The 45,858-nt window shown below is 67.9% G+C and carries 49 protein-coding genes and 1 pseudogene; 25 read left to right on the top strand and 25 right to left on the bottom strand.

Annotated elements, in window-relative coordinates:
* Window positions 1-98 precede the first annotated feature (98 nt).
* Together WEE69_07395 and WEE69_07390 are read right to left on the bottom strand one after the other, a co-directional pair.
* Entirely contained in the window at window positions 99-587 is a 489-nt protein-coding gene (locus WEE69_07395; protein ID MEX1145113.1) for a hypothetical protein, read from the bottom strand.
* A 6-nt stretch (window positions 588-593) separates the two neighbouring features.
* A complete protein-coding gene (locus tag WEE69_07390; GenBank protein ID MEX1145112.1) occupies window positions 594-1,910 on the bottom strand; it encodes a sodium:proton exchanger in 1,317 nt (438 codons plus the stop codon).
* A gap of 182 nt (window positions 1,911-2,092) precedes the next feature.
* On the opposite strand from WEE69_07390, the gene WEE69_07385 reads away from it, so the two are divergent.
* From WEE69_07385 to WEE69_07360, 6 genes are all read left to right on the top strand, one after another.
* Window positions 2,093-2,329 (top strand): WhiB family transcriptional regulator, encoded by a 237-nt coding sequence (locus tag WEE69_07385; protein ID MEX1145111.1) that lies wholly within the window; start codon window positions 2,093-2,095, stop codon window positions 2,327-2,329.
* Between the two features lie 152 nt (window positions 2,330-2,481).
* The gene (locus WEE69_07380; GenBank protein ID MEX1145110.1) at window positions 2,482-3,648 is read left to right on the top strand and encodes an acyl-CoA dehydrogenase family protein; all 1,167 of its coding nucleotides are present in this window, start codon (window positions 2,482-2,484) and stop codon (window positions 3,646-3,648) included.
* A 97-nt stretch (window positions 3,649-3,745) separates the two neighbouring features.
* Window positions 3,746-4,795 (top strand): anthranilate phosphoribosyltransferase, encoded by a 1,050-nt coding sequence (trpD, locus tag WEE69_07375; GenBank protein ID MEX1145109.1) that lies wholly within the window; start codon window positions 3,746-3,748, stop codon window positions 4,793-4,795.
* A gap of 454 nt (window positions 4,796-5,249) precedes the next feature.
* Entirely contained in the window at window positions 5,250-5,528 is a 279-nt protein-coding gene (locus WEE69_07370) for a hypothetical protein (GenBank protein MEX1145108.1), read from the top strand.
* 63 nt (window positions 5,529-5,591) lie between these two features.
* Window positions 5,592-5,816 (top strand): hypothetical protein, encoded by a 225-nt coding sequence (locus WEE69_07365; protein ID MEX1145107.1) that lies wholly within the window; start codon window positions 5,592-5,594, stop codon window positions 5,814-5,816.
* Window positions 5,813-7,207, top strand: coding sequence for an NYN domain-containing protein (locus WEE69_07360; GenBank protein MEX1145106.1), 1,395 nt, complete (start codon window positions 5,813-5,815; stop codon window positions 7,205-7,207). Before WEE69_07365 ends, WEE69_07360 begins: the two co-directional genes overlap by 4 nt.
* 100 nt (window positions 7,208-7,307) lie before the next feature.
* Here WEE69_07360 and WEE69_07355 read toward each other — a convergent pair.
* Window positions 7,308-7,670: pseudogene (locus tag WEE69_07355) on the bottom strand (ArsI/CadI family heavy metal resistance metalloenzyme).
* An 83-nt stretch (window positions 7,671-7,753) separates the two neighbouring features.
* Between WEE69_07355 and WEE69_07350 the strand changes: the two are divergent.
* A complete protein-coding gene (locus WEE69_07350; GenBank protein ID MEX1145105.1) occupies window positions 7,754-8,101 on the top strand; it encodes a metalloregulator ArsR/SmtB family transcription factor in 348 nt (115 codons plus the stop codon).
* Window positions 8,102-8,207: 106 nt separating this feature from the next.
* Window positions 8,208-8,399 (top strand): hypothetical protein, encoded by a 192-nt coding sequence (locus tag WEE69_07345; protein ID MEX1145104.1) that lies wholly within the window; start codon window positions 8,208-8,210, stop codon window positions 8,397-8,399.
* Window positions 8,400-8,402: 3 nt separating this feature from the next.
* Here WEE69_07345 and WEE69_07340 read toward each other — a convergent pair whose 3' ends face one another.
* Window positions 8,403-9,593, bottom strand: coding sequence for an amidohydrolase family protein (locus WEE69_07340; GenBank protein MEX1145103.1), 1,191 nt, complete (start codon window positions 9,591-9,593; stop codon window positions 8,403-8,405).
* A gap of 119 nt (window positions 9,594-9,712) precedes the next feature.
* Here WEE69_07340 and WEE69_07335 point away from each other — a divergent pair, with 119 nt between their 5' ends.
* Both WEE69_07335 and WEE69_07330 read left to right on the top strand, forming a co-directional pair.
* Entirely contained in the window at window positions 9,713-10,255 is a 543-nt protein-coding gene (locus WEE69_07335; GenBank protein ID MEX1145102.1) for a DoxX family protein, read from the top strand.
* A 41-nt stretch (window positions 10,256-10,296) separates the two neighbouring features.
* Entirely contained in the window at window positions 10,297-10,827 is a 531-nt protein-coding gene (locus tag WEE69_07330) for a DoxX family protein (GenBank protein ID MEX1145101.1), read from the top strand.
* On the opposite strand, the gene WEE69_07325 is transcribed toward WEE69_07330, so the two are convergent.
* On the bottom strand, window positions 10,824-11,906 hold the full coding sequence (locus WEE69_07325; protein MEX1145100.1) for a hypothetical protein: 1,083 nt from the start codon (window positions 11,904-11,906) through the stop codon (window positions 10,824-10,826). The genes WEE69_07330 and WEE69_07325 overlap by 4 nt on opposite strands.
* A gap of 30 nt (window positions 11,907-11,936) precedes the next feature.
* The gene (locus WEE69_07320) at window positions 11,937-12,374 is read right to left on the bottom strand and encodes a hypothetical protein (protein ID MEX1145099.1); all 438 of its coding nucleotides are present in this window, start codon (window positions 12,372-12,374) and stop codon (window positions 11,937-11,939) included.
* A gap of 170 nt (window positions 12,375-12,544) precedes the next feature.
* Here WEE69_07320 and WEE69_07315 point away from each other — a divergent pair, with 170 nt between their 5' ends.
* Both WEE69_07315 and WEE69_07310 read left to right on the top strand, forming a co-directional pair.
* Window positions 12,545-13,732 (top strand): thiolase family protein, encoded by a 1,188-nt coding sequence (locus WEE69_07315; GenBank protein MEX1145098.1) that lies wholly within the window; start codon window positions 12,545-12,547, stop codon window positions 13,730-13,732.
* Complete coding sequence (locus WEE69_07310; protein ID MEX1145097.1) at window positions 13,729-14,520, top strand: aldose 1-epimerase; 792 nt, start codon at window positions 13,729-13,731, stop codon at window positions 14,518-14,520. Before WEE69_07315 ends, WEE69_07310 begins: the two co-directional genes overlap by 4 nt.
* Here WEE69_07310 and WEE69_07305 read toward each other — a convergent pair.
* The 3 genes from WEE69_07305 to WEE69_07295 all read right to left on the bottom strand — a co-directional run bounded on the left by WEE69_07305 (window position 14,510) and on the right by WEE69_07295 (window position 17,195).
* A complete protein-coding gene (locus WEE69_07305; GenBank protein MEX1145096.1) occupies window positions 14,510-15,382 on the bottom strand; it encodes a TIGR03619 family F420-dependent LLM class oxidoreductase in 873 nt (290 codons plus the stop codon). The two genes, WEE69_07310 and WEE69_07305, sit on opposite strands and share 11 nt — an antisense overlap.
* A 10-nt stretch (window positions 15,383-15,392) precedes the next feature.
* On the bottom strand, window positions 15,393-16,601 hold the full coding sequence (locus WEE69_07300) for an acyl-CoA dehydrogenase family protein (GenBank protein MEX1145095.1): 1,209 nt from the start codon (window positions 16,599-16,601) through the stop codon (window positions 15,393-15,395).
* 111 nt (window positions 16,602-16,712) lie between these two features.
* The gene (locus WEE69_07295) at window positions 16,713-17,195 is read right to left on the bottom strand and encodes a hypothetical protein (GenBank protein ID MEX1145094.1); all 483 of its coding nucleotides are present in this window, start codon (window positions 17,193-17,195) and stop codon (window positions 16,713-16,715) included.
* A 425-nt stretch (window positions 17,196-17,620) separates the two neighbouring features.
* Between WEE69_07295 and WEE69_07290 the strand changes: the two genes are divergently transcribed.
* From WEE69_07290 to WEE69_07265, 6 genes are all read left to right on the top strand, one after another.
* Window positions 17,621-18,715, top strand: coding sequence for an acyl-CoA dehydrogenase family protein (locus WEE69_07290; GenBank protein ID MEX1145093.1), 1,095 nt, complete (start codon window positions 17,621-17,623; stop codon window positions 18,713-18,715).
* Window positions 18,712-20,397, top strand: a complete 1,686-nt coding sequence (locus tag WEE69_07285) for a CoA-transferase (GenBank protein ID MEX1145092.1) — start codon at window positions 18,712-18,714, stop codon at window positions 20,395-20,397. Before WEE69_07290 ends, WEE69_07285 begins: the two co-directional genes overlap by 4 nt.
* Window positions 20,398-20,462: 65 nt before the next feature.
* Window positions 20,463-21,539 (top strand): ABC transporter ATP-binding protein, encoded by a 1,077-nt coding sequence (locus WEE69_07280; protein MEX1145091.1) that lies wholly within the window; start codon window positions 20,463-20,465, stop codon window positions 21,537-21,539.
* Window positions 21,536-22,468: a sugar ABC transporter permease gene (locus tag WEE69_07275; GenBank protein MEX1145090.1), complete on the top strand. Its 933-nt coding sequence runs from the start codon at window positions 21,536-21,538 to the stop codon at window positions 22,466-22,468. Before WEE69_07280 ends, WEE69_07275 begins: the two co-directional genes overlap by 4 nt.
* Window positions 22,469-22,482: 14 nt before the next feature.
* Window positions 22,483-23,379: a carbohydrate ABC transporter permease gene (locus WEE69_07270; GenBank protein ID MEX1145089.1), complete on the top strand. Its 897-nt coding sequence runs from the start codon at window positions 22,483-22,485 to the stop codon at window positions 23,377-23,379.
* 59 nt (window positions 23,380-23,438) lie between these two features.
* The gene (locus WEE69_07265; GenBank protein MEX1145088.1) at window positions 23,439-24,830 is read left to right on the top strand and encodes an ABC transporter substrate-binding protein; all 1,392 of its coding nucleotides are present in this window, start codon (window positions 23,439-23,441) and stop codon (window positions 24,828-24,830) included.
* A 2-nt stretch (window positions 24,831-24,832) separates the two neighbouring features.
* Here WEE69_07265 and WEE69_07260 read toward each other — a convergent pair whose 3' ends face one another.
* The 6 genes from WEE69_07260 to WEE69_07235 all read right to left on the bottom strand — a co-directional run bounded on the left by WEE69_07260 (window position 24,833) and on the right by WEE69_07235 (window position 30,908).
* Window positions 24,833-25,966 (bottom strand): thiolase family protein, encoded by a 1,134-nt coding sequence (locus WEE69_07260; protein MEX1145087.1) that lies wholly within the window; start codon window positions 25,964-25,966, stop codon window positions 24,833-24,835.
* Window positions 25,963-26,379 carry an OB-fold domain-containing protein gene (locus WEE69_07255; protein MEX1145086.1) on the bottom strand — a complete coding sequence of 139 codons (417 nt, stop codon included), beginning with the start codon at window positions 26,377-26,379 and terminating at the stop codon, window positions 25,963-25,965. The genes WEE69_07260 and WEE69_07255 overlap by 4 nt, the downstream gene beginning before the upstream one ends.
* Window positions 26,376-27,572, bottom strand: a complete 1,197-nt coding sequence (locus WEE69_07250) for a CaiB/BaiF CoA-transferase family protein (protein MEX1145085.1) — start codon at window positions 27,570-27,572, stop codon at window positions 26,376-26,378. The genes WEE69_07255 and WEE69_07250 overlap by 4 nt, the downstream gene beginning before the upstream one ends.
* Window positions 27,573-27,574: 2 nt before the next feature.
* A complete protein-coding gene (locus tag WEE69_07245; GenBank protein ID MEX1145084.1) occupies window positions 27,575-28,216 on the bottom strand; it encodes a hypothetical protein in 642 nt (213 codons plus the stop codon).
* Between the two features lie 25 nt (window positions 28,217-28,241).
* The gene (locus WEE69_07240; GenBank protein MEX1145083.1) at window positions 28,242-29,444 is read right to left on the bottom strand and encodes an acyl-CoA dehydrogenase family protein; all 1,203 of its coding nucleotides are present in this window, start codon (window positions 29,442-29,444) and stop codon (window positions 28,242-28,244) included.
* Between the two features lie 165 nt (window positions 29,445-29,609).
* A complete protein-coding gene (locus WEE69_07235) occupies window positions 29,610-30,908 on the bottom strand; it encodes a citrate synthase (protein ID MEX1145082.1) in 1,299 nt (432 codons plus the stop codon).
* A gap of 76 nt (window positions 30,909-30,984) precedes the next feature.
* Here WEE69_07235 and WEE69_07230 point away from each other — a divergent pair, with 76 nt between their 5' ends.
* Window positions 30,985-32,073, top strand: coding sequence for an acyl-CoA dehydrogenase family protein (locus tag WEE69_07230; GenBank protein MEX1145081.1), 1,089 nt, complete (start codon window positions 30,985-30,987; stop codon window positions 32,071-32,073).
* Here WEE69_07230 and WEE69_07225 read toward each other — a convergent pair.
* Complete coding sequence (locus WEE69_07225; protein ID MEX1145080.1) at window positions 32,070-32,951, bottom strand: endo alpha-1,4 polygalactosaminidase; 882 nt, start codon at window positions 32,949-32,951, stop codon at window positions 32,070-32,072. The genes WEE69_07230 and WEE69_07225 overlap by 4 nt on opposite strands.
* 197 nt (window positions 32,952-33,148) lie before the next feature.
* Here WEE69_07225 and WEE69_07220 point away from each other — a divergent pair, with 197 nt between their 5' ends.
* Together WEE69_07220 and WEE69_07215 are read left to right on the top strand one after the other, a co-directional pair.
* A complete protein-coding gene (locus tag WEE69_07220) occupies window positions 33,149-33,937 on the top strand; it encodes a hypothetical protein (protein ID MEX1145079.1) in 789 nt (262 codons plus the stop codon).
* A gap of 29 nt (window positions 33,938-33,966) precedes the next feature.
* Window positions 33,967-34,392: a hypothetical protein gene (locus tag WEE69_07215; protein ID MEX1145078.1), complete on the top strand. Its 426-nt coding sequence runs from the start codon at window positions 33,967-33,969 to the stop codon at window positions 34,390-34,392.
* A gap of 27 nt (window positions 34,393-34,419) precedes the next feature.
* Here the strand turns inward: WEE69_07215 and WEE69_07210 are convergent, their stop codons facing one another.
* Window positions 34,420-35,940, bottom strand: coding sequence for an AMP-binding protein (locus tag WEE69_07210; GenBank protein ID MEX1145077.1), 1,521 nt, complete (start codon window positions 35,938-35,940; stop codon window positions 34,420-34,422).
* 67 nt (window positions 35,941-36,007) lie between these two features.
* Window positions 36,008-37,210 (bottom strand): acyl-CoA dehydrogenase family protein, encoded by a 1,203-nt coding sequence (locus tag WEE69_07205; GenBank protein MEX1145076.1) that lies wholly within the window; start codon window positions 37,208-37,210, stop codon window positions 36,008-36,010.
* A 159-nt stretch (window positions 37,211-37,369) separates the two neighbouring features.
* On the opposite strand from WEE69_07205, the gene WEE69_07200 reads away from it, so the two are divergent.
* Window positions 37,370-38,569, top strand: coding sequence for a cytochrome P450 (locus WEE69_07200; protein MEX1145075.1), 1,200 nt, complete (start codon window positions 37,370-37,372; stop codon window positions 38,567-38,569).
* Here the strand turns inward: WEE69_07200 and WEE69_07195 are convergent, their stop codons facing one another.
* The 5 genes from WEE69_07195 to WEE69_07175 are packed head-to-tail and all read right to left on the bottom strand — an operon-like array spanning window position 38,570 to window position 41,942.
* The gene (locus tag WEE69_07195) at window positions 38,570-39,022 is read right to left on the bottom strand and encodes a GNAT family N-acetyltransferase (protein MEX1145074.1); all 453 of its coding nucleotides are present in this window, start codon (window positions 39,020-39,022) and stop codon (window positions 38,570-38,572) included.
* Entirely contained in the window at window positions 39,019-39,735 is a 717-nt protein-coding gene (locus WEE69_07190) for an MBL fold metallo-hydrolase (GenBank protein MEX1145073.1), read from the bottom strand. Before WEE69_07190 ends, WEE69_07195 begins: the two co-directional genes overlap by 4 nt.
* Window positions 39,736-39,750: 15 nt before the next feature.
* Window positions 39,751-40,548 carry an SDR family oxidoreductase gene (locus tag WEE69_07185; GenBank protein MEX1145072.1) on the bottom strand — a complete coding sequence of 266 codons (798 nt, stop codon included), beginning with the start codon at window positions 40,546-40,548 and terminating at the stop codon, window positions 39,751-39,753.
* A 45-nt stretch (window positions 40,549-40,593) separates the two neighbouring features.
* A complete protein-coding gene (locus WEE69_07180; protein ID MEX1145071.1) occupies window positions 40,594-41,196 on the bottom strand; it encodes a hypothetical protein in 603 nt (200 codons plus the stop codon).
* A complete protein-coding gene (locus WEE69_07175; protein ID MEX1145070.1) occupies window positions 41,193-41,942 on the bottom strand; it encodes a L,D-transpeptidase in 750 nt (249 codons plus the stop codon). The genes WEE69_07180 and WEE69_07175 overlap by 4 nt, the downstream gene beginning before the upstream one ends.
* A 153-nt stretch (window positions 41,943-42,095) precedes the next feature.
* Between WEE69_07175 and WEE69_07170 the strand changes: the two genes are divergently transcribed.
* Window positions 42,096-42,731 (top strand): DNA-3-methyladenine glycosylase 2 family protein, encoded by a 636-nt coding sequence (locus WEE69_07170; GenBank protein MEX1145069.1) that lies wholly within the window; start codon window positions 42,096-42,098, stop codon window positions 42,729-42,731.
* Window positions 42,732-42,744: 13 nt separating this feature from the next.
* Here the strand turns inward: WEE69_07170 and WEE69_07165 are convergent, their stop codons facing one another.
* Window positions 42,745-43,197 carry a DUF6624 domain-containing protein gene (locus WEE69_07165; protein MEX1145068.1) on the bottom strand — a complete coding sequence of 151 codons (453 nt, stop codon included), beginning with the start codon at window positions 43,195-43,197 and terminating at the stop codon, window positions 42,745-42,747.
* Between the two features lie 66 nt (window positions 43,198-43,263).
* Between WEE69_07165 and WEE69_07160 the strand changes: the two genes are divergently transcribed.
* On the top strand, window positions 43,264-44,544 hold the full coding sequence (locus WEE69_07160; GenBank protein MEX1145067.1) for an MFS transporter: 1,281 nt from the start codon (window positions 43,264-43,266) through the stop codon (window positions 44,542-44,544).
* On the opposite strand, the gene WEE69_07155 is transcribed toward WEE69_07160, so the two are convergent.
* Window positions 44,541-45,014 (bottom strand): carboxymuconolactone decarboxylase family protein, encoded by a 474-nt coding sequence (locus tag WEE69_07155; GenBank protein MEX1145066.1) that lies wholly within the window; start codon window positions 45,012-45,014, stop codon window positions 44,541-44,543. The two genes, WEE69_07160 and WEE69_07155, sit on opposite strands and share 4 nt — an antisense overlap.
* A 27-nt stretch (window positions 45,015-45,041) precedes the next feature.
* Between WEE69_07155 and WEE69_07150 the strand changes: the two genes are divergently transcribed.
* Entirely contained in the window at window positions 45,042-45,857 is an 816-nt protein-coding gene (locus WEE69_07150; protein MEX1145065.1) for an SDR family NAD(P)-dependent oxidoreductase, read from the top strand.
* The last annotated feature ends 1 nt before the right edge of the window (window position 45,858 follow it).

Genomic DNA, 45,858 nt, shown 5'->3' with positions numbered 1-45,858 from the left:
ATCTGCGGTGCCCATCCGCATCTGCGGTGCCCATCCGCCCCTCTAGCATCGCACGCCACGCTGCGTAGCGCACAACGAGGTCCCCCGACCACTCAGGGTCAGCGGGGCCGGGGCTCAGGCTGGGGGTCGGTCGCCCGGCGGCGACCGAGCCGGGCCGCCATCACCGCACCGAGCATGCCCATCGCCGCAGCGATCACCAGATGGCCGAACACCTGACCGGGCCGCAACGCCGCGTCGCGGCCCAAGAACAGCTCGCGGCCCTCGTCTCGCACCGCCCAGATCACGACCCGCGCCGGGACCCACACCACGAACACGCCCAGACCGGCGACCGTGCCGTGCATCAGCGGCAGATCGGGACGCGCGCGCCCGGCAACCCATCCGGCCGCGAGGTAACCGATCAGGATCAGCACGAACAACGGGTAGATCCAGCCGCTGTCGTCGAAGTCGTCGATCTCACGGTCGAGCACCGCGCGCAGGATCGTCGTCGGCACGATCACCGCGATCCCGACCAGCGTGCCGCGAGCACACGTGCGCCAGTCGATGCCGTCGTCGACAGCTGGCGCGCCCGCGGCGACCGGACCGGACATCGCCTGCTATCCCTGGCCGGGCACGGCGGCAGGTGTGGTGTCGTGGACAAACTCGTCTACCGGGGTCCGGAACCCATCACGCGCCATCGGCACGATGTTGCTGCGGTGCTTTACGATGATGCCCGCGGCGAGGACGAGGTACAGAACGCCTACGCCGATGCGCTCCCATTGCCGGATGTCCTCGGGCAGCACGCCCCCGAGCACGAACTGGCTGATGAAGAGGAAGAAGAGCGCGAGCGCCTCGCGCACATTGATGCTGCGATTCATGAGCACCGCGACGGCGAACACCGACTGCGCGGCCGTGAGGAAGAGCTCTTCCCGTTGCAGCGAATCGAGGGGGAGCCCGCTGCTCGCACCGCCGGCGATCACGAACACGATGGGGAGCGTCCCGACGAGGAGCGTCCACTGGTTCACCTTCGATGACACCAGCGTGCCCAGTCCCGCATTGGTGTCCAGTCGCAACGCGAACAGCACTGCCACGATGAGCTCGGGACTCTCCGAGGCCAATGGCGCGAGCCACTGCACGAGCAGGAACTCGTCGACGCCGAGCTCCGCCCCGCTTTCCACGAGGCCCTCCGCGAACGGCTCCGCGCTGAGGAGGATCGCGAGCGCCGCGTAGGTGAGCAGTATCCCAACCACGATCCGACGTCGGTAGGGGGTGAGCGCTCCGATCAGCTGCGCTGGCCCGACGAGGTGAGGCTCACTGGTGGGTGCTCGCGACACACGAACGACGTAGAGGAGGAAGAGGCCGACGAGGACCGCCGCGTCAGGGAACAGTGTGAGCCGGTGCCGGAACGGGAGCGAGAGCGAGTACAGGGTGGCGACCGCGAGGAACGCGATCTCGATCGCGTGCGGCCGGCTCAGACTCACTTCGGTGTCGACGGCTCCCACGTACCCGCGCTTGCGGGCGATCGAGCGGATCCGCCACGCGGCAACCACGACGACGAGCGCCCAGCCCACGCCGATGAGCAGACGATTGCCGCCGGTCATGTTGGCCAGCGCCAGGGGGGCGTACCGGTCTGGGTCGGACCCCGCCTTGTAGGCGAACGTGAAGTCGACGGCGTATTCGGGTAGCACCGCGATGAGGGCGAGGACCGCCAGCGCCAACCCTTTGGAGACGTCGAGCTGGAGTGCCTCCGCACCCCACGCCAACAGGAAGGCCGCTCCGACGACGGCCAAGCCGAACACCACAGAGCTCACCACGGGCGCCGGATGCGTTCCGGTGACGCGCAGCGCAAGCGCGGGCAAGGTCACGGCGGCAGCCGCCACGATGGCCGTGAGCTGGCCGGAGCGGTTCGAGGGAGTGGATGCAGTGGAGGTCACGCCGGCCGATCCTACGGGTCGCCCGCGGCCGAGCCGGGTCCGGGCGGTGTGCTGCGCGTTCTGCGCGAACCGGACGATCCGCACTCAGGTTCGAGCCGGGGGCGGTCGAAAACTTGGAATACGGGTCGAGGGACATCCGTTGTAGTCATGTTGCCCTCCCCCGGGTCAGCAAGGAGCGAACGATGAGTGGCACGTGGCGCGACCAAGCGCGGTGCCGGGGTGTCGACCCCCAGGTCTTCCACCCCCCCGAAGACGATGACGTGGCTGGTGCCGCGGCCAAGGTGATCTGTGAGATCTGCCCGGTTCGCGAGCCGTGCCTCGAGTACGCGATCTCGACGCGTGAGAAGGACGGTGTGTGGGGCGGCATGACCGCCAGGGAGCGCCGCCGCCTCATCCGTCAACGCCGCCGCTCCGCGTAACGCCGGCATCTCAGCGTCGTTCGACCGCAACGGCGTGGTCGGAGGCGCCCACGCAAGGTGAGCGAGCGCGCCGCAGGTAGCCTGCGGCGTAGCGCACCGGGGCCCGGCGCCTGCGCCGAGAGCGGGAAGAGTCGGACCTCTATCCTGCTGCGGTGCAGTTCGATCTTTCCCCGGAGCTCGCCGAGCTCCAGATGAGTGTCCGCAAGCTCGCCCAGGAGCGGGTTGCACCGCGGGCGCGGGAGATCGACCGCACCGAGGAGTACCCCCAGGACCTCTTCGACCTCTTCGTGGCCGCCGGCCTCACCGGCCTGTGCGTCCCTGAGGAGCTCGGCGGCGCCGGCGCCGGCATCTTGGGTCTGACCCTCGCCATCGAAGAGGTCTCGAAGTACTCGCAGGCAGCCGCGCTGATGTTGCTGCTCACCCGCTTGCCGACGGGTCCGCTGTTGATCGCCGGGAGCACCGAGCAGCAACAGCGGTACGTCACGCCGGTGGCCACCGGCGCGGCGCGGGCGGCGTTCGGCCTCTCCGAGCCGCAGGCCGGCAGCGACGTCATGGGGATCCGCACCCGGGCGCGCCCCGACGGTGACGACTGGATCCTCTCGGGCACGAAGTGCTGGATGTCCGGCGTGCGCCAGGCTGACTGGTACTGCGTGTTTGCGAAGACCGGTCCGCCCGAATCGAGGGCGCACGACAGCGTCACCGCCTTCGTGGTCGAGCGCGGATGGAAGGGCGTCGAGGTCGGACGGGTCGACCGCAAGATGGGAGTGAAGGGCGTCGACACGGGCGAGCTTGTCCTCGATGACGTGCGGGTTCCCGCCGAGAACGTGGTGGGGGAGATCGGCGGCTTTCGACTTGCGATGCTCGGTCTCAACTCGATGCGACCGATCGTCGCGGCGCGTGGGATCGGTCTTGCCGAGGGCGCGCTGATGTACGCCGTCCAATACGCGAAGGAGCGTCGCGCGTTCGATGCGCGCATCGCAGACTTCCAGGGCATCCAGTGGAAGATTGCGGAGCTGGCGTCGGAGATCGAGGCCGCGCGCCTGCTCACCTACCGTGCCGCGTGGATGGCCGATCGGGGTCAGTTCACCAAGGAGTTCGTGCCGTTCCTGTCGATGGCGAAGTACGTCGCCACGGAGCTCGCGGTGAAGGTGTCGGGGGACGCGCTCCAGATGCTGGGTGCGGCCGGGTACATGGAAGATCACCCGCTCGAGCTGTACTACCGCGACGCCAAGCAGCTCACGATCGTCGAGGGCACCAGCCAGGTCCAACTCGGCTTGATCGCACGCGGCGTCCTCGACCACGACTTGTGGTGGGACTGATGCTTGAGACGAGCGGTCGAGCCGCGGGTACCCCGGCGCAGGGAGTCGGTCGCCGAAGTGGAGTGGAGCGGCCCGGCCCGAAGGGCCAGGAGCGAGTATGACGGGCGACGCCACGCTGTGGCCTGACGTGTTGGGGCGCTTGATGCGCCGTGAGGATCTTCCGATCGAGCTGGTCGAGCAGGCGCTCGGTGCGATCCTCGCCGGGGAGGCGACCGACGCGCAGATCGCCGGGTTCGCGGTCGCGCTCCGGGCCAAGGGCGAGACCGCCTCGGAGCTCGCGGCTCTGGTGCGCACGATGCTCGAGTTCGCCGGCAGCGTCGATGTCGATGAGCCCGAGATGTTGATCGACACCTGCGGCACCGGTGGGGACCGTGCCGGGACCGTCAACGTGTCGACGATGGCCGCGATCATCGCCGCAGGCGCGGGCGCTCGCGTGGCCAAGCACGGCAACCGCGCCGCGTCGTCCGACTGCGGATCGGCCGATGTGCTCGAGGCGCTCGGTGTCGTGATCGAGCTCGAGGGCAAGGGTGTCGCCCGATGCATCGACGAAACCGGGATCGGGTTCTGCTTCGCGCCCACGTTCCATCCCGCGATGCGGTTCGCCGGCCCACCGCGCCGCGAGATCGGGGTTCCGACGACCTTCAACTTCCTTGGGCCGCTCGCCAATCCGGCGCGCGTGCGCCGCCAGTCGGTCGGCGTGGCCGACCCGCTGATGGCTGAGCGCGTGGTCGGGGCACTCGCCGAGCTCGGCGCGGAGCACGCCCTCGTCTATTACGGCGATGACGGCCTCGACGAGTTGACGACGACGACCACGTCGACGGCCTTCGAGCTCCGTGACGGATCGATCCGGCGCTTCGAGATCGATCCGAAGGCGCTCGGCTTCGCGGTTGTCGACCGCGCCGCGCTCGCGGGCGGCGATGCGGCGACCAACGCGGGGGCCGTGCGGGCCGTGCTCGCGGGTGAGTCGGGACCGGTGCGTGACATCGCGGTCCTCAACGCCGCCGCGGCGCTCATCGTTGCCGGGCTCGCAGATGATCTCGCGGCAGGCGCGGAGCTCGCGCGCGCCGCGATCGACGACGGCCGCGCGGCGGCCACTCTCGAAGCGTTCGTACGCACGAGCGCGTCGGCTCGGGAGGCGGGGTTCTGACATGGCCGAGTCACTGACCTGTCCTGCGTGCGGCGCACGCAACCGCGTGGGTTCGCCGGCACCCGACACCGTGACCTGTGGGCGGTGCGGTCGTGCCCTCACGTCATCGTCGGGCTCCGGAGTCGCCCCGCCGCCGCGTTCACGTCGACGGTCAAAGGCGGCCGCTCCCGACGCAGGTGCTCCGGTTGCCGCGGGCAGCGCTGGTCGCGCGGTCTCATCCGGAGCCGCTGCACCGCCCGCACCCAAGCGTCGGCGCCGCGGCGCGGGCGCCGAGCAGGGGAGCGGAGCTGGTCCTGACACCGCGGTCTTCGGTTCGCCGGCCGGCGCGGGCGCCAAGGGGGCAGCGGGGTCGGTCACGATCGCGGCGCCACCGGAGGGTGCACCGTCGGCACCGTCACGAGCTCGGAGCGCTGATCACCGGGGGCCGTCACGCGCGCTCCGGATCCTCGCCTGGGTGCTCGCGCTCCCGATCGCATTGGTGGTGGTTGGGATACCGGCCCGAAAGGCGGGCTACCTGAACAGCCAGCGCTTGCTCGACGTGATCGTGAAGCACGACATCGGGCGCTTCGTGCCGCTGCTCGTGATCGTCGCCCTCTGGGCCCTGGTCACCGCGGTGCTCGTCACCGTCTTCATCGAGGGTGCGAAGCGCTTGTCGCATGACCGCGATGCCGACGCGCCGAGCCGCGCCGGTGCTTCGTCCGAGGGCGGATCGCGGGTGCGTCGACGCGGCTAAGGCCGTGGTCGGGGTTGCGAACATCTGTTCGCAATCCCGGACCCGACTTGTAGACTGATCCCGATGGGGATCCGCTATCGGTGCACCGCGTGCGGGAATCTCACCCGCTTCGACGTCGTCGGGACGCGCCGCACGCGCGCGTTCCACCACTTCAGCGTGGCCGGTGAGCTCACCGTGGAGGATGAGGCGGTGCTCGACGAGGTGGTCGAGGAGGTGTCGTGCCGCTGGTGTGGCGCGTCGGGAGATGCGATCGAGATCGTGCCGGCGGAGGCGCCGGCCGAGACGTGACCTCCTCGACCCAACGCGAGGCTTCTCGCATCGGCGAGACCCTGCCGGTTGCGGAGTCGCTCCTCGTGCCGCTCCTCGACGTCGCCGCGAGCGTCCTGGCCCGACTGGATCCCGGTGATGCTCCGGGTGTGCTCAGGCCGCTCGCCGGATTCGACCGTCGACGGCTCACGACGAGCGGCCCGGCCCGTCAACAGCTGCGGCGCGCGTTCGACGTCGACGACGGCTTCCGCGACGACGTCGTCGAGAAGTTCCGTGAGCAGCCCGAAGTGGCCGCCGCGCTGGAGGCATGGTCGGTCGACGCCGCGCCCGAGCGGGTGGCCGACGCCGCCGAGCGCTCCGACCTGCCGCTGCTCGCGTCTGCTCTCTACGCCGCCCGCCCCAAGGGGTGGACGTTCGGCCTCGGCATGGTGTGTGCCGCGGCCGAGCGTGACCGCACGGAGCACGAGCGTGAGGACGACACGAAGGCCTGGGAAGTGCGCCTGGCATCGGTCGAGGAGGCTCGTCGTCGAGCCGAGCAGGCCCGCGACGAAGCGCAGGCCGCGACGGCCCGGGTCGAGACCGAGCTGCGTGACGAGCGCGCCACGCGCCGGGAGCGGGAGGAGAGCGCAGCGAGCGAAGTCAACGACGCGCAGCAACGTCGAAACGACGCAGAGCTCGTTGCTGAGCAGGCGACGGGGCGCGCCGCGACGGCCGAGGCACGACTCGAGCGTGAAGCGGATCGGGCCCGTGAAGCGGAGCTCCAACTCCGGTTGGCGCGTCGCGAGCTCAACGCCCGTGCGCAGCCCGACCGGGTCGAGGCCGACACCCCCGATCTGGAGGCGCTGGCGATCGCGGCAGAAGCAGCACGGAACCTCGCGACCTCCCTGGAGGGCATCACGCGCCAAGCCCGCGACGCAGCACCCCCGGTGCCCTACGCACCCGATGCCCCGACGTCCGCACCCAAGCGGACGCGGGTGCCATGCCCGCCAGGGATGCGCGCCGACACGCCAGAAGCGCTCGACACGATGCTCCGAACTCGCGGCCTCGCGCTCATCGTCGATGGTTACAACGTGTCGATGGCCGGCTGGTCCGACGCGCGGCCGGCCGAACAGCGCACGTGTCTCCTCGCGGCACTCGAACGCCTCCACCTTCGGCTCCGCTGTGACGTGCTCGTCGTCTTCGACGGCGCAGATGTCGTCGGCGTGTCGCAGCCCAAGCGCGCCGGAGTGCACGTGGTGTTCTCAGCGGCGGGGGAGGAGGCCGACCCGGTCGTCGTGCGCGAGGTGGGCGCACGGCCCAAGCGGGTGCCGGTGATCGTGGCCTCGTCCGACGGCTGGGTCCGAGACCACGCCGAGGCCGAAGGCGCCACCGTCGTGCCCGCGGCCACGCTCCTCGACGTCCTGCGTCGCTAGGCCCCAAGAGCGAGCAAGTGACGTTCAGGTTGAAATACGGAACCTCAGCGTCACTTGTTCAATGGTGTCAGGAGCAGTCGTCTGGAGCGCAGACGAGCTCGTCGGCGTCGGCGAGTACCGTGTACCACTCCCACGGCCCGTCAGGGCCGTCGACCCAGACCTTGTCCTGGACCGCGTAGCAGCACGTCGTGCCGTCCTCGCCGACCGTCGGCAGGCCGGCTTCCGAGATGCGCGCCGCGGCCTGTCCGACCTGGTCGCTTGTCTCGACCTCGACACCGAGGTGATTCAGCCGCTCGGTGGCGCCCGGTGCCTCGAAGAGCACGAGCTTGAGCGGGGGGTCGGCGACCGCGAAGTTGGCGTAGCCCGGCTTGCGCTTGTTGGGCTCGACGCCGAAGAGGCGGGAGTAGAAGTCCACGGCCTGGTCGATGTCGGCGACGTTGAGAGCGAGCTGCACCCGAGCCATGGCTCCTCCTTGGGGAATCGGCTATGTATTGACCATTGTCTATCTATCAGATAGATTGATGAGTGTCAATACGAGGAGCCGTGATGGAGATCCGGGTGTGTTGCGAGCCGGTCCTCGAGGCCGCGCTCGACGAGGACGACGCCACCGAGCTGGCGACTGCCTTCAAGGTGCTTGCCGACCCGGCGCGCCTGCGGCTGCTGAGCCTGGTAGCGAACGCGCCGGCGGGAGAGGTGTGCGCCTGCGAGCTCGTGCCGACGCTCGGCCGCAGCCAGCCCACGGTCAGTCACCACCTCTCGACCCTCGTGGACGCCGGCCTGCTCGGACGTGAGAAGCGGGGCAAGTGGGTCTGGTACCGGGCAGCTCCCGAGCGGGTCGCCCTGCTCCGAGACGCCCTCGCGGTCCCGACCACCGCCTCGCGCGCGGCGCCGTAGCGAACCGCAGGCGCTCGCCAGCGAGCGAACGGCCGCGGGACGGGTATCCCGGGCCCGCAGCGAGCGAGCGAATGTGGGTGTCACACCCCCGTGTGACGCTCACGGCATGAGGATCATCGACTGCGATACCTGCGTGATGCAGCACACCGATGCGTGCGACGACTGCGTCGTCATGTTCGTCACCAGCCGGGAGCCCGGCGATGCCCTGGTGATCGATGTGGCCGAAGAGCGGGCGGTCCGCGCGCTCCAGCGCGAAGGGCTGCTCCCAGACCTCCGCCATGTGGCGCGGGAACGCTGAGCCCTAGTCCTTCACCCCGGCTCGCAGTGCGCCGACCGTCGCCTGCTCCTTCGGGCGGTGCGTGAACGGATCGAAGTTGTAGATCCGCATCGCGTTCTCGTAGGTGATCTTGGCCACCTCGTCCTCGGGCACGCCCTCCACCTGCTTGGCCATGGCCTCTGGTGAGTGCGGCCACGTGGAGTCGGAGTGCGGGTAGTCGCACTCCCACGTGATGTTGTCGATGCCGATGCGGTGCCGATCCTCGACGCCGGCGCGGTCGCTGATGAAGCAGAAGCTGAAGTGGTCGAGCGCCACCTGACTCGGGAGCTGGTCGCCGAAGTCCTGGTGCGTCCAGAAGCGGTGTTGCTGGTACGTGTAGTCGGCGCGCTCGAGCCAGTACGGCACCCAGCCGGTGCCGCCCTCGGAAAGTGCGAACTGCAAGTCCGGGAACTGGCGCAACACCTTCGACCAGAGCAGGTCGGTGGCCGCGTGCATCGTGTTCAGTGGTGTGAGCTGGATCATCACGTCCATCGGCGCGCCCGGCTCGAGCGCGAGCGTGGTGGACGAGGAGCCGATGTGCAGGCAGATGACCATGCCTTCTTCTTGACACGCGGCGAAGAACGGGTCCCAGTGACCCCCGAAGATGTGGGGCCAACCGAGCTTGGCCGGGTTCTCGGAGAAGGTGACGGCGTGCGCGCCCTTCTTGGCGACGCGGTGCACTTCGTCCGCCATGAGCTGGGGGTCCCAGATGGGCGGGATGGTGAGGGGGATAAAACGGCCGGGATACGTGCCGCACCACTCATCGATGTGCCAGTCGTTGTACGCCCGCAGCAGGTTGAGGCCCATGTTGAGGTCCTTGGACCGCGAGAACAGCTGGCCGCAGAACTGCACGAAGCTCGGGAAGCACATGGAGCCAAGCACGCCGTTGCGGTTCATGTCGTTCACGCGCTCGTGGATGTCCCAGCAACCCTTGCGGATGTCGGCGAGCGCCGTGGGCTCGATGCCGTACTCCTCGGGCGGCTTGCCCGCGACCGCGTTCAGGCCGATGTTGGGGATCTCGCCACCCTCGTAGGACCACACGTCGGTGCCGTTGTCCTTGTGGATGAACTTCGGGGCGAACTCCATCCACTTCTCGGGCAGGTGCCCCTCGAAGAGGTCGGGTGGCTCAACGACGTGGTCGTCGACGCTGACCAGGATGAGGTCTTCGGCCTGCATGGCACACCCCCGGGCTGTGATCCTGACGTTCGCGTCAGCCTAGACGCCCCCATGGGGAGGATGGTTAGCGCTGAAGGTTGTGGGTATGACCGGGTGGGTTCTCGAAGAAGGGGTATCACGTGGAGGACACCTGGAATCTTGTGCTGCTCATCGTGCGCGTGTGGATCGGCATCGTGATCTTCATCCACGGCGCCAATCACCTCTTGCGCACCGTACGGAACCAGGGGGTGTCCGAAGACCTCGAGAAGGTCGGCATCCGGCCCGGCAAGGTGCACGCGTGGGCCTTCAGCGTGGTCGAGCTCGTGCTCGCCGAGCTGCTCATCGTGGGCATCGTGACCCCAGTCGCGTTCGGGGTCGTCGCCGCGTTGATGCTCGTCACCTTCCTGGCCGAGCAGCGCAAGAACGGCTTCTTCTTCACCGGTGCGCGCGGTTGGGAGTACGTGGCGACCTTGGGGGTCGTGTCGGTCGCGATGGGGGCGCTCGGACCCGGTGAATGGTCCCTCGACTGGATCGCCGACCTCACGTTCCCATTCGAACCTGGAACCGCGCTCATCATCACGGTCGCGATCGCCGTCGGCCTCGCCGGTGCGTTCCTCGCGATGTTCTGGCGGCCGGCGAAGCTGTCAGCCGCGCCGGCGAAGGCGAAGGCCGCAGCCGCATGACGCCCGCGCGCTAGCGTCACCGCCTCTGAGGGAGGTGGGGCGTGAGCCAGCAAGACGTCATCGATCTCGCACTGCTCGTCGCCCGCGTGTGGGTGGGTGGCGTGATGTTCGCTCATGGGTGGCGCCACCTGAAGTCCGTGCGCAGTGGGCCGGGCATGGCCAACTGGTTCGAGAGTCTCGGGCTCAAGCCGGGGAAGCTTCACGCATGGAACGTCACGCTCACGGAGCTGGCTGTGGGCCCGGCCCTCGTTCTCGGGTTGTTCACGCCGGTTGCGTTCGGCGGGACAGCGGCCATCGTGCTCGTCGCCCTCGTCACCAACCACCGGAAGAACGGCTTCTGGAGCAACAACCCGGGTGAGGGTTGGGAGTACACGGCCACGCTGGCCGTGCTCTCGCTCGCGTTGGGCACGCTCGGTCCCGGCACGTGGTCGCTCGACGATGCGTTCGGGTTCTCGTTCGTGACTGACCATTGCCTCAACGCCATCGAGGCGGTCGCACTGGGTGTCGGCGGCACCATCGCCTTCCTCGCCGTGTTCTGGCGTCCCCCGAAGGCGAACGCGAAGAGCGCCTAGGCCGTTCGCCGCGTGCGCGACACCACGCGCACGCGGTTACGGGGTCGCACGGTGATCGTCATGAGGCGTGGCGTCACGAGTTCGCGCGCGGGCAGGGCTGATCCGGACGGTGGGTCGATTGTCGTGATCGGTGCCATGGTGCCGAGACGAACCGCGACACGGCCGGCGACTTCCCGGCCCCACGCAGTGTCAGGCGCGAGCACCGCGCTCGGCGAGGTGCCTAGCGACCACTCGGCGACCGCGTGCGCCACGTCCTCGGGCTGCACGTCGCCGGAGACGTACACGATCTCGTCCGCGCTGAGCGCGTCGGTGGCGTCCGTGGTGGTGATGGCGACGACTTGTCTGCCCGCGGTGCTTGCGCGGTCCGCTCCTACGGCGAGCAGCGCGGCGGTGACGTCGGGTCGTCCTGGTTCGCCGACGACCGCGATCGGCCCACTCGAAGTCTTCGGCGCCTGCGCCACCTCGAGTCCCGGAGGAGCTGGGCCGAGATCCGCGGTGGAGATGGTGCGGATGCGTTCCCGCGGCACGAGGTCGCGCGCGGCTGGCGATGCCTCGCACGGGTCGATGAGCCCGGCCGCGCACGACACGACCGCCGGGAGCTCGACGGTCGCCTGGAGCCAGCCGTCGCCCTGCTCCGCGCGCACGTGGATCGAGGTGGCCTGCATGCTCAGGTAGCGCGCGCTGTCGACGAACGGGAGGTCGAGCAGCTCGCCAACCTGCGGACCGAGCAGGCCGGTGCCGCCGTCTTCGGCCCGCGCACCGAGCAGCACGAGGTCGAACGGTCCCTCGCGTCGCAAGGCTTGGGCGATCGTCTGTGCCGGGGCGAGGCCGTCAGCCCCGTCGACCTGCGGGTCGATGATCAGCACGCCGAAGGTCATGACGCTGCAGATCCGTCCCCATGCGGCAGCTTCCCGCACGACGTCCTCGGCCTCGGGGGGCCCCAGCGTGACGGCCGTACAGACGCCGTCGCCCACGGCGGCAGCAAGCTCGGCCCCTTGCGCGACGGCCCGTCGGGACAGCGAATCCATGGACGGGCCGCCCTCGCCCGAGATCTGCTTGACGAGCACTGCAATGTTCATCGCGCGAACAAGACTCGCGCGCGGGCGTTGTCAGCCGCGCGGCGTCATATCAAGGTCGGGCGGCGGCGTATCGGGGATCTTCCACCGAAGGTAGGGCTTGTCGTACACCTCGTGATAGGCGTTGGCGCAGTCGATCATCTCGTGAAACGCAGGCTCAAACGCATCCCAGTCTTCGGAATCGATCGCCTTCTTGACGACTTCGACCTGCTCCTCGATGAACTTGTACATGTTGTCGGTGTACTTCGGCCGGAGCAGCACACCCATCTCCATGAGGTTCACGGCTTCCTTCAACTGGAACGCCGCGAGCGGCTTGTTCTTGGCCTTGCCCGCGTAGAAGCACTTCCAGATGCGCGCGCCGACCTCGGGCATGACTCGCGCCATGCCGGGCTGCACGTGCCCGAGCTCCTCGAGGGTGAGGTGGCTCTTGCCCGTGTCGATGATGTGATCGTGTTCGGGGACGTCGGACATCTGGTGCTCCTGGGCAGATCGTCGAATGCGTCGGCTGCGCGATGTTCTACCTCATCACGCGGGGGCAGGCAGCCTCCTGTGAGGAAGTCGGCGTTAGCATGCGCGCTAATGGAGACGCAGTGGAGGCGTGACCGGATGGTCGGGACGCCGGAACGGAGTCGACCCGAATAATGGAACGTCGTGAAGCCGTGATCGTCGACACCGTCCGGACCCCGATCGGCAAGCGCAAGGGTGCGCTCTCGGGCTGGCATCCGAGTGACCTTCTCGGATTCGCGCTCCGGGCGCTGCTGGACCGAAACGACGTCGACCCCGGAACGATCGACGACGTCGTGGGCGGTTGTGTGAGCCAGGCAGGGGAGCAGGGCTGCAACGTCACGCGCAACGCGTGGGTCGCGGCCGGGCTGCCGTGGCACGTGCCGGCGACGAGCGTCGACCGACAATGTGGGTCGTCGCAACAGGCGATGCACTTCGTCGCGCAGGGTGTGATGGCCGGCGCGTATGACCTGGGGATCGCGTGCGGTGTCGAGACCATGACGCGAGTGCCCATGGGGAGCAACTCCAAGGGCGGCATCGGGCCGTTCAGCCCGGCTTTCCTCGAGGCCTGCAATGGCGTGCTGGGTACGCAGTTCTGGGTCTCGCAAGTGTTGGCCGAGAAGTTCGGTGTGACGCGCGAAGAGATGGACGCCTTCTCGGTGGAGAGCCATCGGCGTGCCCACGAGAACACCGAGAACGGTCACTTCGCGAAGGAGATCGTCGCGGTACCCATTCGCGACGAGCAGGGCAACGAGACGGGTCAGATGCTCGAAGCCGACGAGGGAATTCGCCCCGGGACGACGATGGAAGTCCTGGCCAACCTCCAGCCGGTGTGGATGCCGGAAGACCAGCCCGCACCAGACATCACTGCCGGGAACTCATCGCAGATGAGCGATGGCGCGTCTGCGATGTTGATCGCGGACCGGGCAACGGCTGAGCGGCTCGGGCTTCCCATCCGGGCGCGCTTCGCCCACTTCGCCGTGCTCGCCGACGACCCGGTGTTGGTGCTCTCCGCGCCCAACCCGGTGACCCGGAAGCTGCTCGAGCGCACGGGCATGTCGATCGAAGACTTCGACGCTATGGAGTGCAACGAGGCGTTCGCGGCGATCGCACTCATGTGGGCCAAGGAGTTCAAGCCCGACATGGCGAGGTACAACCCGCGCGGCGGCGCGATCGCCATCGGGCACCCGCTCGGCGCAAGCGGCGTTCGCCTGATGACCACGATGCTGAACCACCTCGAAGCGACGAACGGCCGGTTCGGCTTCCAGACGATGTGCGAGGGCGGCGGTCAAGCCAACGCCACCGTGATCGAACGCCTGGCTTGATCGAGCTTGCCGCCGGTTCGGCGCGCGTCGAGATCAATCTTTCGGACGGGCGGATCGAACGCCTCGAAGTCTCCGGTCTCGATTTGCTGGTGCCCCCTGAGGTGCACGAGCGCAACTACGGCGCGTTCCCGATGGCGCCGTGGGCCGGGCGTGTACGGAACGGCATGTTCACCTTCGACGGGACCGCCCATCGCCTGCCGCTGAACAAGCCGCCCCATGCGATCCACGGCACGGTGCGCGATCAGCGTTGGACGGCCGAGCGTGAGTCGGCCGACGACGCGGAATGGTCCACCTCGCTGGACAACCCGTGGCCGTTCGCAGGGCGAGTTGTCCAGCGCGCCACGTTGACCCCGGACTCGCTGGCGCTCGAGATGGAGGTCTACGCGACCGGCCAACCCATGCCTGCGTCCTGCGGCTGGCACCCGTGGTGGTCACGTCGCCTCACGCGCGGTGAAGGCGTCGAGATCGAGCTCCACGCCGGGCAGATGTACAAGCGTGACGATGACGGCATCCCGACCGGTGAGCTCGTCCCGGTGCACCCGCCACCGTGGGACGACTGCTTCACCAATCTCCATGAGCCGGCGGCGATCCTCTCTTGGCCCGGCGCGGTGACCGTGACCATCGAGACGGACTGCGGGTGTGTCGTGGTGTTCACCGAGCCCGAGCACGCGGTGTGTGTGGAACCGCAATCGGGACCACCGGACGAGCTCAACCTAGAACCTCGGGTGGTTGACCCGGGCGCACCGCTCGTTGTGCGCACGCAGTGGAGCTGGACTGTTACGCGCTGACCAGCTCGCGCATGGCGCCGAGTTGCTCGCAGTAGTGCTCGACCGAGTGGTGCGCGAACCGGAGCGCGAGCCCCGTCACGCCGGCTTCGCGCAGGCGGTCGACCCTGGAGCGCGTGTCGTCGGCTGCGCCGAGCGGATCGAGAGGTGGTGTGGCTTGAACGATCACTTCCAACGGTGACGAACGCGTCTGCCACGCGTCGGTCGCGCTCGCTCGCTCCAGCATCGTCGCGAGGTCTTGGCGCGAGAGCGCGAACGGTGCCCAGGCGTGGGCCAGCTCGACGGCGCGTCGGAGCGATCGCGCCGTTCTACCGCCGATCCAGATCGGAACTTCGCGCCGCAGGCCAGACGGTTCCACCACGAAGCCCTCGAACGAGTAGTGCGACCCGCGGTACTCCGGTTCGAGCTGGGTGAAGGACGCGCGGATCGCGCGGATCGCATCGTCGCCGCTCTCGCCTCTACCGTCGAACGCAGCCCCGAGAAGCGCGAACTCCTCCTCGAGTGAACCGACGCCGACGCCGAGGATGACTCGACCTCCCGACACGACGTCCAGCGTGCCGTAGCGCTTCACGATCGCCAACGGGTGGTGGTAGCCGAGGACGAGCACGAACGTCGCGAGCTCGATAGTCGTCGTGCGCGCGGCGAGATACCCGAAGATCGAGAGAGGATCCCAGTACGTGGCGCCCCGCGTGACCGCGATGTCGCGGGGGACGGCCACGTGCTCGCTGCACGTGGCGAACTCGTAGCCGAGCCGCTCCGCCTCGACCACCACGCGCTCGATCTCGGCGACGCCTGCGCCCTTCTCCCACTGGGCGTGGGCGTCGGGAAGGCGCGTGACGACCGGGGTGACGATCCCCAGCCGCATCGTCGCCGCTCTACTTACGAGGCAGGAGCGCGCGGTCGGCGATGATGTTCTTCTGCACCTCGGTCGCGCCCGCGCCGATCGTCGTGTACCGCTGGAAGCTGTACGAGCGTGTCCACGAGCCGCCGTCGACCGTGTCGGCCGAGCCCTTCGCCAGCAACCCGTTCGGCCCGAGCAGGTCGAGCGCAAGCTCGGCCAGCGCCTGGGCGAGGTAGCTCCACTGCAGCTTCGCGAGCGGGACCTCGGGCCAGTTCTTCTGGCCCTTGATGATCTTCGTGAGCGCCCGGTAGTTGAGCAGCTTCGTGAGCTCGATCTCGGTGTAGAGCCGCGCGATGCGCTCGCGGATGCTGGGGTCGTCAAGGGAGTCCGGGTTGACTGCACGCGCCGCCGAGATCATGGCGCGCAAGTCGGCGGCCATCGTGATGGCTTGACCCGCCGTGCCCACGCGCTCCCGACCGAGCGTTCCCATCGCGACCTGCCAGCCCGCGCCTTCTTCGCCGAGTCGGTCGGTTGCGGGGATGCGAGCGTCGGTGAACCAGACCTCGTTGAACATCTCCTCGCCGGTGATGTCTCGGATCGGCCGGCACTCCACGCCTTCGGTCTCCATGTCGACGATGAACGCGGTGATGCCCTCGTGCTTTGCACCACGCTCGATCGCGCCGGGATCGGTGCGGAAGAGGAACAAGCCCCACTTCGCGAAGTGCGCGGTCGAGATCCAGATCTTCTGACCGTTGATGATGTACTCGTCACCGTCGCGGATCGCCGTGGTGCGGAGGTTGGCCAGGTCGGAACCGGCTTGGGGCTCGCTGAAGCCCTGGCACCAGTGCACGTCGGCCGAGAGGATGCCGGGCAGCCAGCGCTGCTGCTGCTCCTCCGTACCCCACGTGATGATCATCGGTCCGATCTGCCAGAGACCGTTCGCGTTGTAGATGCCAGGAGCGCGGACTCGCGCCATTTCCTCGGCGTAGATCACGTTCTGCGCGGGTGTGGCTTCGCGGCCGCCCCAGTCCTTGGGCCAATTGATGGCCGCCCAGTTCCCGTCGTTCAGTCGTCGTTGCCAGTCGCGCCGGCGCTCCTGCGTGCGACCGATGGCGGCGAGCCGACCCCCGCCGGGATCGTCGTCGCTCGTCCAGTCGGCGAGGAACTTGGGCAGGTTCTCGTCGAGCCACTCGCACAGCTCGTTCCGGAACGCGACATCCTCAGGCGTGTAGGCGAAGTCCATCTCCACTCGCTCGCTCTCTGCGAGCGGGGATACCCCGCTCGCGGCCGTTCGCTCGCTGGCGAGCGACCTTAGGGTCGCCGCATGTCGATCATCCAGTCCACGCCTTCCCGATCATTGGAGGTTGTTCCACTCGGTAGCGAGGCGGTCGAGCTCGACCACGCCGGCCTGCATCTCGACCACCGCCGCGGCGGTCTGGGTCAACCGCCGGCGCAGCAACGCATAGGAGTATGCCCGCGTCGCCGTGATCACCCGCTCGGCCGCGGCCGCGGCTTCTTGGGCCTGCTGAGCCTTCTCGTCGTCGCCCTCATCGGCGAGCCGTTGGAAGACCTCTGCCTGGCGCTCCATGACGTCGATCTGGGCCAGCACCGTGGCATCGAACTCCTCGAGCTCGATGAACCGTGTGACCTTCGGCATCGCATCCTCCGCCACGTGCTCGGCGGCTACGAACCGCTCGTGTGCACGGAGAAACTCGCTCTGCTCGCCACCGCGGAGGAGGAAGTACCAGGCACCCACGGCGACCGCGACAACCAGGATGATGACCAGCACGATGGCGTTGAACGCGGGCGGGTGCACCGGTGGTCGTGTCGGGCGCATCGGTCGTCCCGGCCCTCGAGGCGGTTGGCTCCGCTGGCCCGGCGGACGAGCGCCCCTTCGCGGTGGCCCGGACGGCCGCGCGCGCGGTGGATACGGCGAACGCGCTCCAGGCATCGGCGCGCGGGGCGAGCGACGCCCGGGCGCGGGCGCGTCGGGCATCCACGGTCCTGGCGCGGGCACACCGGGCATGCGGCGCGACGGCGGAGGACCCTGGGCGCGCGGAGGTGGTTCGTTCGGTGCAAAGCGATCCAAGGTCCGGACAGGTTACCGGCGCAGAGCCGCGAAGGACTAACGTCCCCTCGGCTCCTAGAGCATGGCGGCCGGCTAGTCGTGATGTGTCGCGCGCGCGGCGACCGAAGGGAGCTCGCCAGCGAGCGAACGACCGCGAGCGGGGTATCCCCGCTCGCAGGGAGCGAGCGAAGAGTATGGATTTCACGTTTTCCGCCGATCAGGATGCGCTGCGCGACACGGTGCGCGCGTTCCTGAGCAACGAAGCGCCGAGCTCCTACGTACGCGCGATGGCCGACGACGCGCGCGGCTTCACCGACGAGCTCTGGGGCCGCATCGCCGAGATGGGCTGGCCCGGACTGCTCGTGCCCGAAGCGCAAGGCGGACTCGGCCTCGGACTCGTCGACATGGTCGTCGTGATGGAGGAGATGGGTCGCCTTCCGTTCCCGGGACCGTTCTTCTCGTCGGCCGTGCTCGCCACCCTCGCGGCACGGCATCTGGGAGCCGACGAGCTCCTCGCTCCACTTGCCGATGGCACGTTGCGCGGCACGGTGGCACTCGAGGAGCAGGGTCACGGCGATCCCGTCGACCGGGTGCGGACCCGTGCCCGGCGCAAGGGCGCGACCTGGATCCTCAACGGGAACAAGCCGCTAGTGCTGGACGGGCACACGGCCGACTGGGTGATCGTCGTGGCGCGCATCGAGGAAGGGTTGGGTTCGTTCCTCCTCCAGGCGCCCGAGTGCGAACCGGTCGAGACGCTCGACCCCACGCGTAAGGCGGCGCGCCTTGTGCTCGAGGACACGCCGGTGGAGCCGATCGGCCCCCAAGGCGATCACACCGTGCCCTGGCGACGCATCGTCGACGATGCATCGGTGATGCTGGCGGCTGAGCTCGTGGGTGGATCCGAAGCCGCCCTCCACCTCGCCATCGAGTACGCGAAGGTTCGCGTGCAGTTCGACCGGCCCATCGCGTCGTTCCAGGCGATCCGCCACAAGGCCGTCGACATGCTGCACCGGCTCGAGCTCGCGCGAGTGGGAGCGCACTACGCCGCGTGGGCGTCCGACGTCGATGACCCGGCGCGCGAGCACGCGGTCGCGATGGCCAAGAGCGCGGGAGCCGAAGCCGCCGTCTTCGTGAGTGGCGAAGACATTCAGATCCACGGGGGAGTGGGATTCACGTGGGACTGCGACGCGCACTTCTACTTCAAGCGTGCGAAGCAGAACGACACGATGCTCGGCTACCAGGGCTGGCAGCGACAGCGCCTCGCCGACCTCGTCCTCGACCCAGTGTGACCAAACAGGCGTCTCTGCGCGACGCCATCGCCGATCATGTGCGTGCCGGCGACACGCTGCACGTGCTCGTAGGCCACACGCGTTGGACGGCCGCGGCTCGCGAGCTGATCCGTCAATGGTGGGGGCGCGATCCGGGCTTCACGCTCGTGATGCTGAGTCTGTCGAGTCTCGGCACGTTGTTCTTCCGTGGTGGGCTCGTCCGAAAGGTGATCACCGGCTACTCGGGTGACACCTTCCCCAACTTCACGCCCAACCCGATCTTCGCCGGCGCGTACCAACGCGGCGAGGTGGAGGTCGAGCATTGGTCCTTCCTCGCTTTCTCGCAGCGGCTCGAAGCCGCGGCGCGGAACCTTCCTGCAGTGGTCACGCGGTCGATCGCGGGCTCGTCAATGGAGGCCAACGACGCGTACGAGCGTGTCCAGACTCCCTTCGGCGAGATCGGTCTGCTTGCACCATTAGCGGCTGATGTCGCGCTGCTGCACGCGCCGGTGGCCGATCGGGACGGGAACGTGGCGATCCACCCGCCACTGCTCGAAAACGTGTGGGGTGCGCTCGGTGCCCAGCGGGGAGCGATCGTCACCGTCGAGCGGATCGTCGACGACCTCACTCCGTGGTCGCATCTCGTGCGTATCCCGGCTCACCGCGTGCTGGCGGTGTGTGAAGCGCCGATGGGCGCACACCCGGGCGGCTTGTTCACCGGCGCGCTTCCCGTCGACGGCTACGGCGAGGACTACGACTTCTGGGTCGAGACCCGTGCGGCCACGCGCCGCGACGACTTCGACGACTGGATCCGTCATTGGGTCCACGAGGTCGACTCCCAGGACGAATATCTCACGCGTCTCGGCACCGAGCGGATCGCGCACTTGCGCGAGAAGGCGGACGCCGAGTCGTGGCGTGCTGATCAATCGGCCCACGTCCCCGATCTCGACGCGCCGCCGAACCGCTGGGAGCTGGCCGCGGTGTGGGCCGCACGCCACCTCGCGGAGCGAGTGTCGGCGATCGGCGCCGACGCGGTCCTCGCAGGTGCCGGAGTCGCCAACCTTGCCGCGTGGCTGGGTGTGGCCAAGTCGCGTGAAGCGGGAAGTCTGGTCGAGCTCACGGCCGAGATCGGGTTGTGGGGGTACTCCCCGACGCCTGCCGATCCGTTTGTCCTGAACCACCGCAACTTTCCGCGCTCGAAAATGCTCACCGACGCGTCGTCCGTGCTCGGAGCGTTGGTCGGTGGCGCCGGGACGACGACGCTCGCGTGTCTCGGCGGCGCGCAGGTTGACCGTCACGGCAACGTGAACTCCACGCTCATCCCCGACGGTCCGTTCCTCGTCGGCTCGGGTGGCGGCAACGACGTCGCGTCGGTCTGCGCCGAAGCGATCGTGGTAGCGCTCCTCGCACCCGACCGCACGCCGCCCGAGTGCGGGTACATCACGTCGCCCGGGCGCGCGGTGCGCGCGCTGGTCACGGATCTCGGCACGCTCGAGAAGGCCGATCCCGAGGGCGAGCTGGTGTTGACGACCGTGCCCGCAGGTCCGGCTCCCATTCACGACCGCGTGGCCGCGGCGAAAGCCGCGTGCGGCTGGGACCTCGCCGTCGCACCCGACATCGGGGAGAACGCCGCCCCAACAGCCGATGAACTTGCGGCGCTCCGCGGTTGGGATCCCCAGGGGTGGTTCTTGCGCGACCGGTGACCCCTGCGACGGCGACGCGGATCGTCGTAGTGTGCCGTCGCAACCAGCAAGGGGGGCGATGACACATGAGTCGCGTAGCGCTCGCGGGGGTCACCAGACGCTTCGGCGACATGGTCGCGGTCAACAACCTCACGCTGGAGGTGCACGACCATGAGTTCCTCGTCCTGCTCGGACCGTCAGGCTGCGGCAAGAGCACAGCCCTGCGCATGATCGCCGGACTCGAGGAGCCGTCCGAGGGCACGATCCAGATCGGCGACCGCGTGGTGAACGACGTCGCCCCGAAGGATCGTGACATCGCGATGGTGTTCCAGAGCTACGCGCTCTACCCGCACATGACGGTGAAGCGGAACATCGAGTTCCCCCTGAAGTCGCGCAACGTTCCGAAGGACGAACGTGAACAGCAGGTCAACGAAGCGGCGCGCATGCTCGGACTCGAGGATCTGCTCGATCGGAAGCCGGCCGAGCTCTCCGGGGGGCAGCGCCAACGAGTCGCCCTTGCGCGAGCGGTCGTGCGCAGCCCCGAGGCCTTCCTCATGGACGAGCCGCTCTCGAATCTCGATGCGAAGCTTCGCGTCCAGACGCGCGCCGAGCTCATCGAGCTCCAGCGCCGGCTGAACGCGACGGTCATCTACGTCACCCACGACCAGGTCGAGGCGATGACGATGGGGCATCGCATCGCGATCCTCGACAAAGGCGTGCTCCAGCAAGTCGATGCGCCCAGCGACGTGTATGCCAAGCCAGCCAACCTGTTCGTGGCGCGCTTCATAGGGAACCCACCGATGAACACCGTTGAGGGCGACTTGGTCGGCGACGAGCTTCGAGTCGACAGCCTCGTGATCCCACTGCCCGAAGCCCTGGCTGGCGCGGCGAAGGGCGCGAGCATCAGCCGCGCCGTGCTCGGGATCCGTCCCGAGCACCTGAGCATGGGTGTGGACGGTCTCATCGCTGCCAAGGTCACCGTGGTCGAGGCGCTGGGCCACGAGCGGCACATCATCTGCCGGCTCGACGACGGGCAGATGATCATTGTCCGCCAGCCGAGCAGCGACGTGGCACCAAACGAAGGTGAGACCCTGCGGCTCTCGGCCGATCCCGAGCACATCCACTTGTTCGACAGCGCGAGCGGGCGCCGAGTCGACGCATGACCACCACGCTCGAAGCGAGCGAGCGGCCCGCGGAGGTCACGAGGCCGGTGAACACTCTCGCCCGCCGGAAGCTCCGGGAAGCAGGCCTCGCCTATGTGCTGCTGATCCCGGCGGGCGTCATCTTCGCGGTCTTCATCTTCTATCCGTTCCTCAAGAACTTCGATCTCGCGCTGCACAGCACCAACCCGTTCAACCCCGATCTCAGCGAGTACGTCGGGTTTGAGCAGTTCGGCGACGTGCTCGGCTCCAAGGAGTTCTTCGACAGCCTCTGGACGACGATCTTGTTCGCCCTTATGACGGTTCCGTTCGGAATCGCGTTCGGGCTCGGCCTGGCGGTGCTGGCGCACCAGAAGCTCAAGGGCATCGCCATCTTCCGAACCGTGTTCTCGTCGACGGTGGCCACGTCGGTGGCCGTGGCCGCGGTGATGTTCTACACACTGTTCAACCCGAACATCGGGCTCCTGAAGAACATCAGCCCGACGCCTCCGTTCCTCGACAACCCCGGCTGGGCGCTGATCGCGATCGCCATCGTGACCATCTGGCAGAGCCTGGGACTGAGCTTCATCTTGATGTCAGCCGGACTCCAAGCCATTCCCGACGAGCTCGTCGAGGCGGCGGAGGTCGACGGAGCCGGACCCTGGTCGCGGTTTCGCAACGTCACGCTTCCGCTGCTCTCACCGACGATGTTCTTCGCCGTCGTGGTCGGCACGATCTTCGCCTTCCAGACGTTCGGCCAGATCGACATCCTCACCGAGGGCGGCCCGCTCAAGAAGACGAACGTGCTGACGTACTTCATCTACACGGAGCTGCGCGTCCAGCGGAACCCAGGTAAGGCCGCGGTCCTCGCCATCGCGCTCTTCGCGATCACGTTGGTGCTCACGCTGGTCCAGCTCCGGTTCCTCGAACGTCGTGTCCACTACCAGCGGTGAGGGGGTGAGGATCGTTGTCGACGTCTGAAGGTGCGCTCGCGGCCAAGGTGCCGGAGCTCGCTACGCCAACCGTGACCACGGCGTCCGCCGGTCCACCCAAGCGCGTCTGGGGCCTCGTGGGTCGGTACGCGCTGCTCATGGTGCTCGCCGTGATCGTGCTCTTCCCCATCTACATCACGGTCGTCAACTCGCTCCTGAACATCGACCAGATCGCGAAGTCGAAGCTCTTCCCGACCAGTCCGGAGTGGCACACGTACTCCGATGCGTGGACCGAGGGCCATCTCGGTACGTACTTGAAGAACAGCTTCATCATGACCGCGATGATCGTCATCGGACAGCTCGTGACGGCGACGCTCGCGGCATACGCATTCGCCTTCCTCGAGTTCCCGTTGAAGCGCACGCTGTTCGTGGTCTTCTTGGCGACGCTCATGATTCCATTCGAGGTCACGATCATCACGAACCTCACCACGGTCGTGGACCTCGGGATCTACGACAGCTACGCCGGACTCGCCATCCCGTTCCTCGCCACCGGCTTCGGCGCGTTCTTGTTGCGCCAGGCGTTCCTCGGCGTTCCCCGGGACCTCCAGGACGCGGCTGCGCTCGACGGCTACGGGCACCTTCGGTTCCTGGCGCGGGTGGCTGTGCCGCTGGCCCGACCAACGATGGCCGCGCTCGCGGTCTTCGCATTCCTGGCGTCGTGGAACCAGTACCTGTGGCCGCTGCTGGTCACGAGGGATGACCGCCTCCGTACGGTGCAGGTCGGGCTCAAGCAGCTGCGAAACACCAACCTCGAGTCCTTCAACGTCACCTTTGCCGGGGCGGTGCTCGCCGTGATCCCGTTGGCCATCCTTCTCCTGCTCTTCCAGAAGCAGCTCGTGAGGGGCCTGACCGCTGGCGCGGTCAAGGGCTGAGGCATGATGAGCACAGATGTCGCGGTGAAGCAGTTCGTTCAACCGAATCAGGAGTGAGCATGCGCCAAGGCAAGCGGATTGCAGTCGTCGCCACGACGGCCCTCGTCGTCGCCAGCTTGGCGCTCCCAGCCGGGAGCGGTGGCGCCGCGACACCGAGCCAAGCCAACGCCAAATGTCCCGTGAAGGCGCTGGCGAAGGCCGACACTCCGGTGGAGATCGAGTTCTGGACCGCAACCAACGCCGCGAACAGCGAGGCGCTGGACCGGCTCACGGCGCAGTTCAACTCGTCGCAGTCCGACGTGAACGTCACGATCGTCAACCAGACCACCTACGAGGACGCGCTCACGAAGTACATCGCGGGACTGCAGACCGGCGACCTTCCTGATCTCGTGATGATCGAGGACACTGGTCTCCAGCAGATGATCGACACGCAGTCGGTGCTCCCGGTCGAGGCGTGCGTGAAGGCCGACAAGTACGACCTCTCCGACCACGTCGAGCGGGTCATCAACTACTACACCGTCGACGGCACGCTGTGGCCGATGCCGTTCAACGTGTCGAACCCCGTGTTCCTCTACAACAAGCTTGCGTTCGAGAAGGCAGGCCTCGACCCCGAGGACCCGCCCGAAACGCTCGACGAGGTGAAGGCCGCCTCGCAGACGATCGTGGACGAGGGTGTCACGAAGGCCGGCTTCTCGCTCAAGCTCGACCCCTGGTACTTGGAGCAGTGGCTGGCGAAGGCGGGAAAGCCCTACGTGAACAACGGCAACGGTCGCCAGTCGCGTGCCACTGCGACGAGCTTCGATGTGAAGGCAGGCGTCGAGATCTTCACCTTCATGCAGGACATGGTGGACTCCGGCCTCGCCGTCACGAACGACGCCGAGAACTTCGACAACCTGTTCGCGATCGGTGAGGACAACGCGGCGATGACCATCGACACGTCGGCTTCGCTCGGTTCGATCGTCGATGTGCTCGGAAGTGGTCAGTACCCGAACGTCGAGATCGGCGTCGCGCCGATGCCTGGCCCGACCGGCAAGGGCGGCGTACTCGTAGGTGGCGCGGCTCTCTACATGTCGAACAAGTCGTCGGCGGCCGAGAAGGCGGCGACGTGGGAGTACCTCAAGTTCCTGAACACGCCCGAGACACAAGCCGACTGGGGCGCGAGCACGGGCTACGTCCCGATTCGAGAGTCGTCAACGGACCTGCCGGCGATTCAGGATCGTTGGGCCGAGATCCCCGGCTTCAAGGTTGCGTACGACCAGTTGCTCACCGGCGTGGAGAACACGGCGACCGCGGGTCCGGTCATCGGTGACTACCAGGGCGTGCGCGACTCGGTGCTCGACGCGATCGAAGGAATGCTCACGCAAGGGACGAAGCCCAAGGCGGCATTGAAGACCGCCAAGTCGTCGGCAGGCACCAGGATCCAGGAGTACAACTCGCGGGTCGGCGCGTAGCGCTACTGCGTAACGATCACGACGGCCGCGTTCGCGCCGCGGCCGACAGTGTGAGCGAGGCCGACGCGCGCGCCAGGAACCTGGCGCGCGTCGGCCTTCCCTCGCAGCTGGGTGGTGAGCTCAACAACCTGCGCCAGCGCTGACGCGCCGAGCGGTTCGCCTTTCGAGAGCAGGCCGCCGCTCACGTTGACAGGCAGCCGCCCGCCACGCGCGGTTGCGCTGTCGGCGAGCAGTCCGGGCTGCTCTCCGCGAGCACAGAGCCGAAGCTCCTCGTACGCGAGCAGCTCGCGTGCTGCGTCGGTGTCCTGACACTCCACGACGTCGAGGTCATCCGGCCCGATGCCCGCCTCTTCGTACGCGGCGTCGGCGGCCAACGTGCTTGGCGGCAGTATGGCGGTGTCGTCGATGCCGCTCATCGGTGTGGCTTCACCCAGGACCGAGCCGGGGAGGTGCGACCGCAGCACCGCGGCCGAGAGTGTGACGGCGTCAGTGCCAGCAAGATCCGCGCGCTGGAGCACGACGGCCGCGGCGCCCTCGTTCGGTGAGCACAGCATGTGTAGGTGCAGCGGTTCGCAGACGACGCGTGACGCGAGCACATCTTCCGCGGTCGTGGGCTTGCGGAACATCGCGTTGGGGTTGTCGAGGCCGTTCATGCGGTTCTTCACCGTGACGTGAGCCAGGTGATCCTTGGTGACCCCCGACTCGCGCATCAGGCGCTGGGCGCGCAACGCGAAGTACGCGGGAGTGGCCGCGAGACCGGCTTCCTCGCGCCACGGCTCGAAGAAGGACGACCGGATGATCCCCTTGGGCATCTTCTCGATCCCGAACACCAGGACCGTGTCGTACTGACCGGCGCGGATTGCCCCGGCCGCGAGCATGACCGCGGCACCGCCGCTCGCGCAGCCGGCCTCGACGTCGACGATCGGCACGCCGGTGAGCCCGAGCGCGCCGAGGACCTTGTGGCCAGCGGCCACACCCGCGTACACCGTTGCGCAGAACGCGGCCTGGAACGTGGGGCCTCCGGCTTCGCTGAGGGCCGCGCGCACGGCTTCCACGCCCATGTCGGTCGTGGTCTTGTCCTCGAAGCGCCCGAACGGGTGCATCCCCGTCCCGCTGATCGCGACGCCGGCGGTCATATCGAGGTGTCCGGCTCGAACGCGTAGGTGACGACCTGGGTGCCGTCGGCGTCGGTGTTGAGCGGCGCGACGACGAGGTGCATGGGCATGCCGAACTCCAGCCGCGCCGGGTCGGACTCGGTGATCCGGGTGATGACGCGCAGGCCTTCGGGCAGCTCGACCACACCGAACCCAAACGGCACGTCCCCCTCGTAGCCGGGAGGCGCGGTGGTCACTGCCGTCCAGCCCCACAAGGTCCCGTGGTCCGAGAGGTCCACGGGCTGCACGTCGTCCGCGCCCGTGTACGGGCAGGCGGGGAGGAGCGGGAAGTGGTGCTTGCCGCTCGACGGAGAGAACCCGCCCAGGAGCTTGATCGCGCCGTCGTCGTCGAGTCGGAACAGCGCGTCGTGGACGGCGCGGGTGGCCGTGCTCACAGGACCCCTTCGGACGTGAGCGCATCGAGCTCGTCGTCGCTCACGCCCAATGAGCCGAGCACCTCACGCGTGTGCTCGCCGAGGCGAGGTGCACCTGCGGGTACGACGACGGGCTGACCGACGGTGCGAGGGAACGGTGCTTGCTGTTGAAGCGGGCCGACGCTCGGGTCGTCGACCGTCACCAGATCACCGCGGGCCGAGATGTGGGCGTCGGCGAAGATATCGGCTGCGGTGTACGCGGTTGCGACCGGGACGTCGTGCTCTACGCAGCGTTCTTCGATCTCGGCCGCAGAGAGGGTGCTCGTCCAGTCGGCGACGATGCCGTTGATCTCGTCGCCGTGCTCGGCGCGGTCGGCGAGGCGCGCGAAGCGGGGCTCGCTCACGAGGTCCGAGCGGTCCATCGCCTTGCAGAGTCGCGCAAAGTTGGCGTCGGACCCAGCCACGATGCAGACGTACTTCCCGTCGGTGGTGGGGTAGTTGTCGAGTGGAGCCGAGTTCTCGAGCCGGTTGCCCTGGCGGTTCCGAACGATGCCGAGCTTGCCGTATGCCGGAAGCGTCCACTCGAGGATCCGGAGCACCGCACCGTACAAGGCGGCGTCGATCACGGCGCCAGATCCGTTCCGGGCATCGCGCGCGTACAGCGCAGCCACCGCGGCGTGCGCGCTGAAGACGCCCGTGAGGTAGTCGGAGATCGTGACCCCGACGCGAACGGGTGGCTGATCGGGATAGCCGGTGAGGTGCAAAAGGCCGCCGTACCCGATGCCGACCCGATCGAGGCCGGGTCGGTGCGAGTTGGGTCCGTCCTGGCCGAAGCTGCTGATGCGAACGATCACGACGCGCTCGTCAAGGTCGCCGGGTCCGATGTGCCACTGCTCCAACGTGCCGGGTCGGAAGTTCTCCACGACCACGTCGGCCGTGGCCGCGAGCCGACGAAAGAGCCCCTGGCCTTCCTCGCGCCGCAGGTCGATCGTGACGCTCTTGCGCCCGCGCCCCTCCACGGCCCAGAAGAGCGAGTACTCGGTGCCGTTCGCGTCGGACACGAACGGGCCGATCTCGCGCATGAAGTCGCCCTTCCCGGGCTGCTCGACCTTGATGACCTCGGCGCCCTGCTCGCCGAGGAGTCCCGCGCAGAACGGCGCCGCGATGCGAGTGCCGAGATCGAGCACGCGCAGGCCGTCGAGCGGACCGGCCAACGTCAGGCCTCGGCGGCGAGGCGTTTCTTCGCCTTCTTCGCGATCGCCTTGAGCTGCTTGACGGTGGGCCCCTCACCGATGGCGAACGAGTTGAGGAAGACGACCGAGGTCCCCGACCTGAACATCACGGTGACGCCGATATCCGAAGTGTTCTCGAAACTCACCGTGACCGTGAGCGTCTGATCCCCAATCTTGGGGAATGGGACCTTGTCGTAGGTCTGCGTCGTGAGCACCTCTTCGGTATTGGGGCGGAGGACGTCGACGGTGCCGCACTCGATGGCATCGGCGACGCCCTGGCTCCGTTCCCTGAAGGACGCCTTCGCCGCGCGCGCCGTGGCGAACGTCGTGCTTGCCTCACTGAACAGCGGCGTGTCGGAGCCTTCCTTGCCGAACAGGACGATCACGGCTTCTTCCAGATCTGGGATCGGTCCGATGCTCTGCGTGCACTCGTCGCCGTCGATGACGACTTGGTTCGTCGTGGCGCTGACGGTCGGCTCGCCGGAGACCAGGTAATCGCGCCCGAGGTCCTCTTCTTGGAGCACTGGCAGGTCGTCCACGCCACGCGTCGCGCTCGCGGCGGCCGTGGTCGCCGCGAGTCCGAACCACGTGCACGCGACGGTGATCAAGATCCAGGTACGGCGCATGTGCACTCCTCCGAGTTTCACGACGCTACCCGGCACGCGCCGGCTCGGGCTTCGGCTCGCGGGGCAGACCGAGTACGCGTTCACTGAGGATGTTGCGCTGAATCTCGTTCGTGCCGGCCCAGATCGACGACGCTTGGTAGTAGAGCCATGACCGCTGCCACTCACCACCGCCCGGGTTGCCGTCCGCCCCACGCCACAACGGCGACGCCGGCCCGAGTACGGCCATCACGGTGTCGTGCAGCCGCTTGCTCATCTCGCTCCAGTAGAGCTTGAGCGCGCTGCCCTCGGGACCCGGTGGTTCACCCTTTGCCACTCGAGAGAGTGTGCGCCAGTTGTGCAACTGGAACAGGCGCACCTCCACCGCGGCTTGCGCGAGTCGCGGACGAAGCCGCGGATCATCGAAGGCGTCGGATTCGAGCGCGAGGCGCAACAGCTCCTCGAGCAGCTGCACATGGATCACGAGCTGGCGAGGATTGATGCCGCGCTCGTGCGTCAGTGTGGAGTTGGCGACGCGCCAGCCCGCGTCGACCGCCCCGACCACCTGGTCGTCGGGCACGAACACATCGGCGAAGAACACCTCGTTGAACTCGGTCTCGTCGGTGATCTGGCGCAGCGGCCGTACCTCGACGCCGGCCGCGCGCATGTCGATGGCGAGCGCGGTGATGCCCTGCTGCTTGGGGACGTCAGGGTTCGTCCGCGCGAGGCACAGTCCCCAGTCGGCGAACTGCGCGTAGCTCGTCCAGACCTTCTGACCGTTGACGACCCAACCGTTGTCTGCGCGCACCGCTCGGGTGGCGACCGCAGCGAGGTCGCTTCCGGCTCCCGGCTCGCTGAACAGCTGGCACCACAGTTCCTGCGCCGGGAGGATCTTGGACAGCCAACGCTGCCGCTGCTCGGGGGTCCCGTGCGCGAGCAGGGTGGGGCCGACCAGGTTGATGCCGATGCGACCGACAAGCTCGGGCGCACGGGCGCGCGCGAGCTCTTCGGTCACGATGAAGTGCTCCACCGCGCCGGCGCCGCGGCCGCCGTACTCCTCGGGCCACGGCACGCCGACCCATCGACCGCTGGCAAGCTTCGCTTGCCAGTCGCGTCCGAACGCCACCTCGTCGGCCAAGTCGTCGAAGCGAGGCGGGAGCCCCTTGCCGTACTCCCAGGGGAGATGTTCCCGTAACCAGGCTCGGAACTCGGCGCGCAGCGCGGCCTCGTCACTCGTAGGTTTCAGATCCATCTCTCTTGCGCTGCTCCCGGTCCGCTACTTCTGCTTCGCTTCATGTCCGTTTGGCAGTCTCACTCGGCGCCGGGATACCCGGCGCCGCCTTCCGGACGTTCGACGCGCGCTTCGCTCGCAGCGCGTGCTCCGCTCCCTGCGGTCGCTACGCCCGCCCCAACAAGATCAGTCGCGCGCGTCCACTGGGACGTACTTGCGTTCGGTCGGGCCGGTGTAGATCTGGCGAGGTCGGCCGATCTTCGTGTCCGGGTTCTCCATCATCTCTTTCCAATGGGCGATCCAGCCAGGAAGTCGTCCCATCGCGAAGAGCACGGTGAACATGTTCACGGGGAAGCCCATGGCCCGGTAGATGAACCCCGAGTAGAAGTCGACATTCGGGTAGAGGCGCCGTTCGATGAAGTAGTCGTCTTTGAGCGCGACCTGCTCGAGCTCGCGCGCGAGCTCCAACAACGGATCGGTCGTGCCGAGCTCTTCGATGATCTGGTCGGCCGTGACCTGGAGGATGCGGGCCCGAGGGTCGTAGTTCTTGTAGACGCGGTGCCCGAACCCGGAGAGCCGGAACGTGTCCTCGGGGTCCTTTGCCTTCGCGACGTACTTTGCGATCTCGCCTCCGTCGGCCTGGATGCGCTCGAGCGTCTCGATGACGGCCTGGTTGGCGCCGCCGTGCAGCGGACCCCACAAGGCGTTGATGCCAGCAGAGATCGAAGCGAAGAGGTTGGCGTCGCTGGAGCCGGCCAGACGGACGGTCGACGTCGAGCAGTTCTGCTCGTGGTCGGCATGGAGGATGAGCAGCTGCTTCATCGCGTGGACAACCGTCGGGCTCACCTCGTAGGGCTCGGAGGGAACCGCGAACATCATCGTGAGGAAGTTCTCGATGAGGTCCAACGAGTTGTTCGGATAGAGGAACGGCTGACCGATCGATCGCTTGTACGCGTACGCGGCGATCGTTGGGAGCTTGGCCATCAGCCGGATGATGGACAGCTGCACCTGGTCCAGATCGTGCGGGTTGATGCTGTCGGGATAGAAGGTGGAGAGCGCGCTCACCACCGACGCCAGCACGCCCATCGGATGGGCGTCCTTCGGGAAGCCGTCGAAGAATCGCTTGGCGTCCTCGTGCAGCAGCGTGTGCTTGCGGATGCCGTAGCGGAAGTCGTCAAGCTCCTCGCGGTTGGGCAGGTCGCCGTAGATCAGCAGGTATGACGTCTCGAGGAACGAAGGCTGGTGGCCTTCTACGAGCTGCTCGATCGGGATCCCGCGGTACCGGAGAATGCCTTCTTCACCGTCGATGAACGTGATTGACGATTCACACGCGCCCGTGTTCATGAAACCTGGGTCGAGTGTGATCATCCCGGTCTGGGCGCGGAGCTTCGAGATGTCGATCCCGAGCTCGTCCTCCGTGCCGCGAACGAGCGGGAGATCGACTTCCGTTTCGCCGTGACGCAGGTGTACCGGCTGGTCGGCCATGTGTTCCTCTCTGCCGACCGTTCAGCCTAGCGGCGCCTCCGAAGGCATCGACGGTGGTCCGGTAGCCTCCGCCGTCGTGAACTTCGACTTGTCGGACGACCAGCTCGCGTTGCGCGACGGCGCCCGCGACCTGCTCGACGGTGTTGCCGACCCGGTGCGCGTGCGGGCCGTGGTCGAAGCCTCCGAGGGGTTCGACGCGGATCTCTGGACGGCGATGGCGGAGCAGGGTTGGCCTGGCGTCGCGATCGACGAGTCGCTCGGCGGGCTCGGCCTCGGGACCGTCGAGGTCTCAGTGCTCCTCGAGGAGGTCGGGCGCCATGCGGCGCCGGCCCCGGTCGCGTCGACGGTGCTTGCGCTCGGCGCGCTCGCCGACGCCGGCGAGACCGAGTGGGTCGAGCGCCTGCTCGGTGCCAGCGGCATCGGATGTGCCGCGTGGAGCAAGCGGCCCGACGCGGTGCGGGCCGAGCGGGTTGGCGACGGATGGCAGCTGACGGGCCGGGCCGACCCCGCGCCGTACGCCCCGTCGGCGGCGGTGGCCGTCGTCGTCGCCGCCACGCCTGACGGCCCGGGTCTGTTCGCCATCGACCTCGAAGTGCACGGCCGACCGGCACGCGAGCCGGCCATGGACCGGACGCGTGAAGTCGGATGGCTCGCCTTCGACGCTGCACCGGCGACGGCGCTCGGAGACGCATTGGCGGTCAGCGCGCTCGTAGATCGCGGAGCCACGTTCGCGGCTGCGGAGATGCTCGGTGGTGCGGAGCGCGCGCTGGAGATGGCGGTCGAATACGCCAAAGACCGGGTGCAGTTCGGCCGTCCCATCGGAAGCTTCCAGGCGGTGAAGCACCGGTGCGCGGACATGCTCGTCGACGTCGAAGGGATGCGCTCGACGTCATACTGGGCCGCGTGGTGCATCGGTGCTGCCGATCCGGAAGCCTCGATCGCCGCATCCACGGCCAAGGTGTGGTGCTCCGACGCGTCCAAGCGCGTGATGGCGTCGGCACTCCAGGTGCATGGTGGCATCGGTTTCACCTGGGAGCACGATCTCCATCTGTTCATGAAGCGGGGCCAGCTGGATCAGGTCACCTTCGGCGACGCCGTGTTCCATCGCGAGCGCCTCGCCGGCCTCCTGCGTTCGCGGGTCGAAGCAGGGGAGAGTGTGATCTAGAGGTCCTGGCACCGGGTCGGGTGCGATGGCACGCGATTCAGTCCGATGTCGGACACATACGACAGGGCGCCGGCAGCGCACGCATTCCGGGTCGCGCGTTGTGCCTCGACCTCGTCGCCTCGTGCGAAGTAGTCGGTGGCTGTCACGAGCAGACCGCGGCCCGCGATGCTTCGAAGCGCCCGTTGTGCTGCGCGTACGTCTTGCCTGCCTTGTTCGACGTACCGCCCGGTGTCGAAGTCGTACGTACCGGTGACATCCTCGCGGTTCCACCCGTCGAGGGCGCCCAGCAGCGAGTCCATTACTTCCTCGCCGTTCTGTGCGAACAGCACCCCGCCGCGCGCGTGGGTGAGCGCGGAGAGCTCGCGAACGAGCTGCTCCATGCCGGCCCGCTGCCGAGGGTGGTTCGCGACCATGTCGACGTTGTCGAGGAACAAGCCGTCGAACCCGCGGTCCAGGATCGCCGGCGCGACCGTCTCTCTGAGCAGGGTGCGAAAGGCAGGATCTGACGTCTCGGCGAACCACTCGTCCCAGTCATCCCAATGATCGAGGCGGTATGGCTTCGCGTCACGAGTCCATGCCCGACCACGCTCGACGGTCCCAACGCTGAGATAGCCGAGGACGAGCGCACCCTGCGCATGCAGACCATCGATCAGCGAGCGCGACGCGTGCTCGCCGTCGAGGACGACGAGGTCGAACTCGGCAAGCTGGTCGAGCCGACGGACGTGTTGCGCTTCGTCACCGAGCGCCAACGCGAAGCTCGTAACCGACGCGAGTCTCGGATGCACCGCTGGCATCGCCGCGTCTGCGGTTCGTGACAACCCAAGGGCGAGCACAGCTGCCGCGCAGGCGGCGATCCGCACGATTTGGCCGTACCGCATGGGTCGAGGGTACGCGACGGGCGTCGTCTCTCAGCCTCCGCTCAGGCTCCGCTCGCGAAGCCATGACCCGGCGCTCACAACGGCACGCGACACGTACCGCACGCTCCGGAGTGAAGCAACCACCTCTGACCGAGGAAGCGGACGCGGACGGGGTATCCAGCCCGCAGCGTGCGAGGCAATGGAGAAGGAGAACGGAGATGGCATTCCGAAAGGCGCGGTTGTTGAGCGTCGCACTGAGCGCGTTGATGCTCGGCGGCACGACGGGAGTCGTGCTCGTTGCGTCTGGCGGTTCAGCCGGCGCGGCAATGAGCGCACACGACCACGACGACACCGACCAAGGCGACGACAGCAACCAAGGTGACGACAGCGACCATGACCACGGCTCGGGCACGAGCTCGGGCTCGGAGTCGGGCTTGTCGGACGAGACCACCCACGACGACCACGGGCTCGTGATCCACGACTCGACCGGAGGTCGCGAGCCCACGGACGAGGACCACGAGAACGCCGAGGCGTTCTCCGACGATGTCGTTGAAGGAATCGCGGAGTACGAGGACCTCGAAGTCGCGCTCGACGACGGTTACGTCGAGAGCCCGAGCAGCGCGGGGCTCACGATCAAGCACTACATGAAGTCGGGCGTGAACGGCGCACGACTCGACCCGGACCATCCGTCGGGCCTCATGTACTTCGTCGACGACGATCAGGCCACGCTGCTGGGCGCGGTCTGGGTGACGCAGGCCGACGAGCCGCCGCAACCCGGCGGCCCGCTGACGGTCTGGCACGACCACTCCGCGATGGGCTGCCCGGTCGCGCACCCTGACTGTCCCGCCGCAACTGGCGGCGAGGGGGCAGGGAACCCGCCGCTGATGTTCCACGTGTGGACGTTCGAGGACGCGGCGGATGCGTTCGCGCACGACTTCCCAGGTGCGCTTGGGCGTACCGGCCATCGAGCTGACGGCGACAAGCCGCGGCTCCCGTTCGACGAGTGACCAGCGAAACGAGTGAGAGGAGCTGCGACATGGACACGACGGACGAGACCAAGGTGGACCAGACCGAGGGTGACCATGCACCGAGGGCCAACGACGTTCCGCACCGTTCGTCACGCGTCGTGACGATCGTGGCGGCGCTCGCATTGAGCGCGGCGGTCGGCGGCGGGGCCGCATTGTTGGTCGGTGCGAATGAGTCGACCACTGCTCCCGACGCGACCGAGTCCGTGACGGTCGAGGACGGTGCGGATGACGCGTCGACGCCTCCGGCTGATGCGTCGGCTTCGACATCCGACGACAGCCCGTCGGCCACCGAATCGCCAGACACCGAGAGCGAGAGCAGTTCCGGTACCGGTGATGAGGGACCGGCGATCGAGCGCCAGCCCTTCGACCCAGGCGGGATCGATCCCGACCCCGAGGTCGAGGGCGGGTTCGACATCGAGCACCCCACTGGTTGACCGCGCCGCGCGGCCGTCACCCCGCAGCTAAGGGCTGGTGGCCGCCAGTGTCCGAAGCGCGCCTCGGTCGGGCTTTCCCGCCGCGAGGAGTGGGAGCTCGTGGAGCTGCTCCACGCGCTCCGGCGTCTTGTAGCGCGCCAAGCCGCTCTGCTCGAACCAGGTGCGACACGCGTCGAGGTCGAACGGGCGCGACGCGACGACGAAGGCGCACACGCGCTCGCCGAGGCGGTCGTCGGGATAGCCGACGACCACGGCGTGGCGGATGTCGGGATGCCGCTCGAGCACGGCCTCGATCTCGGCCGCCGCGATGTTCTCGCCACCGCGGATGATGACGTCCTTGATGCGCCCGACGATCGTGAGCCATCCGTCCGCGTCGACGGTGGCCAGGTCGCCGGTGCGAAACCAGCCGCGCTGGATGGCGGCGCGCGTCTGAGCCCGGTCGGCATAGCCCACGAAGAGCTCGGGACCGCGCAGCCAGAGCTCGCCCGATTCACCCGTGGCGCACTCTCTGCCGGTTGCGGGATCGCTCACCCGCAGGCGCGCACCGGTGCTGCGCCCGTCGGTCTCACGGGCGCGCTCGACCGGGTCGGCGGCCGTGCTGGTGGAGACGGTCGGAGCCTCGGTCGAACCGTACGTTCGTTTCACGAGACACCCGAGTCGCTTGCTCGCTTCGTTGACGAACGCGGGTGTCACGCCCGCGCCACCGCTCGACACGAGCCGGAGCGACGAGACTCGGTTCGTCGAGAAGCCGGGCGCGTCCATCAGGAACACGAAGAAGGTCGGGGGGCCGATCATGAACGTGATGCGCTCTCGCTCGATCATGTCGAGCGCGGCCTCGGGATCCCACCGCGCCATCAGGTGAGTGCGCATGGGCACGACGCCCGCCACGAGCACGGCATTCAACAAGCCCGACACGTGGGCGAGGGGAGCCGGCATGAGCACCGCGTCATTCGGCGTCAAGGCGTGCGCGCGCGCCATGACGCCTGCCTTGTACGCCAGTCCGCGTTGCGTGTGCAACGCGGCCTTGGGACCGCCGGTTGAACCCGACGTGAACAGCACCGCGGCGAGGTCCGACGGGCGCGCGGCCGACCGCGTGACCGGCGCGGCGCCGTCGAGCAGGCTCGCGAGGCGCGCCGTTGACCCGCGGATCTCCTCAGGGGGCAGCCACACCTTCGGCTCGAGTACGCGGAGCATGGCGGCGATGTCCGCGTCGCCGGCCAGGTGGTGGATCGGTCCCGCGATCGCGCCCAGGCGCCAACACGCGCGGTACAGCAACACGACCTCGTGCCAGTTGGGTGCCTGCCAGGCGACCACGTCGCCGCGCCGAACACCCGCGGCTCGCAGCCCGCCAGCCAGCGCGCCGATACCAGCCTCGAGCGCGACACCGTCGAACGTCATGTCCGACGTGTCGTCGGCGAGCAGGATGCCGTCGCTTCCGCGAGCCGCTTCGGTTACGGCCGCATCGAGCGATGGGATGTCCCACGGCCCGCCCGGCGCGCGGTACGCCGTCGCTTCCGGGTGCGTGTACGTCGGCCGGAGTCGGCTCATCTTGCGTTCTTGCGTCGCTGCACCGGAATAGTTGCGGCGCAGCGACGCAATCTCGCGGTCACTGACCTCAGATCCAGCCGGGGCTGCCGGTCTTGGCACCGCGCACGACCTGGGAGCCGATGAAGTTGCGTTGGATCTCGATGGTGCCGGCGCCGATGCACAGGCCGCGGATGTCTCGGTAGGCGCGCTCGACGGGGTACTCGCGGCTGTACCCGTAGCCGCCGAGCAGCTGGATCGCCTCGTCGCACACGAACTTGGCGGCCAGATTCGCCGCGGTCTTGGCCATCGCGGTCTCGAGCGCCGGTGGAGTGCCGTGGGGCCCGGCGAGGTGGAGCGCGCGCTGGAGGAGCAGGCGCGCGCCTTCGAGCTGGGTCGCCATGTCGGCGATCTTCCATTGCAGCCCCTGGTACTCCGCGATCGGTCGGCCGCCCACGGTGCGCTCGTTCATGTACCGCACCGCGTACTCCAGCGCGCCCTGTGCCGCACCGACGCACATCGCCGCGTTGCCACAGCGCTCATGGTTGATGTGCGAGATGAGCGTCTTGAACGCCTCGGAGTTGTCGGCCTCGCCGGGGAGCAGAACGTCGTCTGGCGCGATCCACACGTCTTCGAACGCGAGCTCGGCCTCGCTCGTGCCCCGAAGACCCATCTTCACGTGCGTGCCGGCGACCGTGACACCTTCGGACTCGAGGTCAACGACCACCGCGCCGATCCCGCGTGCGCCCTCGCTGCCCGGGAAGCGACACCACACCAGACAGCAGCGCGCCTTGTGACCGCCGGTGCAGTAGTTCTTGTACGCGTTGAGGCGGTAGCCGTCGCCGTCGGGCGTGAGCTTCGCTCGCATGTGCGTGACCGCGGAGCCAGCCTCGGTCTCGCTGATGCCGATCGAGAAGAGCGCCTCCCCGCTCGCCGCGAGAGGTAACCAGCGCTCCTTCATCGCGTCGTTGCCGAGGTGCTGGATGGCGCGCGGCGGTCCGTTGAAGATGAGCTGGGCGAGGATGGCGCTCGACACGTCGGCGCGGGCCAGCTCCTCGAGGACGATGGCCGCCTCGATGTCGCCCATCCCCATGCCGCCGTAGCGCTCGTCGATGGTGATCCCGAAGAGGTCGGCCTTGCAGAGCGCGTCCCACGACCCCTGTGGGAACTCCTCGGTCTCGTCCCAGTGGCGTGCGTTGGGGGCGAGATCGCGATCGGCGACCTCACGGGCCAGCGCGCGCAGCGATTGCTGATCCTCGGTCTCCGCGAACGGGTCGGTTCCCTGTGCCGGCACGGTGTGAGGCTACCGATCGCGGCGCGGGTACCCCGCGACGCAGGTAGCCGTGGCCCGAGCGGCCCGGCGCGCAGCGCCGAGAGCGGAGAAGGAGGTACCGCTGACCACGGTGGCGAACCTGACTACCGTGTCAGGAAACCAGGCTGCGTGGAGGGGACCGTGACCAAGAGCGACGCCGAAGCACCCCAGTTCGATGTCGACGTCGACTTCATGACCGGCCAGCCCTACCCTCTGTGGGCCCAGGCGCGCGACGAGTGCCCGGTCTTCCAGACCCGCGCCATGACCACCTCGTTCACCGACCGCCCGACGTTCGTGGTGACGCGCTTCGCCGACGTGGAGCAGGTGCTGCGCGACACGGAGCGCGTGTCATCGTCGATCAACGCCGAGCACATCGGGCAGTACATGGGTGAGCTCATCCTTGCGATGGACGGGCAGGAGCACCGCGCCTACCGGGGTCTGGTTGCCCACGCATTCCGTGCTTCGCAACTCGAGAAGTGGGACGACGCGCTCGTACGCCCGACGATCGACCGCCTCCTCGACGCCATCGCGCCGCTCGGCAACGCCGACCTCGTGCAGGCGATCACCAGCAAATACCCGGTCCAGGTGATCTGCGGCATCGTGGGAGTCCCGCTCGAGGATGCGGCGCAGTTCCACCAGTGGTCGGAGCTGATCAACGGCGGGCCGATGCACCCCGAGGAGGGCATGGCGGCCTCACGAGCGATGCGCGACTACTTGGCTCCGATCGTGGAGGACCGCCGGGTGAACCCCACCGGCGACCTCATCAGCGATCTCGTGCACGCGGAGATCGACGGCGAGAAGCTCACCGACGAGAAGATCTACGGATTCCTCCGCCTGTTGCTCCCCGCCGGCGCCGAGACGACCTTCCGTGTGATGGGGAACGCACTCACCGCGCTCCTCACGCACGCCGACGTGATGCAGCGCGTGCTGGCCGATCGGTCGCTCATGCCGAAGGTCATCGAGGAGACGCTGCGCTGGGAGTCGTCGGTGACCCAGGTGAGTCGCTGCGCGACCGATGACCTCGAAGTCAATGGCTGCCCTGTGCCCAAGGGCGCGGCGATCAGCGTGATCACGGGGTCGGCGAACCGCGACGAGGGGCGCTACGAAAACGCTGACGAGTTCGACCTCGACCGCCCGGTGCTCAACCACATGGCGTTCGGCACCGGCCAGCACCAGTGCCTCGGCATGCACCTCGCGCGCCTCGAGCTGCGTGTCGGCCTCGACTGCATCCTGAGTCGGCTGCGGAATCTCCGCCTCGATCCCGACCAGCCCGCGCCCGAGATCCAAGGCTTGGCGTTCCGCGGTCCCGAGTCCATCCCGGTGCTGTTCGACCCGAGCTAGTCAGAGATCCTTCGCGAAGCAGCGGCTGAGCGGGGAGTTCTTGTACACGCCATACGGCTCGATCGGCTCGAAGCCGTGCGCTTCGTAGAGCGCGATCGCCTCGGGTTGCAACGTCCCGGTCTCGAGGATCAACCGCTCGTAGCCCAACGTGCCCGCAGTGCGCTCGAGCTCTTCGAGCACGGTGCGTGCGACGCCGCGGCGGCGGGCACTGTCTGTCACGTACATGCGCTTGATCTCACCTGTGGTGTCGTCGATCCGGCGCAGCCCACCGCAACCCACGGCCACGTCGTCGAGCCACGCGATGAAGTACGCGCCATGCGGTGGAGCGAGCTGATCCGGCTCGAGGCCGTCCTGTTCGTCCTCGGCCCCGTACCGATGCGCCATCTCGGCGAGGTGCGCCGCGGCGAGCCCTGCACCCTCGGGGGAGTCGAGGCGGTCGGGCAGCAACCTCACCCGAACATCATTCGCCATTGCTCGAGAGTGGGGAAGCGGAATACGTAGTTGCGCTGGCGGGTCTCGCCCATCGTGGCGGACGGTTCGGGCGAGTAGAGGTGACCGGGGTAGAGGACGGTGTCGTCGGGCACGACGGCCAATCGCTTCGTGAGGCTGTCGAACATCGCGTCGGGGTCGGCGCCGGGAAGGTCGGTGCGGCCGCAACCGTCGAGGAAGAGCGTGTCACCCGCGACGAGCTTGCCGTCCACGAGGAAGCACTGGCTCCCCGCGGTGTGCCCGGGAGTGTGCATGAGCGTGACCGGGATGTCGCCGGCCATCACGGTGTCGCCGCTCTCGTGGAGCACGAGGTCGGAGTCGGACACGCCGGTGAACTTCTTCACCCACTCGGCTTCGGGGCCCTGGATGTGCACCGGCGCCGACACGTCGTCGCGCCCCACGAGGTCCTTGATCCCCTGGATGGGGTAGCCCATGAGATCGCCGCCGACGTGGTCAGCGTGCCAATGCGTCGCGAGCACTCCCGTCAGCCGCAGACCCTCCGTGCTCAACAGGTCGACGAGCTCGGCGACGCCGTACGCCGGGTCGACCGCGAGTGCCTCGCCCTTCTCGCGGTCACCGATGAGGTAGACGAAGTTGACCATCTGACGGGCGACCGGGTCGTCGGTCGCGAAGTCGCGCCCGGCGAGGAGCTGTCGGAAGTAGAGGCGGTCCGTCATCAGTCAACCGCTCGGTCAGGATCCCTTGGCCATCTGTGCGATGGCGTCGAGGAACGCATCCACATTGCTGGTCTTGCCGACGACGATGTCGTGCTGGCGACCAGCACCTCCGGGGAACTCGGGTGGCACGTAGTACTCGAACCCGGTGCCCTGAATCGCTTCGCAGATGCTCGCGGCACACTCTTCGGCGGGAACGAACGGCCCTTCGTACAGTGCGGGCTCGTTGTCGGGAAGGTCCCAGATCTCGGTCTCGATGGGGCCAGGGAGTGCGAGCTTCACTTCGACGCCGGTGCCGTGAAGATCGATGGCCATGACCTCACTCCAGCCACAGAGGGCGAACTTCGAGGCGCAGTACGCCCCTTCGTGCACGATGCCCAAGCGCCCACCCATGCTCGACACGTTCACGACGCAACCACTGCCCCGTTCGAGCCAACGGGGGAGCACCGCGAGCGTCATGCGCACCGGCGATGTGAAGTTCACGCGCATGACGGTGTCGACCTCTTCCTTCGTGAGGCGAGCCATCGGCGTGCGCTTGGGGATCGCCGCGTTGTTCACCAGGCAATCGAGACCACCGAACGCGTCCCAGGCTTCGAGGACGACGCGTTCGGCCGCGTCGAGGTCGCCGAGGTCGACCGCCCAGAGCTGCGATCCGGGGGCGTGCTCGCGGCAGCGTGCAAGGACCTCTTCGAGTCGCTCCTTGCGTCGCGCGACGATGCCCACGGTCGCGCCCTTCGCCGCGAGCATCGGAGCCAGCGCGGCGCCTATGCCAGATGATGCGCCAGTGACGAGGATGGTCGAACCGTCGATCTGCACGGGCGGCACGGTACCAATCGCCCGTCAAACCCGCCACGCGGCGAGCTATTGCAGGCGTGCGACCTCGCGCGCGCCGACGAGCTCCGATTGCGTGTCGAGGCGGGGTTCGAAGTACAGATACACCGCGCGTTCGGCGGACTCCTTCGATTCGTACTTGTTCGAAGCGGCGATCAGGTCGGCGAGTGCGGCGTGCTTCCAGTCGACGTCGTCGAGGCCCGGTCGCGTCACGAGCAGCTGGGTGATCGGCGCCGGCTCCTCGCTGGCGTCCTCTGCCGGGAGCGGCTCGAGACACACGTCGAAGCTCTTGAGGCCTTTCCAACGCTTGAACACGAGCGGGAGGAAGACCTCCGCTGTCTCGGTGACCGCCGCGACGTACGCGGCGTCGGTGAACTCGTCACCGATCGGTTCGAGGTAGATGGCCAGGTGACGACCCCGGGGGTCGATCGCGTACGTGTCGAGGTTCTGGAGACGAGCACGCGTGGTCCGGAATCCGAGGTCCTCGACCTTCGGGTCGAAGATCCGCACCAGGTCTTCCCGGTCGGGTGGCGGGAGCCGCCGTTCGCTGATCGCGGCGCCGGCCGGAACCACGCCGATGAGCGAGCACGTGAGCAGCACGAGCGCGAACGCGCGTCGCGCGCGGCGGTTCACGGTCGGATCTCCACCGGGGTGCCGAGGGGGATCATCGGCGCGAGCCGTGTGATGCTCGCATTGCTCATCCGGACGCAGCCGGCCGTGACACTCTGGCCGAGCACCGACTCGTCGTTGTTGCCGTGGATCCCGAGCTCACCATCACCCCCGTTGAATGACGTCAGCACGTCGGAGTGACCCGAGAGGGGATAGGCGTACGGCCCGTACACCGTGTTGGGGTTCGGCGCCTTGAGGAGGACCCGGAGGTAGTACGTGCCAGGAGGCGTGGGAGTGGAGGGCTTCCCGACTGCGATCGGCTCTTGCAGCAGAACCGACTCGCCGTTGTACACGGTGATGCGGTGAAAGAACAGGTGCACGACGATGCGATACGGAGTCTGGGAGATGGTCACGTCGCGCGCCCGGACCCAACCGGTCGTGCCGTTCGGTCGGATCGGTAGGTACACCTCGTACCAGTCCTCGACCTGCTGCTTCACGAGGAAGACCTGCTTGACCGGCTTGGTCTTGTCGTCGTTGACGAACCACGGATTCGGCAGCCTTTGCAACGGATCGACCGCATCGGGTGAGTCGTAGACCTGTAGGAGGAGCACCCGTGCCTGAGCGACGAGTGAGACGTAGTCGGGCAGCGTGGTAGTCGTCGTGGACGAGCGCGAAGGGCGCGAGGACAGCGTCGGACGGTCGTCGCCTCCTGCGCTACAAGCGCTGACCACGAGCGCGAGCGCGACGATGAAGATCGGAGACCGGCGCACGACCGCCGATGGTAGTGAACCCCCGCCCAGCCCCAGGGTTCGCGCCGATACCGTGGGTCGGTGGACACGGCAGCGTTCGAAGCATCAGGGCTCTACGACCCCGAGGCGCCAAGCGCAGCTGATCGGCTCGCGGTGCTGGAGCGTACGTAGTTGGTGCGCGTGCGGCGCGAGCTGGTTGAAGCATCCGAGGAGCTCGCTCGTCGCCACGCCCCCATGCGTCCCATCATCGAAACCATCGGGCCGCCCGATCTTCGCCGCGGGCGGCCGCGCCGTACGCACTTTGCCGAGCTTGCACGGGCCATCTGCTTCCAACAGCTCGCAGGCCCAGCCGCGCGGGCGATCCACGGCCGCTTCTCGGACTTGTTCGACGGCGCGCCGACACCCGAGGCGGTGCTCGCGCATCCGGTCGACGGACTCCGAGCTGTTGGGCTCTCGGTGGCCAAGACGGCATCGGTCCGCGATCTTGCGGACAAGGTGCTCGCCGGAGACGTGAAGCTCGATCGGATGGGGCGTCTTCCCGACGATGAGATCGTGCGCGAGCTCACCCTCGTCCGCGGAATCGGGCGCTGGACGGCGGAGATGTTCTTGATCTTCCAGCTCGGGCGGCTCGACGTGTGGCCGGTGGACGACTTCGGTGTTCGAAAGGGCTACGGCATCCTCTACGGGCTCGATGTGATGCCGACGCCCAAGGAGCTGCAGGTGAGCGGTGAGGTGTTCCGCCCGATCCGGACGGCGGCCGCGTGGTACTGCTGGCGCGCGACGGACACGATCCTGCCCGACGGTCGCTGACCTGCGCGCTCGCTCAGTGCGCGTTGTGCTCCGCGGTCATGCGGCGGGCTTGCACGGCAAGCGGTTCGAGCCCGAACAACCGGCGACGCTCGTCGAGTCCGAGCGGGTTCTCGATTGGCCACGGTGTGACGGCATCGTCACCGGCCGCAACGAACTGCGATCCGAACACTTGCGGGCGACCCTCGGCCATGCGCACGCGGTCGACGAGGCACGCATAGTGCGACGGGTCGGCGTCGCCGCTGTCGACAGCCGCTTCGAGGTGCTCCAGCGCGCGGCGTTGGAGGTCCGTGTCGGCGAGCTGCACGAGCAGCCACGCGGCGTGCTCGCCGTCGTGGCCGACGAGCCGACGGCCCGGCCAGGCTTCGTAGTCGTCGAGGATCGACCAGAGTCGATCTGCGCCGGCGGGATCGCCAGGGTGCTCCGCCAGTGCGAGGAGCTCGGCGCGCAGGGCCTCGTTTCCGGCCATCGCCTCGCAGGATAGACATCGCATTCACCCCGTGACGACGGCGCGCTCGTCACTAGGGTCGATGGCATGGCGCTGCACGCCCCCGAGCCGGCGCCCGAGGACGCAACGGATGCGCTGGTCGATGGGGACCGCATCCTCGCTCGCGGTACGGCGCAGGCCGCGCTGTCGCACCGAGACTTCCGGATCGTCTGGAGCGGCACCTTCGCGTCGAACATCGGGACGTGGATGCAGAACGTGCTGCTCGGCGCCTACGCATACACGCTGACCAAGTCGGAGACCTACGTCGGCCTCCTGTTCTTCGCCCAGCTCGGTCCATTGCTGTTCCTGTCGAACATCGGCGGCGTGTTGGCCGACGTCCTGGACCGGCGGCGTCTCCTGCTGTTGACGCAGGTGCAGCAGCTCGCGTTTTCGATCGTGTTGGCGCTCATCGTGACGTCCGACCAACCGTCGCGGGTCGTGCTCTTCCTGTGCGTGCTCGTCATCGGGATCGGGAATGCCCTCGGGGCTCCTGCGCTGAGCGCAATCCTCCCCACGCTGGTACCCAAGCCCGATCTCCCCGGCGCGGTGTCGCTCCAGTCCGTGCAGATGAACCTCTCCCGGGTCATCGGGCCGGCGATCGGAGCGGCGATCTACACGACGGCAGGCGTCGCGCCCGTGTTCTTCCTCAACGCCGCCACCTACGGGTTTGCGATCACCGCATTGCTGGTCGTGCGCTACCCACGTCATCCGGCGACTCAGAGCGACGACAGCGTCTTTCGTCGGCTCGGTGAAGGATTCCGGATCGCGCGCGCGGATCCGCTGATTCGGCGGGTGCTGATCACGCTGTTCACGATGTCGTTCTTCTCGCTCGTCTTCATCGGTCAGATGCCGTCCATCGCGGAGACGAACTTCGGCATCCCGAGCAAGAGCGTCGAGTACGGCGTGCTCTACGCCGTGTTCGGTTTCGGTGCCGCGCTCGGTGCCGTGAGCGTGGGTACGTGGTTTGCCGCGTTCCCCAAGGAACGGCTCATCCGCCCCGCGTTCCTCGCGTTCGCCGTGCTGTTGGCCGGCTTCGCGGTGGTGCGCGTCTCATGGGCGGCGTTCCTGATCGCACCGGCACTCGGCTACGCCTACTTCGTGGTGATCACGTCGCTCTCGACCGTGCTCCAGAGCCACATCGACGACGCGGTGCGAGGACGCGTGATCGCGCTCTGGATCATGGGCTTTGGTGGCACCGTGCCATTGGGGGTTCTCGTCTTCGGCGTGGTCGCGCACGCGACGTCCATCTCGCTTGTGTTGCTCATGGGTGCGGCCGTCGCGGTGTTGCTCGCCGCGTACGCTGACCTCTCGGCGGCTCGTCGCGCTTAGGGCTGGTCGGCCTCGATCCCGAGGACGGCGAGCACTCGGCCGAGGCCTAGGAACGCACCGCAACAGATGGCGAGATCGAGGATCTCGTCGTCACCGAACGCACTGCGCAACCGACTGAAGAATTCGTCGCCGATGTTGGCGTGATCCATCGCGAAGCGTTCGGCGAACTCGACCGCGAGCCGTTCTCGATCCGTGTACCCCTCGCGGTTGTGTGCCTCACCCACGTGTTGGTACAGGTCCTCGGTGGCGCCCCCGGCGATCGCCGAGCGGGCGCGGAAGTCACGGCAGATGGAGCAGTCGTTCAGCTCGGCGATGCGCATCCGAGCGGCTTCGCGCTCTCGAACCGGCAACAGGCTTCGCTTGTACGGGCCGTCGATCATCGCAGTCACGGTGGGCACGAGCTCGGGGCGCAAGTTCCACACCTGACGGGGAGGCCCACCGGGACCATCGGGCACGTCGATGCGCGGCATCGCGACGAGCCTAGAGTTCGGCCCCTCATGGATGCTCAAGGAACCGCTGTCGTCACCGGAGCGAGCCGGGGGATCGGACGCGCCGTAGCCATCGAGCTCGCCCGCCGCGGCTTCGACGTTGTTGCCACCATGCGACGACCGGACGATGGGGCGGTGCTCCCCGACGAAGCCGCGGGCGGTGCGGGCACGCTGCGCGTCGAGCGCCTCGACGTGACGGATCCCGACTCCATCACGTTGCCCAGCCCGTTACGAGTCGTCGTCAACAACGCCGGCACCGAGAAGCCGCATCCCCCGTTCGAGGCAACGCCGATGGAGCTGTGGCGAGAGATGTACGACACCAACGTCTTCGGTCTCATCGAGGTGACCCGCCGCGCGATCCCAGCCCTGCGCGCGGCCGGCGGCGGGGTCGTCTGCAACGTGACGTCGTCGTCGATCCTCGCGCCGGTGCCGTTCTACGGCCCATATCGATCGAGCAAGGCCGCGGTGAGCGCGATCGGCGAGTCGTTGCGGGCCGAGCTCGCACCGCTGGGAATCCGGGTGCTCGAGATCATGCCCGGTCCCATCGACACCGACATGCTCGCCGGCTCCGACCGCGCGCCCGAAGCGATCGACTTCGAGGGGTACCGCGAAGTCGCCGAGCGGTACTACGAAGGCCGACGCAACATCGAAGGGCAGATCACCTCGACGGCCGATGCAGCCAACACGATTGCCGATGCGATCCTCGATGACGATTCGCCGCTGCGTGTGGGCTGCGATCCGCTCGCGATCGGCATGCTCCAAGGTTGGCGGGCGTCGAGTGACGAAGACTTCATGAAGGCAATGCTCCCCGCCTGGACGGGCTAGT

The sequence above is a fragment of the Acidimicrobiia bacterium genome (assembly GCA_040881685.1).
GTDB lineage: Bacteria > Actinomycetota > Acidimicrobiia > IMCC26256 > PALSA-555 > SHVJ01.
The sequence above is the reverse complement of the archived record's forward strand: the minus strand, read 5'-3'. Positions and strand labels throughout refer to the sequence as shown.

Bases quoted from the DNA above. Each gene is read 5' to 3' on its own strand.
- WEE69_07395 (MEX1145113.1), bottom strand. From the start codon at position 587: ATGTCCGGTCCGGTCGCCGCGGGCGCGCCAGCTGTCGACGACGGCATC.
- WEE69_07385 (MEX1145111.1), top strand. From the start codon at position 2,093: ATGAGTGGCACGTGGCGCGACCAAGCGCGGTGCCGGGGTGTCGACCCC.
- trpD (MEX1145109.1), top strand. From the start codon at position 3,746: ATGACGGGCGACGCCACGCTGTGGCCTGACGTGTTGGGGCGCTTGATG.
- WEE69_07365 (MEX1145107.1), top strand. From the start codon at position 5,592: ATGGGGATCCGCTATCGGTGCACCGCGTGCGGGAATCTCACCCGCTTC.
- WEE69_07350 (MEX1145105.1), top strand. From the start codon at position 7,754: ATGGAGATCCGGGTGTGTTGCGAGCCGGTCCTCGAGGCCGCGCTCGAC.
- WEE69_07345 (MEX1145104.1), top strand. From the start codon at position 8,208: ATGAGGATCATCGACTGCGATACCTGCGTGATGCAGCACACCGATGCG.
- WEE69_07340 (MEX1145103.1), bottom strand. From the start codon at position 9,593: ATGCAGGCCGAAGACCTCATCCTGGTCAGCGTCGACGACCACGTCGTT.
- WEE69_07325 (MEX1145100.1), bottom strand. From the start codon at position 11,906: ATGAACATTGCAGTGCTCGTCAAGCAGATCTCGGGCGAGGGCGGCCCG.
- WEE69_07320 (MEX1145099.1), bottom strand. From the start codon at position 12,374: ATGTCCGACGTCCCCGAACACGATCACATCATCGACACGGGCAAGAGC.
- WEE69_07315 (MEX1145098.1), top strand. From the start codon at position 12,545: ATGGAACGTCGTGAAGCCGTGATCGTCGACACCGTCCGGACCCCGATC.
- WEE69_07305 (MEX1145096.1), bottom strand. From the start codon at position 15,382: ATGCGGCTGGGGATCGTCACCCCGGTCGTCACGCGCCTTCCCGACGCC.
- WEE69_07300 (MEX1145095.1), bottom strand. From the start codon at position 16,601: ATGGACTTCGCCTACACGCCTGAGGATGTCGCGTTCCGGAACGAGCTG.
- WEE69_07295 (MEX1145094.1), bottom strand. From the start codon at position 17,195: ATGCGCCCGACACGACCACCGGTGCACCCGCCCGCGTTCAACGCCATC.
- WEE69_07290 (MEX1145093.1), top strand. From the start codon at position 17,621: ATGGATTTCACGTTTTCCGCCGATCAGGATGCGCTGCGCGACACGGTG.
- WEE69_07280 (MEX1145091.1), top strand. From the start codon at position 20,463: ATGAGTCGCGTAGCGCTCGCGGGGGTCACCAGACGCTTCGGCGACATG.
- WEE69_07275 (MEX1145090.1), top strand. From the start codon at position 21,536: ATGACCACCACGCTCGAAGCGAGCGAGCGGCCCGCGGAGGTCACGAGG.
- WEE69_07265 (MEX1145088.1), top strand. From the start codon at position 23,439: ATGCGCCAAGGCAAGCGGATTGCAGTCGTCGCCACGACGGCCCTCGTC.
- WEE69_07260 (MEX1145087.1), bottom strand. From the start codon at position 25,966: ATGACCGCCGGCGTCGCGATCAGCGGGACGGGGATGCACCCGTTCGGG.
- WEE69_07245 (MEX1145084.1), bottom strand. From the start codon at position 28,216: ATGCGCCGTACCTGGATCTTGATCACCGTCGCGTGCACGTGGTTCGGA.
- WEE69_07240 (MEX1145083.1), bottom strand. From the start codon at position 29,444: ATGGATCTGAAACCTACGAGTGACGAGGCCGCGCTGCGCGCCGAGTTC.
- WEE69_07235 (MEX1145082.1), bottom strand. From the start codon at position 30,908: ATGGCCGACCAGCCGGTACACCTGCGTCACGGCGAAACGGAAGTCGAT.
- WEE69_07225 (MEX1145080.1), bottom strand. From the start codon at position 32,951: ATGCGGTACGGCCAAATCGTGCGGATCGCCGCCTGCGCGGCAGCTGTG.
- WEE69_07220 (MEX1145079.1), top strand. From the start codon at position 33,149: ATGGCATTCCGAAAGGCGCGGTTGTTGAGCGTCGCACTGAGCGCGTTG.
- WEE69_07215 (MEX1145078.1), top strand. From the start codon at position 33,967: ATGGACACGACGGACGAGACCAAGGTGGACCAGACCGAGGGTGACCAT.
- WEE69_07210 (MEX1145077.1), bottom strand. From the start codon at position 35,940: ATGAGCCGACTCCGGCCGACGTACACGCACCCGGAAGCGACGGCGTAC.
- WEE69_07190 (MEX1145073.1), bottom strand. From the start codon at position 39,735: ATGACGGACCGCCTCTACTTCCGACAGCTCCTCGCCGGGCGCGACTTC.
- WEE69_07165 (MEX1145068.1), bottom strand. From the start codon at position 43,197: ATGGCCGGAAACGAGGCCCTGCGCGCCGAGCTCCTCGCACTGGCGGAG.
- WEE69_07160 (MEX1145067.1), top strand. From the start codon at position 43,264: ATGGCGCTGCACGCCCCCGAGCCGGCGCCCGAGGACGCAACGGATGCG.
- WEE69_07155 (MEX1145066.1), bottom strand. From the start codon at position 45,014: ATGCCGCGCATCGACGTGCCCGATGGTCCCGGTGGGCCTCCCCGTCAG.
- WEE69_07150 (MEX1145065.1), top strand. From the start codon at position 45,042: ATGGATGCTCAAGGAACCGCTGTCGTCACCGGAGCGAGCCGGGGGATC.